Source organism: Pseudomonas zanjanensis (genome assembly GCF_014268745.2).
Lineage (GTDB): Bacteria > Pseudomonadota > Gammaproteobacteria > Pseudomonadales > Pseudomonadaceae > Aquipseudomonas > Aquipseudomonas zanjanensis.
The window spans coordinates 803,306-859,188 of sequence record NZ_JABWRB020000002.1 but is presented as its reverse complement, the minus strand read 5'-3'; the positions used below and the strand labels follow the sequence as shown (position 1 = coordinate 859,188).

The window sequence follows — 55,883 nt, the reverse complement described above, 5'->3', positions numbered from 1 at the left end:
CTCACTGGCTTGGCCGCTGACCTCGCCATAGTCGATACCGGTGTAGAGTTCCTGGCCGGTCTGCCCCAGGGACAGGCCGATTTCGTTGCGCAGGGTCCAGCCACGGTCGGCGGACAGAATGTTTTCACCATCGAAGCCGCGCACGCTGTAGCGCCCGCCGATGGAGAAACGATCCTGAGGCACCAGCGGCGTGCGGTTCCATTGCGCGCGCCAGCCGCCGATGTAGCGCAGGCGCTGATCGCCAACCTGGAACGGCACCTGCAATTGGGCATCGGCGGTGATGATCTGCGAGCGCGACGTGCCGGCGTCAAAGTCTTCTTCAGGCGCCCTGAGCGCATCATGGGCACCGGTGCCGCGACGATAGGCGACGCCCAGGTCAAGAATCGAAGCGCCAATGAACTCCCGATGATCCAACCCCAACTGCCAACCGGCCATGCGGCGTTTCTGGTTGCCGACTTCGGTGTCGTCGATGAAGTTCTCAGAGGAGCGCGTCCACAGGCTGCCCCAGGCCGTGGTCTTGCGAACGGCGTCGCGGTACAGCAGGCGTGACAGGCGCACCTCGTTGTTGCGACTCTCGCCCCGGTACTGATAGGTCTGGTTGGCGCCGGCGACCGACTGTTCGTAGTTGTATTCGCTGCTGGTGAACCCCAACTGCCAATAACCGAACGGCAGCGAATAATGCAGCGTGCTGCCATCGGAGCCGCGATGGCCGGACTCGCCACCGCCCAAGTCATGGTTGACGCTGGCGTAGAACAAATCGTTGAGCGACAGCAGGTTGTCCAAGGACAGCGACACGTTGCCCTGGTATTTACCCGTGGTCTTGCTGCCCGAATTGTCCACCGACAGGCTCACCCGAGCGGGGAACCGCTGGCTCCAGGCGATTACCACGTCGCTCTCACCGGGTTTGGCGTCGGCGGCACGGGCGGGCGCGATCTTGATGTCGGCCTCGGCGGTCGGCACGCGCTTGAAGTTCTCCAGCGCCTGCTCGATGTCGCGCAAGTTGAGCAGATCGCCAGGACTGGCCGGCATCGCGTTCCAGGCATTGGCTCGGGAGCTGGTGCCCTCTTCGAAACGAATCTCACGGATGCGCCCCGGCACGAGGGTCAACACCAGGACCCCACTGTTCAGATCCTGGGCTTCGGCCAGTACGCGCGTGGTGACGTAGCCGGCCTCGATGATCGCATTCTGCATGCGTTTCATCGTCAGGTTGATCCCGCCGCCACCGAGGCAACGGCCAATGGCCGGATCATCCTTGGGGTTGGCGGCGCGCAACGCCCACTGGAATTGTTCCGACGCTTCGCCGATCAGGCGAATGTCATTGATGGCGAAGCAGGGACTCTCCTTGGCGGGCAAGCGCTCGACACCTTCATCCACGGGTGTCGCCTGCAAGCGCACGTCCGGCCGGGACTCCAACTGTTCCCTCAACACTCGTTCGCGTTCCTGCTGGCGCAGCAGCTCTTCTTCAGGCCCAGCCGCCTGTGCAGCGCTCCACGCGCCCGTCATCCAGGCCGCCATCAACAGCAGTGCGAGACGCCTGGCGTTCTGTGCGGATGAACGGGTTGCGTCAACACAACGGCGAGGGCTGCTCGGTTTACGCGTTCGGCAGGGTGCGGCTGGCTGCATGTCACATCCTTGTGGCCTGAATCAAAGAAACGGTGGGTCAGGCCTGCGAAATGCGGCACCGACATCGGTAAAAAAGAGGTAAGAATCCATCGGCTACGAAGGAAAAGTCCTACAACGTACCGAGACGGTCAGATGGCAGAGGGGGGAGAAAGTTTCGCGTTACCGAAACAGGCTCGGTAAAAAAGAGCAAAAATGGGCAGTCGATCACAGCCTGAGGAAATGAAGAGTGGTGCAAGGCACGCATGGCGCGCTGAAGGCGAAGATGATCGTGCGCAGATGGGGAATGCAAGCAGGGGAAAGTGAGCGGCAAACACGCTAACCCACTGTTTATAATGGTGTCCCAGGGCAGGTTCGAACTGCCAACCTTCCCCTTAGGAGGGGGATGCTCTATCCAATTGAGCTACTGAGACACGAGTCGACCACGAGGAATGCGGTGCGCGGAACGGCGTGCATGTTAACGACCTGCCCTGCGTTTGTCATGTCGTCCCTTTTTTTAAGTGTAGGCAAATGGTACTGCTCGGAAGGCTGGATAGGCCAGACAGCCATGCCTCGGCCACCATTCATCTGCCCCAGGCTTGTTCATCCTAGTAAATCGGCCATTTGCCACTATCCTGTACAAGACAGGGACGGCAGGCGTTTTTGTCCATTTCCGTTATCCGCCAGACGGTATGGCACAACGACACAATCTGACGGTCACAAAATGCGAACCTGTTGTTTTTTCCAACCAGTCCGCATTTTTTTGATGAAAGGTGCTGGCATAACGCCTTTACCCGGATCAGAATTTGTCACAGAATTGGCGCCAATGATCTGGCAATTTTGAGGCATGATGCGGGCCTCTTAACAATTCAGGTTGAACATTTGGCAACGGGGCTTGTCCTATCGACATCCTGCGGCCAATCCCAAGAACCGCTCCCCTGAACTAACCGGTTAAATAAATATGCGCCCAATGAAACAGGCAATTTATTCCAGCCGTACGGCTGACAAGTTCGTCGTACGTCTGCCAGACGGAATGCGGGAACGCATTGCCGAGGTGGCTCGTAATCATCATCGCAGCATGAACTCTGAAATCATTGCGCGCCTGGAGCAAAGCCTGATTCAGGAAGGTGCACTGGGTGAAGAGTTGAGCATGCGCCTGGACAGCCCAGAGCTGTCTTTGCATGAACGCGAGTTGCTTCAACGCTTCCGACAACTTTCCCACCGCCAGCAGAACGCCCTCGTTTCGCTGATTGCTCATGACGTAGAGATGGCCGCAGAGCCGAGCTGATCACACACAAAACACTCAAGCCAGCTTCGTGCTGGCTTTTTTATGCCTGGCGTTTGGCCCTCCTGCTCCATTTTTCTCGTGCCCACAAGAAAGCCCGCCAACCTGTGGGAGCGAGCTTGCTCGCGATAGCGGTGGTTCAGTCACATGGATGTTGGGCTTGCCGGCCCCATCGCGAGCAGGCTCGCTCCCACAGGGGTTCCGTGTTGGATATAAATTTTGTGTTCGATGGAAATTGAATGTGGGAGCGAGCCTGCTCGCGATGGCGGTAGCTCAGTCAAATGGATGCCAGGTTTTCCGGCCTCATCGCGAGCAGGCTCGCTCCCACAGGAGATCGCGGCCTTTAATAAGAAACAGGTCGGCTACCAGGCCGCCTCGGAGAACCCTAAGCAGCCGTTACCGCAGAAACGGATATGCGCACCACCCGCTTGGAAAAAGGCGATTAGACTTTTCAAAAAAAAACGGCGCTTTTCATTTCTGAAACAAGCGCCGTTTTTCCCAAGTGAACAGTATTACGCCAACAGGCGGCTTTCCCGATAAATGATCAAAGCAGAAAGATAGTCGCCAAACCCAGGAAAATGAAGAACCCGCCACTGTCGGTCACCGCGGTAATCATGACGCTGGCACCCATGGCAGGATCACGCCCCATACGGGCCAACGTCATGGGGATCAATACCCCCATCAATGCCGCCAGCAGCAGGTTGAGTGTCATCGCGGCCGTCATGACCACCCCCAGCGACCAGCTGCCATAAAGCAGATAAGCCACCACACCGATCACGCCACCCCAGATCACGCCGTTGATCAAGGAGACAGCCAGCTCCTTGCGCATCAACCGCGAGGTATTGCCGGTGCTGACCTGGTCCAGCGCCATGGCACGGACAATCATGGTGATGGTCTGGTTACCGGAGTTGCCACCGATGCCAGCGACGATGGGCATCAGCGCCGCAAGCGCCACCAGCTTCTCGATGGAGCCTTCGAACAGGCCGATGACCCGGGAAGCCACGAACGCCGTGATCAGGTTGATCGCCAGCCAGGCCCAGCGGTTACGCAGGGACTTCCAGACCGAGGCGAAGATGTCTTCCTCTTCGCGCAGACCGGCCATGTTGAGGACTTCGCTTTCGCTTTCCTCACGAATCAAGTCGACCATTTCATCGATGGTCAAACGGCCGATCAGCTTGCCGTTCTTGTCGACCACCGGTGCGGAAATCAAGTCATAACGTTCGAATGCCTGGGCCGCATCGTAGGCGTCTTCGTCCGGGTGAAAGCTCACCGGGTCGCTGGCCATGACCTCGGCGACCTGCTTTTCCGGGTCGTTGACGAGCAGGCGCTTGATGGGCAGCACGCCCTTGAGCACGCCGTCGTAGTCGACCACGAATAGCTTGTCGGTATGGCCGGGCAGCTCCTTGAGACGGCGCAGGTAACGCAAGACCACTTCAAGGCTGACGTCCTCGCGGATCGTCACCATCTCGAAGTCCATCAACGCACCGACCTGCTCCTCGTCATAGGACAGCGCCGAGCGCACACGCTCACGCTGCTGGCCGTCGAGGGCTTCCATCAGTTCGTGGACAACATCCCGTGGCAGTTCGGGCGCCAGGTCGGCGAGTTCGTCGGCGTCCATCTCCTTGGCCGCCGCCAGCAACTCGTGATCGTCCATGTCGGCGATCAGGGTTTCCCGAACCGAGTCCGACACTTCGAGCAGGATGTCACCGTCGCGGTCAGCCTTGACCAACTGCCAGACCGTCAGGCGCTCTTCCAGTGGCAGGGCTTCAAGAATGTAGGCGACGTCGGCGGAGTGCAGGTCATCGAGCTTGCGTTGCAGCTCGACGAGGTTCTGCCGGTGGACCAGGTTCTCGACCCGGTCATGATTCGGGCCTTCCTGGCGATGCGTCAGGTCTTCGACGACCCGCTGGCGCTGCAGCAGTTCAACGACTTGAGCGAGGCGATCCTGAAGGCTTTCCTGCGTTTTTTTGACTTCTACTTGGGTCATAGGCGAACTCCACTCCCAGCAGTGGAGCACGCCGGAAGGATCAATCAGTTAATTCATGATTGGCAAAACTAGATATTGAGTAACTACTGGGTAAGTCCATGGAGATATTCCAAAGCCCCGGCGGGGCTGACGGGCGCAATCATACACCGCTTGACGCTTTAAAACGCTAAAAAATCATGGCAAGAACAAGCGCTTGCGAGACAAACCTGAACACAGGCTGAACCATCCCCTTACGACGACTTATCCAGAAAAGAAAACACACGCGCCGATAGGAATGCAGCGACTACCCTTTTCTCCTGCACCGTCAAGGAGGACGATCGGATGCCTGTCAGTCACTACCTGTTCCTGCTCGCCGCCCTGCCCTGCCTGCCGTTGTGGGCAGCCGGGCAGGCAGTGCACCGCTGTGAAAGTCTTGCGGGGCACGTGACGTTCACCACCTTGAGCTGCGGCCCGGGAGAAGCCCTGTCGCTGCAGCAGATCCACCCGTACAGCCCTGGCACGAGTGAGCCGACGACCGAAGCGATGCTGCCCGAAGCGGAGCGCCGACAAACATCCGGCAACACAACCGCCCGCAAGGAACCGACCGTGGTTGGCCAGTTCCAGGACCGCTGCGGGAATTTCATCGATGCCAGGCAACGGCGCGATGCCATCCTGGAACGACGCATCGTCGTCGGCATGAGCCAACAAGACGTAGAGAGCGCCTTGGGCAAGCCAGATTCGATCAAAGTCAGGAATTCGAGCACACGCTATATCTACAAGGCGAAGAAAGGTCGCAGCGCCGAGGTTGTGTTCGATGAGAAGGGGTGCGTGAAAGGCAAATCGTAGACAGCAAAAAGCCCGCGTTAAACGCGGGCTTTTTGGTGTTTGGTGCACTCGACAGGATTCGAACCTGTGACCGCTCGGTTCGTAGCCGAGTACTCTATCCAGCTGAGCTACGAGTGCAAGTTGTGGTTTTATACCAGATCACAACTGGTTGAAGCCAAGTTATTTGCATTGCTGCAAACGACTCTTAAATGGTGCACTCGACAGGATTCGAACCTGTGACCGCTCGGTTCGTAGCCGAGTACTCTATCCAGCTGAGCTACGAGTGCATTTGTTGCCGCGCATTATAGGTCGTCAATTCCTTTTGTAAAGCGCTTTTTTCAGTAATTTCAACCACTTACCGATAAAGCCAGGTTCTGACGCACTAAACGAATAATGGCGGAGAACGGGGGATTCGAACCCCCGACACCCTTTTGAGGTGTACTCCCTTAGCAGGGGAGCGCCTTCGGCCACTCGGCCAGCTCTCCGCAACACGGGGCGTATATTAACCACCTTCATCCCCGTTTGCAAACATAAAAATCGATAAAAATTAATGGCTTGGTTCGTCGTCCTTCTCTTTCTTGATACGCAGGTAGATTTCCTCCCGGTGTACAGCGACCTCTTTCGGGGCATTGACGCCGATACGCACTTGGTTTCCTTTGACGCCGAGCACGGTCACGGTGATTTCGCCATCGCCAATAATCAGGCTTTCTGCACACCGACGGGTCAGAATCAGCATACCTTTCTCCTCACGCAATTCACTTAAGGGACAACAGTCTGCAAAAAAAAGGCATTGGACCTACAACCGAAACGGTCGAAGCCTACAGGCCTAGTATTGACCAGCGCGGGCAAAAGAACAGTTTTGAGACGCGCCATTCAGAAAAACAAAGGGCGCGGTCCAGCCGCGCCCTCAAGACAACGCTTTATTCGCCCTGTTGGACAGCAGCGTCGAGTTCGAAAGCCGTGTGCAGGGCGCGCACGGCCAGTTCCAGGTACTTCTCTTCGATGACCACGGAAACCTTGATTTCCGAGGTAGAGATCATCTGGATGTTGATGCTTTCCTTGGCCAGGGATTCGAACATGCGGCTGGCCACGCCCGCGTGGGAACGCATGCCGACACCAACGATCGAGACCTTGGCGATCTTGGTATCGCCCACCACTTCCCGGGCACCGATCTCGCCAGCGGTCTTTTTCAGGATCGCTTCGGCAGACTGGTAGTCGTTGCGGTGCACGGTGAAGGTGAAGTCTGTGGTGTTATCGTGCGAAACGTTCTGCACGATCATGTCGACTTCGATGTTCGCGGCGCTGATCGGGCCGAGAATCTTGAACGCCACGCCGGGGGTGTCTGGCACGCCACGGATGGTCAGCTTGGCTTCATCGCGGTTGAAAGCGATGCCGGAAATGATCGGCTGTTCCATGGATTCCTCTTCATCGATAGTAATGAGGGTGCCCGGACCCTCTTTGAAGCTGTGCAGAACGCGCAGCGGAACGTTGTACTTGCCGGCGAATTCAACCGCCCGGATCTGCAACACCTTCGAGCCGAGACTGGCCATTTCCAGCATTTCTTCGAATGTGATCTTGTCCAGGCGCTGGGCCACAGGCACGACCCGTGGGTCGGTGGTGTAGACACCGTCCACATCGGTGTAGATCTGGCATTCGTCAGCCTTGAGAGCCGCTGCCAGCGCCACGCCGGTGGTGTCGGAACCGCCACGGCCGAGGGTGGTGATGTTGCCCTGCTCGTCCACGCCCTGGAAACCAGCGACGACCACGACACGGCCAGCCTTCAGGTCACCGCGAATCTTCTGGTCGTCGATCTGCAGGATACGCGCTTTGTTGTGCGCGCTGTCCGTCAGGATGCGCACCTGGTTGCCGGTGTAGGACACCGCCGGCACACCACGCTTGATCAGCGCCATGGCCAGCAAGGCGATGGTCACCTGCTCGCCAGTGGAAACGATCACGTCCAGCTCGCGGGGAACCGGTTGCTGGTCGCCGCTGATTTGCTTGGCCAGATCGATCAGACGGTTGGTCTCGCCGCTCATGGCCGACAGCACAACCACCAGGTCATCGCCCGCTTCACGGAATTTCTTAACCTTGTCGGCGACTTGTTCGATTCTCTCGACAGTGCCGACCGAGGTGCCTCCAAATTTCTGTACGATCAAAGCCATTTCAAAGCCGCCTCTGCCCATGAAGGGCGCCCAATAATTCAATCAGCAGCGCGCGGGCTCGTCACTAGACCACGAGCCCGCGACGCCGCCTTAAATACCCTGCTCTACAAATGCAACGGTCTGGGCCAGTGCTGCGTCCAGTGCGCCGACGTCGGTACCACCGCCTTGCGCCATGTCCGGACGACCACCGCCCTTGCCGCCCACTGCCGCGGCGGCCTGCTTCATCAAATCACCGGCTTTGAGTTGGCCAGTCAGGTCTTTGGTCACGCCTGCGACGAGAACGACCTTTTCCTCATGGACACTGCCGAGCAGGATCACTGCGCGGCCGAGTTTGTTTTTCAGTTGATCGACCAGCGCCAACAGCGCCTTGCCATCCTGGCCGTCCAGACGCACGGCCAGCACCTTCACGCCCTTGACGTCCACGGCCTGGGCCGACAGATCGTCGCCCGCGGCGCTGGCGGCCTTGGCCTGCAACTGCTCGAGTTGCTTTTCCAGCAGGCGGTTGCGTTCCAGCACAGCCGACAGCTTGTCGATCAGGTTGTCGCGGCTGCCCTTGATCAGGGTGGCCGCTTCCTTGAGTTGTTCTTCGGCCGCGTTGAGGTACGCCAGGGCCGCAGCGCCGGTAACCGCTTCGATCCGGCGCACGCCGGAGGCCACGCCGCCTTCGCTGATGATTTTCATCAGGCCGATGTCGCCGGTCCGGTTGGCGTGAATGCCACCGCACAGCTCAACGGAGAAGTCGCCCATGCTCAGCACACGCACGCTGTCGCCGTATTTCTCGCCGAACAACGCCATCGCGCCCTTGCGCTTGGCGGTTTCGATGTCGGTTTCTTCGGTTTCCACCGGGGAATTCTTGCGAATCTCGGCGTTGACGATCTCTTCCAGCGCCTTGATCTGCTCAGGTTTGATGGCTTCAAAATGGCTGAAGTCAAAGCGCAGGCGCTGACTGTCCACCAACGAGCCCTTCTGCTGGACATGCTCGCCCAGCACCTGGCGCAACGCTGCGTGCAGCAAGTGCGTGGCGGAGTGGTTCAGCGATGTCGCGTGACGAACCTCGGCATCGACATGGGCCGCCACGGGAGCGGCGATCATCAAGCTGCCCGACGCCAGCACGCCGTGGTGCAAGAAGGCGCCGCCGGTCTTGGTGGTGTCACGCACGTCGAAACGCGAGCTGCCCGCTTGCAGGTAACCGCTGTCGCCGATCTGGCCGCCGGATTCGGCGTAGAACGGCGTCTTGTCCAACACGATCACGCCTTCCTGGCCTTCGCTCAGGATGTCCACCGACTGCCCATCCTTATAGATGGCAACGATCTTGGCCGAACCGGTGGTGCCGGCATAACCGGTGAACTCGGTGGCCACGTCAACCTTGACCAGGCTGTTGTAGTCCATGCCGAAGGAGCTGGCGGAACGCGCGCGCACCCGCTGGGCTTCCATCTCGCGCTCGAAACCATCCTCGTCGAGGGTCAGGTTGCGTTCGCGGGCGATGTCGCCAGTCAGGTCCATCGGGAAACCGTAGGTGTCGTACAGCTTGAACACCACGTCGCCCGGGACCACGTTGCCCTTGAGTTCGGCCAGGTCCTGCTCGAGGATCTTCAGGCCTTGCTCCAGGGTCTTGGCGAATTGTTCTTCTTCCGCCTTGAGCACGCGCTCGATGTGCGCCTGCTGGGACTTGAGTTCCGGGAAGGCTTCGCCCATCTCGGCCACCAACGCTCCGACGATCTGATAGAAGAAGCTGCCCTTGGCGCCCAGCTTGTTGCCGTGACGGCAGGCGCGACGGATGATCCGGCGCAGCACATAACCGCGGCCTTCGTTGGAAGGCAGTACACCGTCGGCAATCAGGAAACCGCAGGAACGGATGTGGTCAGCGACGACTTTCAGCGAAGCCTGGTTGTCGTTGGTGCAACCGATGGCCTTGGCCGACGCGCTCAGCAGGCTCTGGAACAGGTCGATCTCGTAGTTGGAATGAACGTGCTGCAGCACCGCACTGATCCGCTCCAGGCCCATGCCGGTGTCCACCGACGGCGCTGGCAGCGGATGCAACACGCCATCGGCGGTGCGGTTGAACTGCATGAACACGTTGTTCCAGATCTCGATGTAGCGGTCGCCGTCTTCTTCCGGCGAGCCGGGTGGGCCGCCCCAGATGTCGGCGCCGTGATCGTAGAAAATCTCGGTGCAAGGACCGCATGGGCCGGTGTCGCCCATGGTCCAGAAGTTATCGGAGGCGTAAGGCGCGCCTTTGTTGTCGCCGATGCGCACCATGCGCTCTGCAGGGACACCGACCTCTTTGGTCCAGATGTCATAGGCTTCGTCGTCAGTGGCGTAGACCGTTACCCAGAGCTTCTCCTTGGGCAGGTTCAGCCACTTGTCGGAGGTCAGGAAGGTCCAGGCGAAGGTGATGGCGTCGCGCTTGAAATAATCACCGAAGCTGAAGTTACCCAGCATTTCGAAGAAGGTGTGGTGACGTGCGGTATAGCCGACGTTTTCCAGGTCGTTGTGCTTGCCGCCGGCACGCACGCACTTCTGGCTGCTCACTGCACGGGTGTAGGCACGTTTTTCCTGGCCCAGGAAGCAATCCTTGAACTGGTTCATCCCCGCGTTGGTGAACAGCAGGGTCGGGTCGTTGCCCGGAATCAAAGAGCTGGAGGCTACTCGAGTGTGGCCTTGCTCTTCGAAGAAGCGAAGGAAGGCTTCACGGATTTCTGCGCTTTTCATTAGGTTCTTCCACGGAGGCTGCGGCCAAAGGCCTGTGCAAAACGTCAACAGACGAAGCAACGGCAAAGGGCCGCATTATATCGGCCCCGCGCGTGGGGTACAGCGTGTTTATGCAATAGAAACTGTCAATTGCCCCGATTGGCGGGTCATTGATGGGAAAATTCGACGAAAGTGGCGACCACCTGGTCGATTTGCGCCGCGCTCACGTCCATGTGCGTCACCATTCGCAAGCGTGGCGCCGCGCTGAGCTTGACGCCCCGCTCATCCGCAAACGCCTTGATCGCCTCGGCCCGCTCGCCCATCTGCACGTAGACCATGTTGGTCTGCACCGGCTCGACCTCGTAGCCCGCCGCGCGCAAGCCCTCGGCAAGCCGCTGGGCATTGGCGTGATCATCGGCCAGGCGCTGGACGTTATGGTCCAGGGCATACAGCCCCGCCGCCGCGAGAATCCCGGCCTGGCGCATGCCGCCACCGACCATCTTGCGCAGCCGGCGCGCCTTGCCGATCAGCTCGACGCTGCCGCACAGGACCGAGCCCACCGGCGCGCCAAGGCCCTTGGACAGGCACACCGACACCGAATCGAAATGTTGCGTGATCTGCCGGGCATCGACATTCAACTTGACCGCGGCGTTGTACAACCGCGCCCCGTCCAGGTGCAGCGCCAGGCCATGTTCCTGGGTGAAACGCCGGGCCCGAGCCAGGTATTCCAGCGGCAGCACCTTGCCCTGCATGGTGTTTTCCAAGGCCAGCAGGCGGGTGCGGGCAAAGTGGAAGTCATCGGGCTTGATCGCCGCGGCGACGTGCGCCAGGTCCAGGGAACCGTCCGCCTGTACTTCGAGAGGCTGAGGCTGGATCGAACCGAGCACCGCCGCACCGCCACCTTCGTACTTGTAGGTGTGGGCCTGCTGGCCGACGATGTATTCATCGCCACGCTCGCAGTGGGCCATCAACCCCAACAGGTTGCTCATGGTGCCGGTGGGCACGAACAGCGCCGCGGCGAAACCCAGGCGTTCGGCCAGTTCGGCTTCGAGGCGATTGACGGTCGGGTCTTCGCCATACACATCGTCGCCGGTCGGCGCACTGGCCATGGCATCGAGCATGCCGGCGGAAGGTTGGGTGACCGTGTCGCTGCGAAGATCGATAACACTCATGAATCTGGCCTCGGGTGCTGTTTGGGGAATTCCCTTTCGAAGGACAATTACTGCGGGCATGGGCAAGAATAATCAAGCCCGGTCGAAGTAATTTCCGTGGCGAGGGAGCTTGCTCCCGCTGGACTGCGAAGCAGGCCCATCTTTTGCGGCTGCTTCGCAGCCGAGCGGGAGCAAGCTCCCTCGCCACAATGTGTGCTCAAGGCTTCCAAGTCATGCACTGCACCGGAATATGTGTTAAAAATCGTCCGCCGTCACACAACGTGGCGGCAAAACGTTCTCAGGGCGGGGTGCAACTCCCCACCGGCGGTAATTGCACGCAACGTGCATAGCCCGCGAGCGCTTGGCGGTACATCACTGTTGGGGTGTAGCGACAAGGTCAGCAGACCCGGTGTGATTCCGGGGCCGACGGTCATAGTCCGGATGAAGAGAGAACGGGATCGACACCCAAGGGCCGACTGCGACTCCGTGCGCGGCGTACCCTCGAATCCCCTTCGATTCATGACGCCCTGTTTTTCACACAAACAGGAACCAGAACATGCAACCCACTGCAATCGACAGCAAAAGCAAAAGTCATCCGGGCGAGCGCGTCGCGTTCATCCAGGCCTGCTGGCACAAGGAAATCGTCGACCAGAGCCGGAAAGGCTTCGTCGCCGAAATGATCCTCCAGGGTTACCAGGAAAGTGATATCGACTTCTTCGAAGTCGGCGGCGCCTTCGAAATTCCGCTGCACGCCAAGCTGCTGGCCAAGTCAGGCCGCTACGCCGGCATCGTCGCCGCCGGCCTGGTGGTGGACGGTGGTATCTACCGCCACGAGTTCGTCGCCCAATCGGTCATCAGTGGCCTGATGCAGGTGCAACTGGAAACCGAAGTGCCGGTGTTCTCGGTCGTGCTCACGCCGCATCACTTCCATGCCGGGGACGAACACCAGAAGTTCTTCTTCGAGCATTTCGTGCACAAGGGCCAGGAAGCGGCGAAGACCTGCGCCGATACCTTGCACAAGACCCGGGCGTTGCGTCGCAGTGAACAGCGAGCGGTAGCGGTGTAAAAGCGGCTAAAAAACCTGTGGGAGCGGGCTTGCTCGCGAATGCGGTGTGTCAGTTAACAAATATATTGCCTGACACACCGCATTCGCGAGCAAGCCCGCTCCCACACTGGAATGAGGTGGGTTTTAGACCAGGCTTTTGTCCGTCGTCGGCACGATCAGAATGCCAGCCCGCAAGCCATTCTTGACCTTGGGGTTCGGGAAGATGATCCGCGCGCCCTCCTCTTCGATCACCCAGCGGGTCTGGGCGATGTCTTCGGCCAGCACATAGCCTTTTTCAAGTTCGGAGAAGTTCTCGACATCCGCCGGCAGGTTAAGGCGGAAACTGTCGCTGTGCTTGATGATTTCCCGGGCCACGCTGAACAGCTGGAGGCCATCGAGGCCCTCGTCCAACTCCGGCTCGTTGCCTTCGATGATCTGGTGCAGGCCAGTTTCCAGCAGGCTGACGTTGACCCCGTCGTTCTGCCCGAATGGCCGGGCCTTACCCAGCTCCAAGGTGAAGGATTCGGCACCGAGCTGATCGTAGGTATAGGCACTGAACACGATGGACGGCTTGTTCTGCAGCAGCACCGCTTCCATGCCCGCGGCACGCAGGCGCGCCAGTTCCCGGCGTGAATGCTGGCGACCTTCTTTCCATGGATAGAGGGCGAACTGCTCGATTTTCGAGCCACGAATCGCAGTGTGCAGGTCGTAATGCAGGCGACTGCGCTCCGGCCGGCTGAAGAAACTGGCGGCCAGCCGCTCCAGCTCACAGGCCCGCAGCGCTTCAGGACCACCGCTCAATTCATGGCGACCATTGAACAGCCGGTTGACGTCCTGTTCGACGAAACGCTCACCGCGCCGGATGGCCTCGGGGTTGCCGAACAGGAACAGAATGCGTGCCCGGGGTTTCAGGTCACCACGGGCAATATCATGCAGCAGGCGGTCGAGCAATTCGATCGGCGCGGTTTCGTTGCCGTGGATGCCGGCCGACAGCAGCAGGTCCAGGCCGTTGTCCCAGGCTTCGGGCGGCTTGACCTCCAGCGCGCCCTCGCTCAACCAGCGCATCCGTACGCCTTCGACAGTCAGTTGAGTCTTCTCCGCCGGTTCACGGCCGGCGAGGGTCAGTTCAAGCAGTTTGCCGAGGGCGAGCATAGCGCGGTTTCCTTAATGGTCGTGGCCGCAATCCGGGCCATGGACATGGTCATCGTCGCCGACGTCCGCCGGTTCCATTTCCAGTTGCAGGCTGACCAGGTTGGTCGCCAATGGACGCAACAACAGGTTGGCGTATTCCTCGTCCCCTTCCTCGACGTCAACGCCGATCAGCAGCTGACCGCGGCCATCCTGCTGGATCCACAATTCCTTGCCTTGCCACATCACCGCGACGCGGGTGCAGGAGGTTTCCAGTTGGGTGCCGTCGGTGTCTTCTAGGATCAACTGCAGGGTATCGCTCATGTCTTTACATTCTCGTCTGGGGATAAGGCAACGCGCCCTGCTTTGACTGTAGTCAGGTCGCGCGCGCTTTCAATTGATCTGGAAAGGATAAACCGCGCCAAGTTTAAGGATTTGTGTCAGTTCATCCAGTGCCCCGCGGCATTCGAGCAGCAACTGCGGGTCTGCCAGGTCATTCTCGGTCATGCGGTCGCGGTAGTGACGCTCGACCCATTGGGTCAACGACTCGTACAGCGGCGCGGTCATGATAACCCCTGGGTTGACGGCCGCCAGTTCGGTTTCGTTCAGCGCTACGCGCAACCTCAGGCAAGCGGGGCCGCCGCCGTTCTGCATGCTTTGCTTGAGATCGAAGACCTTCACTTCGCGAATCACCCCGCCAGCCCCCGTCAGGCCTTGCAAGTATTGCCAGACGCGTTCATTGCCACGGCATTCTTCCGGCACGATCAATAGCATCGAGCCGTCGGGGCGCGACAGCAACTGGCTATTGAACAGGTAGGAACGAACCGCATCATCGACGGTGACCGCCGAACGCGGTACGCACACCGATTGAAATTTCCCACCGACCTTGGCGAGTTTGCTGCTCAATTCGGCCAGCATCTTGTCGGTCTCGAGAAACGCGTCCTCGTGATAGAACAGCACTTCGCCATTGCCCACGGCGATCACGTCGTTGTGGAACACACCCTGGTCGATCACCGATGGGTTCTGTTGCGCGTAGACCACGCCCTCCTCCCGCAGACCGTGCAGGCGCGCAACCGCCTGGGAGGCTTCGAGGGTCTGGCGTGCCGGGTACTTCTGCGGTGCGGGGTAACGGGTGTCGAAGGCACTGCGACCGAAGACGAAGAATTCGACGCCGGCCTCGCCGTAGGCGCGGCAGAAACGGGTGTGGTTGGCCGCGCCTTCATCACCGAACTGCGCCACCGCCGGCAACGCGGCGTGATGGGCGAAGTGTTGCTGGTCGGCGAACATCGCCCCCAGCACACGGCTGGTGGTCGGGTGCTCGATGCTGCGGTGGTATTTGCAGTTCAGGTTGGCGGCGGTGAAGTGCACGCGGCCATCAGCGGTGTCGGCGCTCGGGCTGACCGTGGCGGCGTTGGCCACCCACATGCTTGAGGCCGAGCAGCTGGCGACCAACAGTGGCATCGCTTCTTTCGCGGCCTGCTGGATGACTTGGGCATCGCTGCCGGCAAAGCCCAGCCGGCGCAGGGCCGCCACGTCCGGGCGTTCCTGCGGTGCAAGCACGCCTTGCTGGAAACCCATGTCCATCAGCGCTTTCATTTTCGCCAGGCCTTGCAACGCCGCTTCCTTGGGGTTGGAGGACTGCTGGCTGTTGCTCTGGGAGGCGACGTTGCCGTACGAGAGCCCGCCGTAGTTATGGGTCGGCCCCACTAGACCGTCAAAGTTGACTTCATAGGATTTCATCAGCGAGGCTCCACGAGAATCTGTTTTTTTATAGGCATCAGTAAAGACCGCGGCGCGGCCTTCGCGAGCAGGCTCGCTCCCACAAGGACTGTGTAAATCCCTGTGGGAGCGAGCCTGCTCGCGAAAAGGGCTACACCATTCGCACGCCAGGCGTCAGGCTCGCCGGCATGACCAGGCTCGGTGTCTCCAGGGAAGCCACCGGGTACGCGCAATAGTCCGCCGCGTAATAAGCGCTGGCGCGATGGTTGCCCGAGGCACCGACGCCGCCGAACGGCGCGCTGCTGGCGGCGCCGGTCAGCTGTTTGTTCCAGTTGACGATACCGGCGCGGCTTTGCAGCCAGAACTGTTGGTAACGGTCCTGGGAATCGGACAGCAAGCCGGCGGCCAGGCCATATTGCGTGTTGTTGGCTTCGGTAATCGCTGCGGGGAAATCCTTGTAGCGGATCACTTGCAGCAACGGCCCGAACAACTCTTCGTCGGGACGCTCGGCCACGGCCGTCACGTCCAGGATACCCGGCGTCAGCAAGGCCGCCTGGGCCTGCGGCTGAGTCATGGCCAACAGCGGCACGGCGCCTTTGCCCAGCAAATGGTTTTGCGCATCCATCAGCGCCTTGGCCGCGCCCAGGGAAATCACCGAGCCCATGAACGGTGCCGGTTGCTGGTCGAAGGCACCCACTTCAAGGGTCGAACTGACCGCCACCAGGCGCGCCAGCAAGGCATCGCCCCAGGCGCCTTCCGGTACCAGCAGGCGGCGCGCACACGTGCAGCGCTGCCCGGCGGAAATGAAGGCGGATTGGATGATGGTGTAGACCGCCGCATCGACGTCCGCCACCTCATCCACCACCAGTGGGTTGTTACCGCCCATTTCCAGCGCGAGGATCTTGTCCGGGCGCCCGGAAAACTGTTGGTGCAGCAAGTTCCCGGTGCGGCTGGAGCCGGTGAAGAACAGCCCGTCGATGCCCGGGTTCGCCGCCAGGGCGATACCGGTTTCCCGGGCGCCTTGCAGCAGGTTCAGCACGCCCGCCGGCAAACCCGCCTCGACCCAGCACTTGACCGTCAGCTCGGCGACTTTCGGCGTCAGCTCGCTCGGCTTGAACAACACGCAGTTGCCGGCCAGCAGCGCTGGCACGATGTGGCCATTGGGCAAATGGCCAGGGAAGTTGTAAGGGCCGAACACCGCCACCACACCGTGGGGTTTGTGGCGCAGCACGGCGGTGGCGTCGCCCAGGGGGCCGCTCTTCTCGCCGGTCCGCTCGCGGTAGCTCTGCACCGAAATCGCGACTTTGTTGACCATGCTGGTCACCTCGGTCGCCGCTTCCCACAACGGCTTGCCGGTTTCTTCACCGATGCAGTGGGCCAGTTCGTCAGCATGGCTTTTCAGGGACGCGGCAAAGGCCTCCAGCACCTGGATGCGTTCATCCAGCGAGCGGCGGGCCCAGTCCGGGAACGCCTGGCGCGCGGCCTGCACCGCCGATTCCACCTGCGCCGCAGTGGCGCCGTTGCCCGACCACAACACCTGCTGGGTCACTGGGTTCAACGACTCGAAGAGGTCGCCCTGGCCTTCCAGCCAGCTACCTGCGATGTACAACGACTTCATCATTTCGACTCCCGGGCAGCAGACAACGCGACGGCACGCACCTGGTCGCCAGCGTTGAGTTGAAGACGTTTGGCGGTCAGCGGATCGACCACCAGTGTGCCTGCGGCAAAGCGCGCCGGTGCCGCGGTGATGCGGCAGTCTTCGCGCTTGCGGTTATGGATGAGGAACGGCGTGGCGTCATCCCCCGGCGTGCCGATGGCCAGCACCAGCGCCTGGCTGTCGCGAATCGCGCGGATCTTGCCGGTTTCGCATTCCACCGCCGGGCCGGCGTCGAAGATGTCGACGTAACCCTGGTAGCTGAAACCTTCGCTCTTGAGCATCGACAAGGCCGGTTCGGTGTCCGGATGAACCTGGCCAATCACGGCCCGGGCATCTTCGGACAGGAAGCAGGTGTACAGCGGGAACTTGGGCATCAGCTCGGCGATGAACGCCTTGTTGCCAACGCCGGTCAGGTAATCGGCCTGGCTGAATTCCATCTTGAAGAAATGCCGGCCCAGGCTTTCCCAGAACGGCGAACGCCCGTTGTCGTCGGACATGCCGCGCATCTCGGCGATGATCTTGTTGCCGAACAACTGCGGGAACTCGGCGATGAACAACAGCCGCGCCTTGGCCAGCATCCGGCCGTTGAGGCCATTGCGGAAGTCGGCGTGGAGGAACAGCGAGCACAGCTCGGAATTGCCGGTCAGGTCGTTGGCCAGGAACAACGTCGGGATTTCCCGATAGATGTTCAGCTCCTGGGACGCACTGACCGTCAAGCCAACCCGGAAGTTGTACCAGGGCTCACGCAATCCCACCGCGCCGGCGATGGCGGAAATGCCCACCACGCGACCGTCATCGTCTTCGAGCACGAACAGGTAGTCCGCGTCACCACGCCCGGCTTCGCCGCGAAAGGTCTTCTCGGCCCAGCCGACCCGATGGGCCAGGCGCTCTTCGTTGGCCGGCAAGGTAGTCAGGCCGGTGCCCGTGCTGCGGGCCAGGGCGATCAGAGCGGGTAAATCGCTGCTGCGTACGGGACGAACGATCATGCTATCTCCTCAGACGGGCCGCTCACGCCACCCGCGAAACTCAGCTGTAAAGCGTTATACCGCTACCAAACGTACGCTGGCGCCTTCGCCAACGCCCAAGGCTTCGGCCGCTTCCATGTCCAGCGTTACAGGCTTGCCTGGCGCGTAGTCGAGCTCGAGCAGCACGGCGCGGTAATCCTGCAATTGGGCATTGGCCACCAGGTATTGGCGGCCGGCACCCTTGACCGGTTCGCCGATCTTGACCGGCACCACGCGGCTCTGGGCAATCGAACGGATGCCCGAGACGCGGGCATGCAGGGTCGGGCCACCGTCGAAGATGTCGATGTAGTGATCGGTCTCGAAACCCTCGCGCATCAGGATGTCGAAGGTGATCTGCGCCCGCGGATGAACCTGGCCCATGGCTTCCTGGGCAGCGTCCGGCAACAGCGGCACGTAGATCGGGTAATGGGGCATCAGCTCGGCGAGAAAGGTACGGCTTTTCAGCCCGCACAAGCGCTCGGCGGCGGCGTAGTTGAGGTCGAAAAAGTTGCGGCCGATGGCGTCCCAGAACGGCGAGTCGCCATTCTCATCGCTGTAGCCGACGATCTCGGTCACCACCGAATCGGCGAACCGCTCCGGATGGCTGGCGACGAACAACAGCCGCCCGCGGGAATTGAGTTCCGACCACGGCGAACCCACCAATTCCGGCACCACGTAGAAACTGGTCAACAGGCTGTTGCCGGTCAGGTCGTGGCATTGGGAGAGTACGTGGATCTTGTTGTGGATCTTCAGCTCACGGGACGCGTGAACGAAGGTCTCGTTGCGAAAGCTGTAGAACGGTTCGGAATAACCGGCCGAAGCGACAATGGCCGAACAGCCGGCCAGCTTGCCGGTCGCGGTGTCTTCGAGGACGAAGAAATAGCTCTCTTCGCCGTTGAAGCTGACTTCGGCGGCAAACGAGGCTTCGCTGGCGGCGATCTTGTCGCTCAGGCGTTCAACGTCATCCGGCAAGGAGGTGACACCGATCGGACTGTCCGCAGCCAGACGCTGTACCTCGCCCAGATCAGCCATTTGCGCGGGGCGCATCACCAGCATGGTGTCACTCCTTAACTTGAAATAAACGGTTCGACCAAAGGGTCGATACACAGAAAAAAATACTCAGTGTGGGAGCGGGCTTGCTCGCGAAGGCGGTTTGTCAGTCAACATTTGCGTTGAATGTGATGGCCTCTTCGCGAGCAAGCCCGCTCCCACACCAGAGCCGGTTCAGCCTGATGGATCAGGCTTGGGTTAACTTCGCCGCAGCCCGCTCGAAGCGATCCAGGCCGGCGTCGATGTCGGCGTCTTCCACCACCAGGCTCGGCGCGAAGCGAATCACGTCCGGGCCGGCTTGCAGGATCATCAGGCCTTCCTGTTCGGCGGCGTTGAAGATGTCCTTGGCCTTGCCTTTCCAGGCGTCGTTCAGCACGCAACCGATCAGCAGGCCCAGGCCACGCACCTGGGTGAACAGACCGTATTTCTCGCCGATCTGCTCCAGGCGCGCCTTGAATTTGTTGTGCTTGGTCTTGACGCCACCGAGCACTTCAGGGGTATTGATCACGTCGATCACCGCCTCGGCCACCGCACACGCCAGCGGGTTGCCGCCGTAGGTGGTGCCGTGGGTGCCGACGACCAGGTGCTTGGCCAGCGCTTCGGTGGTGAGCATCGCCGCGATCGGGAAACCACCGCCCAGGCTCTTGGCGCTGGTGAGGATGTCCGGGACCACGCCGTAATGCATGTAGGCGAACAGATGGCCGCTGCGGCCCATGCCGGTTTGCACTTCGTCAAAGACCAGCAGCGCATCGTGGGCATCGCACAGGTCGCGGGCGCCTTGCAGGTAGGCCTGCTCGGCCGGCAGCACACCGCCCTCGCCCTGGATCGGTTCCAGCACAACGGCGCAGGTCTTGTCGGAAATGGCGGCTTTCAAAGCAGCCAGGTCGTTATAAGGAACGTGGGTAATGCCGGTAATTTTAGGCCCGAAACCGTCGGAGTACTTCGATTGCCCGCCGACGTTGACGGTAAACAAGGTACGACCATGGAAGCTATTGAGCGCGGCGATGATTTCGTATTTTTCGCTGCCGAAACGATCGAACGCAACGCGACGGGCCAGCTTGAAGGCGGCCTCGTTGGCTTCGGCGCCGGAGTTGCAGAAGAACGCGCGCTCGGCGAAGGTCGCGTTGACCAGTTTGTGAGCCAGGCGCAGGGCCGGTTCGTTGGTGAAGACGTTGGAGACGTGCCACAGCTTGTTGGCCTGCTCGGTCAGTGCACCGACCAGCGCCGGGTGGGCATGGCCCAGTACGTTGACTGCGATACCGCCAGCAAAGTCGATCAGCTCGCGACCGGATTGGTCCCATACGCGGGAACCGGCACCACGCACAGGAATGAAGGCAGCAGGTGCATAGTTGGGAACCATAACCTGGTCGAAATCGGCGCGTTGTACCGCGGCTTGCTCAACGGACATCGGAGTCTCCTGATGAGGAACACCCGCCTGGAACTGGCGAGCTTGGTAAGGATTGTAAGGACAGTTTTCAGCCCGGCCTTGCCGCCAAGCGACAACTTCTTATAGCGCCAACCCACGTTTTGCGCGGGTTTACGGCAATGCGACAAATAGCGTCGCAAAGGCGCAGTTTAAACGTTGCCGGTGTATTTGAGGGGCCTGCATTCACATTTGCGCTGCCAGACACAAAACACCTGTGGGAGCGAGCCTGCTCGCGATGGCGGAGTGTCAGCCACCTTCAGCATTGGCTGACACTGCGCCATCGCGAGCAGGCTCGCTCCCACAATTTTATGTATTGACCGCCCTATCCGCAGTCTTGCCGCTCAGCCGCGTTCGGACGGCACCGAGGACAACTCGAACGGACTGCTGCTGCGTCGCTGGTTGCGGTCTTCCCGCGGCGTGGCGCCGAAGAAGTTGCGGTAGGCGCTGGAGAAGTGGGGCCCCGAGGAGAAACCGCAGGACAAGCCGATCTGGATGATGGACTTGCTGGTCTGCATCAGCATCTGCCGGGCCTTGTTCAGACGCAGCTCCAGGTAATACTGGCTGGGCACGCGGTTGAGGTATTGCTTGAAGATCCGCTCCAGTTGCCGACGGGATACGCACACATGCTGGGCGATTTCGTCGGTGGTCAGCGGCTCCTCGATGTTGGCCTCCATCAGCAGCACCGCCTGGGTGAGCTTTGGATGGCTGGAGCCGAGGCGGTTCTGCAACGGGATGCGCTGGCGCTCGCCCCCCTCGCGAATGCGCTCGACCACCAGTTCTTCCGACACCGCGCCGGCCAGTTCCGCGCCGTGATCCCGAGCCAGCACTGCCAGCAACAGGTCCAGCACCGACATCCCGCCACAAGCGCTCAGGCGGTCGCGATCCCAATCGAACAGATGGCTGGTGGCGATGACCTTGGGGAAGCGCTCGGAGAAATCGTCCTGCCAGCGCCAATGCACGGCGGCACGGTAACCGTCGAGCAACCCCAATTGCGCCAGGGGATAGACACCCGCCGACAAACCGCCGATCACACAACCGGCACGCACCAGTTGCTTGAGGGCGCTGCTCAGGGGCGAGGCCAGCGTGGTCGGCGGCTCATCAGCCAGCAGGAACAGTTTCTGGAAACCCTCGAGCTTGCCGGCCCAGGGTTCGCCCGGCAATTGCCAGGCGCCGTCGGCCGGTGGCTCGGCCTGCAAGAACGACAACTCGTAGACCACATCCGGATGCACCCGCTGGGCGACTCGCAAGGCGTCCTCGGCCAGCGCCAGCGTCAAGGCTTTAGTGCTGGGCCAAATCAGGAAACCTATTCGATGGGCAGTCATGGCGGGCGATCCGAAGCGAAAACAGTGTTAAAGCCAAAAGCGGCTGCAACCAAATTAGACCATCTGGCGCGCGGTGCGCAGCATGACCCAAATCAGGTGCGTAACGGGAGCGATTACTTGAGGCTGCCCGACAGAAATTGTTGCAGGCGCTCGGATTGCGGATTCACCAACACTTCGCGCGGGTTGCCACTTTCTTCGACGATGCCTTTGTGCAGGAACACCAGTTGGTTCGACACTTCACGGGCAAAACCCATTTCGTGGGTCACCACCACCATGGTCCGGCCTTCCAGGGCCAAGGCCTGCATCACCTTGAGCACGTCGCCCACCAGTTCCGGGTCCAGCGCCGAGGTCGGCTCGTCGAACAGCATCACCTCAGGCTCCATCGCCAGCGCACGGGCAATCGCCACGCGCTGCTGCTCGCCGCCGGACATGTGACCCGGGTAGGCATCCTTGCGATGAGCCACGCCAACCTTGTTCAGATAGTGCTCGGCCTTCTCCCGTGCTTCGGCCTTGGCCACGCCCAGTACATGCACCGGCGCTTCCATGATGTTTTCCAGCGCGGTCATGTGGGACCACAGGTTGAAATGCTGGAACACCATCGACAGCCGCGAACGCATGCGCTGCAGTTGCTTGGGGTCCGAAGCCTTCATGGCGCCGTCCTTGCCCGCCACCAGCTTCAACTCTTCGTTGTTGAGCAGGATCTTGCCGGCGTGGGGTTGCTCAAGCAGGTTGATGCAACGCAGGAAAGTACTCTTGCCGGAGCCACTGGAGCCGATGATGCTGATCACATCGCCAGCGGCGGCTTTCAGGGACACGCCCTTGAGCACTTCGTGACTGCCATAGCGTTTATGCAGGTCTTGGACTTCAAGCTTGTACATGCGGTCGGTTCTCACAAAACGTCAGTCGTTGAGCAGTCGATCGGATCGATGCGTTATCAGTGCTTGCGCGGGGCCAGGTAACCCAGCCAGCGGCGCTCGGCCAGTTTGAACAGGCGCACCAGGATGAAGGTCAGGCACAGGTAGAACACACCGGCGGTGATGTAGGCCTCGAACGGCAAGTAATACTGCGCGTTCACCGTGCGCGCGGCCCCGGTGATGTCGATCAGGGTCACGATGGAGGCCAGGCTGGTGGTCTGCAACATCATGATCACTTCGTTGCTGTATTGCGGCAGCGCCCGGCGCAGGGCCGACGGCAGCAGGATCCGGCGATACAGCTTGTAGCGCGACATACCCATGGCCTTGGCCGCTTCGATCTCACCGTTGGGCGTGGCCCGCAGGCTGCCGGCGATGATTTCGGCGGTGTAGGCACTGGTGTTGATGGCGAATGCCAGGCACGCACAGAACGTTGCGCTGGACAGCCATGGCCAGAGAAAGCTCTCGCGCACGACCGCGAACTGCGCCAACCCGTAGTAGATCAGGAACAGCTGCACCAGCATCGGCGTGCCGCGGATCACGTAGGTGTAGAGCCAGGCCGTCATGTTGACGACCGGCTGCTTGGACACCCGCATCAACCCCAGGGGCAGCGCCGCCAGCAGGCCGAAGAACAGCGACAGGGCCAACAGCTTCAGTGTGGTCAGCAAGCCACTGAAATACAGCGGCAAAGCTTCGTAGATGACGTTGTAGTCGAAGATCATAGATCAGCCGCCCTTACGCCTACCGAGTAGCGCTTCTCAAGGTGACGCAACGCCAGCAACGAGACACTGGTGATCACCAGGTACATCGCCGCCACTGCGAGGAAGAAGGTGAAAGGCTCGCGAGTGGCATCCGCCGCCTGCTTGGCCTTGAACATCATGTCTTGCAGGCCCACCACGGAAATCAGCGCGGTGGCCTTGGTCAACACCAACCAGTTGTTGGTGAAACCCGGAATCGCCAGGCGAATCATCTGCGGCACCAGCACCCGGAAGAACACCTGGAAGCCGTTCATGCCGTACGCCATGCCCGCCTCGGCCTGCCCCTTGGGGATCGCCATGAAGGCACCGCGAAAGGTTTCCGACAGGTACGCACCGAAGATGAAGCCCAAGGTGCCGATACCGGCCGCCAGCGGGTTCAGGTCGATGTAGTCGTCATAGCCAAGCATCGGCGCGACGCGGTTGAGCAGGTCCTGGCCGCCGTAGAAAATCAGCAGGATCAGCACCAGGTCGGGAATGCCGCGGATGACCGTGGAATACAGGTCGCCCAGCCACGCCAGCCAGCGCACCGGCGAAAGGCGCAACGCGACACCAATCAACCCCAGGACGATGGCCAGGGCCATGGACGACAAGGCGAGCTGAAGCGTCAACCATGCGCCATCGAGGATGACAGCCCCGTAGCCTTTCAACATGATTCAGGTCCTCGAAAGTGGGATGAAAAAATGGCGCAAACCGCAGAGATCCTGTTGCTTGCGCCATTTCGCACGAGTGGCGGGACGTCGTTACTTGCCGTAGATATCGAAAGCGAAGTATTTGTCCTGGATTTGCTTGTACTTGCCGTTCTCGCGAATGGCCGCGATCGCGCCGTTGATCTTGTCTTTCAACGCATCACCCTTGCGAACTGCGATACCCACGCCGTCGCCGAAGTACTTGACGTCGGTAAAGGCCGGGCCGACGAACGCGAAGCCCTTGCCGGCATCGGTCTTGAGGAAACCGTCTTCCAACAGCGTAGCGTCTGCCACGGTACCGTCGAGGCGGCCGGCGGACACGTCCAGGTAGATCTCGTTCTGCGAACCGTACGGCTTGATCTCGGCACCCAGCGGGGCCAGGACTTCACGGGCGAAACGCTCGTGGATCGAACCGCGCTGCACGCCGATGTTCTTGCCCTTGAGCTCGGCCAGGCCGTCGCTGACCTGGGTGCCGACCTTCATCACCAGGCGGGCCGGGGTGTTGTAGTACTTGTTGGTGAAATCAACCGACTTCTTGCGATCTTCAGTGATCGACATGGACGACAGGATCGCGTCGATCTTGCGCACCTTCAGCGCCGGGATCAGGCCGTCGAACTCTTGCTCGACCCACACGCACTTGACCTTCATCTCTTCGCACAGCGCATTGCCGATGTCGTAGTCGAAACCGACGATGCTGCCATCCGGGGCTTTCGAGGCGAACGGAGGGTAAGCCGCTTCGATACCAATCTTCAGGGGCTTCTCATCAGCGAAGGTCGGCAGGGACAGCACGGACAGTGCCAGGGCGCCAAGCAGCACAAGTTTCTTCATCTTGGGACTCCATCGGTAAAGGGCAAAAACGGCAGAGTGAGCAACAGCCCAATATGCGAATGGGTGAAACGAACTTTGGTGCTGCGTCCTAGGAAGCTCACGATTTATCCAACGCGAGCCACGACGAGCGAGTGATCGGCATTCTAACGACAGGCCCGAAGCCGATATTTCTTCAATGCGACAACAAATTACAGAAGCACCGAGAAAGCTGTTCGAGCACATTGACAGCCTCGCAAATTCATGCAAGAGCAAAAGAAGGGAAACCGATCTATGCTGCAAATAGCGGGCCCATTATTCGCAAACCCTTCTAATCCGGCAAGCACAGCGTGTCGGCTTATTTTCAGGTATGCCTGGAACCGCCCTATGACGGGGCTTCGCGTTTCACATCGCCCCGTTATGGCGCCTTTGGTTACACATTTCGAAACGTCGGTAACGTTCAGACACCTCCTACTTTAAACGCCGATATTTATTCACCCACCAGACCCGTGGCGAGGGAGCTTGCTCCCGCTGGGCTGCGCAGCAGCCCCAAAAGCCAGGCACCGCGTTTGTTCAGGCATACCGCATTGACCGGTTTACGACTGCTGCGCAGCCGAGCGGGAGCAAGCTCCCTCGCCACAAAGGCACTTCCACTCCCGGCTCACATAGCGCGCACCAGCGCCCATAAAAAAGCCCCGCCCGGCAAATACCGGGCGGGGCTCTTAGGTGCTACACGCTACCGTCAGGCCACGTTCATGGTCTTGTGCGTCTCGATCAGGTGCGCCACCACACCCGGGTCGGCCAGGGTGGAGATATCACCCAACCCGTCGTATTCCGCCGTGGCGATCTTGCGCAGGATGCGGCGCATGATCTTGCCGGAGCGGGTCTTCGGCAGCCCCGGTGCCCACTGGATCACGTCTGGCGAAGCAATCGGACCGATCTCCTTGCGCACCCAGTTCTTCAGTTCCAGGCGCAGGGCCTCGCTGGTTTCTTCGCCGGCATTGAGGGTGACGTAGACATAAATGCCCTGGCCCTTGATGTCGTGCGGCACACCCACCACCGCCGCTTCGGCGACTTTCGGGTGGGCGACCATGGCGCTTTCGATCTCGGCGGTGCCCATGCGGTGGCCGGAGACGTTGAGCACGTCATCCACCCGGCCGGTGATCCAGTAGTAGCCGTCCTCGTCGCGACGGGCGCCGTCACCGGTGAAGTACATGCCACTGAAGGTCTTGAAGTAGGTGTCGACAAAACGGTCATGGTCGCCGTACAGCGTACGCGCCTGGCCTGGCCACGAATCGAGGATCACCAGGTTGCCTTCAGCGGCGCCCTCGACCAGGTTGCCGAGGTTGTCCACCAGTGCCGGCACTACGCCGAAGAACGGACGCGTGGCCGAACCTGGCTTCAACGCCGTGGCGCCTGGCAGCGGGCTGATCAGCACGCCACCGGTTTCGGTCTGCCACCAGGTGTCGACGATCGGGCAACGCTCCTTGCCGACATTCTTGTAGTACCAGTCCCAGGCTTCCGGGTTGATCGGCTCGCCCACCGAGCCCAACAGGCGCAGGCTGCTGCCATCGGCGCCTTCGACCGCGGCGGTGCCCGAGGCCATCATCGCGCGAATCGCGGTCGGCGCGGTGTAGAGGATGCTGACCTTATGCTTGTCGACGACCTTGGCCACGCGGGTGATGTCCGGGTAGTTCGGCACGCCTTCGAACAGCAGCGTGGTCGCGCCATTGGCCAGCGGGCCGTAGACGATATAGCTGTGGCCGGTCACCCAACCCACGTCGGCAGTGCACCAGTAGACCTCGCCTGGCTTGTAGTCGAACACGCGCTCATGGGTCAGCGCCGCGTACAGCAAGTAGCCAGCCGTGGTGTGCTGCACGCCCTTCGGTTTGCCGGTGGAGCCGGAGGTGTAGAGGATGAACAGCGCTTCCTCGGCACCCATCTCTTTCGGCGCGCAAACGGTACCGGCTACCTTCATCAGGTCTTCGTACCAGATGTCGCGGTGCTGGTTCCACTTGATGTTGCCCGCCGTGCGCTTGCAGACGATGACCTTCTGGATGCTGCTGGTTTCCGGGTTGGTCAGCGCGTCATCGACGTTGGCCTTGAGCGGGATCTTCTTGCCGGCGCGAATGCCTTCGTCGGCGGTGATCACCACTTTGGATTTGCAGTCGATGATCCGACCCGCCAGGGCTTCAGGGGAGAACCCGCCGAACACCACCGAGTGAATCGCACCGATCCGGGTACAGGCCAGCATCGCGACCACGGCTTCAGGGATCATCGGCATGTAGATGGTCACCACGTCGCCGCGGTGCACGTCCTGGCCGCGCAGGGCGTTGGCGAACTTGCAGACTTCTTCGTGCAGCTCGCGATAGGTGATGTTGCGGCTCTCGGACGGGTCATCGCCCTCCCAGATAATCGCAATTTGATCGCCGCGCTCGGCCAGGTGACGGTCGAGGCAGTTGTAGGAAACGTTCAAGGTGCCGTCGGCAAACCACTTGATGTCGACATGGTGATCGTCGAAAGAAGTCTGCTTCACCGTGGTGAAAGGCTTGATCCAATCGAGGCGCTTGGCCTGCTCGCGCCAGAAGCCATCGGGGTTGACGACCGACTGCTGGTACATGGCCTTGTAGGTCGCCTCGTCAGTCAGCGTATTGGCCGCTACCTCGGGACGAACGGGATACACAGAAGCCGCACTCATCTTTCTTACCTCGGTGAATAGTTGTTTTTGTATGATCCCGTTGTAGCCCGGGGCGGGCCTATAGAACCATTCGACGATGGTAGTAACAAGTCCCTACAAAATGTCGGTACTAGTGGGAGCCGAGCTTGCTCGCGATGACGGTGGGTCAGCCAATATCAATCTTTGATGTAACGCCGCCTTCGCGAGCAAGCCCGCTCCCACAGTTGAATTTCAGTGAACACCTATTTTGTGTCCAACACTGACCCTCTGTGGGAGCGGGCTTGCTCGCGAAGACGGTGGTAAATCCAACACAGATGCCACAGACACCCCACCACCTCTAGCGATTATTACCAGATCAACCAACAGTGTTTATCAAAACCGAGTCTGTTTACCCCCACCCTCACCTTCTAAAATCCACCTCGCCAACCGGCAAACACGATTAGCGCAACACAGCCCCCACGAAGGCCGTTAATCCAACTTCCAACACTTGCTCCACACGCAACCCCAAAAAGGTTGCGTGACCCCACTCGACCTCAAAAAAGGTGAAATACAAATGAAAGCTTTATGGGTCCTGGTCCTCGGCAGCCTATGCGCCACCGCGATGGCGGATGAGGCTCCGACCGACGCAGCACAGCAAAAACCGGCCATAGAGGAGTACGCCTACTCCACCCACCTGGACATCGCCAAAGTCATCTCCATGAGCGACATCCCGAACGTCTGCGAAGTGGTCCCGGCGAAGATGGAATACGACGACTCCAAAGGCCAACGCCACATCCTGCGCTACAGCATCATGGGCAACGGTTGCTCCAACGGCTGATCACAACTGGCAATTTCCATGGCCCGATTTCGATCGGGCCAGGTTGTGTCTAGAACCGCCGAAAACCCTCCACAAACACAACATGTAGTGCAAAACCGCAAAAAACGCTGGTTTTTTGATCAAAAAAAACCACGATCCGCGCCATGCAAAAAAAATCTTGAGCGGCCAAAGCCTTGTAAACCCTCGCTCCCACGCGGATATCCCACCCGCCACCCCTTCCGTGAGCCATTTCGCCGCAGCACGTAGGCAAAAAAGTCCTTATAATGCCGCCTTAAACGGGCCTGCAATATTCCCTTACAGGGGATCACGCCAGCCTGGAGCCCACGCAGAGGCCAATCGCCTCCTCGCGTTCACCGCCGCTCCGGAACGACCCGTACATTTTTCTGTTTATTGCCTGCGTCAGCTGCTGCAACAAACGATTTTTCAAGATCCACCGCGGCCAGTAGGCCTTCATCGGGCATCTGGCCCTCACGCAGGAGACGACACGTCATGCTGAGCTGGGACGAATTCGACAAAGAAGACGGCGAAGTAGCTGTAAAAGGCGCCAACGCCGGCCACGCTTCTGAAGCCAACATGGACCGCCTCGACAGCGCCGGCGGTGCCGCCGCCCTCGAAGCCCGGGCCGTGACGGCCAGCGACTCGGCCGCGATCATTCGCGCCAAGGCCGCCCTCGACAAACTCGACGTCGCCGAAGGCCTCGCCGAACTCGAAGGCGCCTCCGCCCGTGTCGCCGTCGATGAAAAGCGCATGATCAACTGCCGCGCCGACCTCAACCAGCTCGTGCCATTCAAATACGACTGGGCCTGGCAAAAGTACCTGGACGGCTGCGCAAACCACTGGATGCCGCAAGAAGTCAACATGACCGCCGACATCGCCCTCTGGAAAAACCCGGAAGGCCTGACCGACGACGAACGCCGCATCGTGATGCGCAACCTGGGCTTCTTCTCCACCGCCGACTCCCTGGTTGCCAACAACCTGGTCCTGGCCGTGTACCGCCTGATCACCAACCCGGAATGCCGCCAGTACATCCTGCGCCAGGCCTTCGAAGAGGCGATCCACACCCACGCCTACCAGTACTGCATCGAATCGCTGGCCATGGATGAAGGCGAAATCTTCAACATGTACCACGAGATCCCATCGGTCGCGAAAAAAGCCGCCTGGGGCCTGAAATACACCCGTTCGATCTCCGATCCGAAGTTCGAAACCGGCACCCCGGACACCGACAAAGAGCTGCTGCGCAACCTGATCGCCTACTACTGCGTCCTGGAAGGCATCTTCTTCTACTGCGGTTTCACCCAGATCCTCTCCATGGGCCGCCGCAACAAAATGACCGGCGTCGCCGAGCAGTTCCAGTACATCCTGCGCGACGAATCCATGCACCTGAACTTCGGCATCGATGTGATCAACCAGATCAAAATCGAAAACCCACACCTGTGGGATGCCGAGATGAAGGAAGAAGCGACCCAGATGATCCTGCAAGGGACCCAACTGGAAATCGAATACGCCCGCGACACCATGCCTCGCGGTGTATTGGGGATGAACGCGGCGATGATGGAGGACTACCTCAAGTTCATCGCTAACCGTCGTTTGTCGCAGATTGGGTTGAAAGAAGAGTATCCAGGTACGACTAACCCGTTCCCTTGGATGAGCGAGATCATGGACTTGAAGAAAGAGAAGAACTTCTTTGAGACTCGGGTGATTGAGTATCAGACGGGTGGGGCTTTGAGCTGGGATTGATTCGACAGAAAAATCCTGGGCTGCACGCGTAACAGAAACCCCGTGAAAACGGGGTTTTTTTTGTTCTACAGAACCAAAAACCGCGTTTAACTCTGAAGGCCGGCACCCTACCGTTCCCCTACGCAAAACTCAGAATTGTTCCGTATTGACGCTACATCGCCTCGTTACCTATCTTAATCGCAGGTGCCTAAGAAACGCCCAACGTAGTAGCTAATCGCCAAACATAGAGCCGCGTACTGTCCAAGGACATTTGCAGTTCTGTGTGGGAGAAATAGCTCGTTGGGATTTTCTTGAATCCTCTACGTCGGGCTCGCGCCGCCAACCGTCAAACGTAGAGGTAGCTATGCCCACAAAAACGCAGCTCTGCTCTCCGTATAACTCGGAGACTTATCATGCCTGACGCTTACATTCCGGCGGTTTTCACTCGCCATAACATTCATCTGCATGCCCTCCTGGTTGAAAACCAAGCTTGGTTCAGCGCATCCGATTTGGGGCGTTTGACGAGCAAGCGCCTTGATGAACGCATGACCCGCAAGCTTGACCCTGACCAACGCCGAATGATGCTCGTGCATGTCCACGGCTTGGCCGAAGAGCGTCTGATGCTCAGCGAGTCGGGTGTCTATGCGTTGCTGGTTTATCACTACTGCCCTGAGTATCGATTGCTGCGTGAGTGGATCACGCATCAGGTGGTGCCTACCCTGCGGGATGAGCGCTACTCGCATAAGGTGGAACGGCCTACATTGAGCGTGTTGGATTGGCCAAAGATGTCACTCTGCATGCTGCACTGGCAGGATGAGCCATGGATTCGCTTGCGGGATATGCCGGCGGTGCTGGTGGATGATCCGTTTAGTCAGCATGAATCCTGGTGGCGGAAAGCTTCTCGGGTTTTGCGAGGGTATTGAGATTCAATCGGAAGCCGTCGTCCGTTGTTCGGGCGGCGGTTTTTTGTTGGGAATATTGAATTGGGGCTGCTGCGCAGCCCAGCGGGAGCAAGCTCCCTCGCCACAGGTGTCAGGCCATAGATTGGTGTAGGGCTTGGTTGCTGCGTTGTTTTGAAGATCGCGGGCGGGTTCCCACGCTTTGGCAGTGTGGGATAGTCGTTGCGGGAAACGCCCAGCTTCTGTTGGGCCAAAAAGGACATATGGGATATGCAATGACGAAAGAAATCAAAAGTGAGGCCTTCGCGTCGATTCATAGCTCGGTCGAAGCGCTGTTGAAAATCGGCGCTATCGACACGGCCACTATGCGAGAGTTTGATGAGGCCTGCATGGCTGAGGTATCTGCTGAAATCTCAGTTCAGGAAGATTCGTCTGCACTCAGAGCCGACCCGCAACCCCCTCGATGATGTCCTCGGGGGTGCGGTCAAAATCTGTCGACATCCGAATCTTTTCCTTCAACCGACCAGGCTTGCGTGTCTGCGGTGTGTCGACGTGGGGCAGCAGATCCAGATAAGGCATGCCGGCCTTGGTGATCACCACCCTGTCGCCCTGCCATGCACGTGCACCCAGTTGTAAAAGCTGGGACTTCGCTTCATGCAGGGTTACTTGAACCTGTTCGCTCATACACCGTCTCCGCTCATTCGCCTGGGCCATTGTCGCCATCCTTTACCGGCGTGCAAAGAGGTGAAGCCGCCATCATCCCCCGATAGCGAGCAGTTCACCCTCCTCCGCACCACGCTTCCCCCCATTTATGAGAAACCGCCTTGCGCTCTTCGCTATAACCTTAGAAGCAACCGCGAATTAGACTTGCCGGAGTTCAGTCCGCGTTGTGATTAAGGAAGACAACATGCAAGAAATTTTCAGCATCAACTGGTTGCTTTGGCTATCGACCATGGTGCCGCTGACCCTGAGTGCAGGCCCGGGCAACTTGATGGTGGCGACGTCGGGTGCGCAAAGCGGTGTGCGTCGTTCGGTGCGGTTTATCGTTGGGCTCGACATGACTTACTTCCTGATCGCCGTGCTGGTCGGCTTAGGCCTTTATCACACGCTGACGAACAATCCGACGCTGGTATGGGCGCTGCAAGTGGTGGGCAGCTTCTACATCTTGTGGCTCGGTGTGCGCATGCTGCGTCGGCCACTGAAGGCGCCCACCGACAAGGCCATGCACCTGCAATTTCGGGACGGCATTGTTGTACAACTGGGCAACGTGCAAGGGATCGTGATGTTGCTGGTGATGTTTTCCACGTTCATGCCTTCCGGCGAGACCAGCAGCACGGTCGTGTTGATCCTCAGTGCGGCGCTGATTTCGCTGAACTTCTTCTCGCACGTCATCTGGGTGTCGATGGGGTCGACCGTGCAGAAGCTGATCCAATCGCGCCCTAAATTGCTGATGTTCCAGAACGCTGCGTTCGGCCTGATGCTGATAGCGGTGGCTGTTTGGATTTTCCTGCGCATCGGTCCGCTTTAAGGAGGCTCCCATGACCCAGACCCACGGAATTGTCTTCGCCGCCCCCGGACCACCCAACGTCATGGAATTGCGCAAATACCCGCTGCGGACCGTCGGCCCTGAAGAAATCACAGTGGCCATCGAAGCCGCCGGTGTGAATTTCATCGACTTGCACCGGCGCTCCGGCGCGCTGGACGATGGCTCAGCCTTCCCCAGGGGCTTGGGCATGGAGGGCGCGGGGCGTGTCGTCGAATGTGGATCGCAGGTGGAAAGCCTGGCCATTGGCGATCGAGTGGCCTTCGTCGACAGCTCGACCGGTAGCTACGCCGGTCACGCGGTCGTTCGCGCTTCGCGGGCGATACGCCTGCCCGATGACGTGCCGAGCGAAGTCGCGGCAGGCGTCATGTTCAAAGGGCTGACGGCCGAATATCTGACGCATCGCTGCGTGCCGCTGGCGCCTGGCGACTTTGTGGTATGGCACGCGGCGGCAGGCGGTGTGGGCAGCATTGCCACAAGCTGGCTAGTCGCTCGCGGGGTGCACGTCATTGGTCTCGCTTCGACCGTAGCCAAACGCCGCCAGGTGCTGGAGGCGGGATGCATGGCGGCCCTCGACGCCGAAGCGCCAGGCACAGTTGGATCGATCCATGAATTGACCGATGGCAAAGGAGCCCATGTCGTGTTCGATTCTGTCGGCAAAGAGACCGTAGAGCTGTCATTGGCGAGTTTGCGCCCCCGCGGCCATCTCGTGCTGTTTGGCAATGCGTCGGGCGACGTGACGGACTTCAACCTGTCCCGCCTTGGGCAAATGGGCTCGCTGCATGTGACGCGGCCGTCGTTGAAGCACTACATTGGCGACGACGCTGAATTGACCCACGCGGCCGCGCGGGTGTTGCAAGCCATGTCCAGCGGCGCGATTCGTTTGCCGCGAATAACGCATTACCCCCTCGCACTGGCTGCCCAGACCCATTGCGTCATGCAATACCGCCAAACCCAGGGTTCATTGATCCTGGTGCCATGACCTCGCGGTCAAAGCGGCCGTCAGTGCAGGCCGACCGCTTTGCCGTGAAACAGCTCCGTCAGATACTCCACCACTCGATCAACGCGGCTCACACCCTGGGTAGCCTGATTGCGCAACAACCAGATTTCCGAGCTGCGCGCAGGGCGATTGGCCAACACCTGGCACAGACCGGACTGATGTCCGACATAGACGGGTAACGCGGCAATCCCCAGATTGGCTTCGACCGCCTTGAGCTGCGCATTCAGGTTTGAAACGCGCATCCACAGCCTCTGGTCACCGGCCATTTCGCTCAACCATTGGGCGAGCGGCATGTACGACATTTCTTCGGTCCAGCCGATCAGGCTGTGGTGCTTGAGGTCGGCGGGTTCGGCCGGCAGGCCGTTGGCATCGGCATACGCCTGGGAGCAGAAAAGCCCCTGCGCCAGTGTCCCGACCCGGCGCATGGTGAAGTTACCGTTCTCCGGCCTGCGCAAGCGGATAATGATGTCGCTGTGGCTTTGTGTGAGTTTCGACGACACCGCCGAGTTAATGAAGTCGAAGCTGATCTCGGGGTGCTGATCGTGAAATACCGCAAGTTGCGGAATGATCAAGTGCGTGCCCATGAGCTCCGGACAATCAATGCGCACCTGTCCCGCCATCCGATCACCCGGTTGCGACATCTGCCGCTCGATCAGTTTGAAACGCTCCTCCGTTTCCAGTGCCAATGGCAACAACGCCCTTCCCGCCTCAGTCAGGAAGTAGCCGTTGGTTTTCTTCGAAAACAATACCGTACCGAGCGATTCCTCAAGCGCTGCGATCTTGCGCGACACCGTCGAGGCCGAAACCTTGAGCGAGATTCCAGCCTCGGTCACGTTGTTCGATTTAGCCACGAAGATAAAGACCTTCAGATCATCCCAATCCATGTTGATGACATACCCAAAAATGGAAAATCGATCTCCACCTATTTCTATTCGAAATATCCAGAGGCCACGTTACAGTTTTTGCATGGAGCAAAACCCTAGAGGAAACATGGATGATACGTAACTCAATGCGCGCCCTTCCAGGGTTCATGCAGCCGTTTCTGAGTTGGCTGACAGCCAAGCCTCTCCCCGAAGACCTCGATAAAGTCCGTCCTCTGAAGCCGTTCCACCATATCGTTGTGTCGGCGGGATTAATAGCCGGCGGCGCGCTGTTGGCCGGTATCGGTTATTCGCAAGCCAGCATTGGGCTGTGGCTGCTGGGCTTTGTCCTGGCAACCGGTGGCATCAAGCAGATGCAAGTGATGATCTGCCACAACTGCGCCCATGACATGGTCTTCGAATCGCGCGAGACCAATATGACCGTTGGCCGGATCATTTCCGGCGTCCTGATGCTCAAACCCTTCGATACCTACAAGAGCGAACACGCTCTGCATCACAGTTCGAAGACGCTGTTGACCGACGATGATGACACCCTCTCTTATCTGCAAAGCGTGGTGGGGTTAAAACCGTCCGACAGCATCGCCGCCATGTGGACCAAACTGGTCTCCACCGCGCTCTCGCCACTGGCCGTGCTGCGTTCGTTCTGGGGCCGATTAAAAGGCACCGCCACGGCTGCAAACCGCCGCGTTGCAGCATTGACGCTGGTCTTCTGGGCGGGCCTTGCTCTGCTGTCGGCCGCCTTGGGTCATGTCGATCTGTTCATTGTGGCGTGGGTGATTCCGGTCTTCGCCGGCTACCACATCAGCACCACATTTCGCCTGGCGGCCGAGCACACCTGGCCCAGCGTGGAAGTGCTGGAACGGCGCGGCATCGACTTCATTTGCGAAAGCACCACCGGCGTGTTTATCGGCGAAGAGCTGCGCATACCCGAAGGTGCGGGAACTGTTCGACGCCTCACTCATATCAGCGTGTGGCTGATCAAGATGCTGGCGTTCCACTTGTTTGTCCGGGTGTTTGTGATGGTCGGCGATACACCGTGCCACGACTTTCATCACCGCCGCCCACGATCCAAGGATTGGCCAAACTACATTACTGCCCGCGAACGCGACAGGATCGAAGGTTCCAAACCCTTTCCCACGAACTATGCCGACAACTGGGGCTACATCAACTCGGTGACCACCAACTTTCGCAACTTCCAGCGGGCACTCCCGTACTACGCAACCAGGACAGCAACTTAAAAGGGACTTTAACGATGACTTTCAGCAAAACCGCTCTGCTCACCACTGTGCCTTCGGACTCCCATAGTTGGAATCTGGTGTTCATGGAGTTCCTGCTCACTGACATTGGCTACAAGGTCGAGAATCTGGGCCCGAACACGCCCATGGATGAGGTGATCGCGCGGCTCAACCGCCACCCCAGTGCCATGGTTGTCGTCAGCACGGTCAATGGCCATGGCTACATCGAAGGCGCTGAACTCGCTCTGCGTATTCGTAGCGAAACCAAACACACCGACGGGGTGTATATCGGCGGCAAGATCTGCACCGAAAACGATCCCCAGACCATTGCCCGACATAGCGCCACACTGCGCGCCGCTGGTTTCGATGAGGTGTTCGACGACAGCGTGGCCAACAGCTTCGATGCCTTCCAGGAATTGGTGTCTGCCCAGTTGTATCCAGAGCATTACCTGGAAAAACGGGTCGCTCGCTGACTCGTTGCCCCTACCGATTCGCAGAAAAGGCAGATCAGGATGATCGATTTCAACACCCATGTTCTCGAACGCTTCAACGCCCATGGCCCGGTGCTCCAGCCGCGAATGGGCTTCAGTGACCCGGCCCGGATGCAAGCCGGTCTGGAAGCCACAGCCGCGAGCCGCGCGAACACGGTGTGCACCATCACGCTTGATGCGTTCACCCGGGTAAACAATCTTGAAGCAGCGCAACGGGCCATCGACAGCGAATCGATGCTCAATGGTTATCCGATCGTTAACCATCCGCCGGCACAGACCCGTGCCTTGATCGATCAGATTGATGCCCGCTACCGCCTGCCGGTGCAGGTTCGTCATGGTTCACCCGACCCGTTGCACATCTTCGAGCGAATGGTCGAAATCGGTCTGCCCACCACCGAGGGCGGGCCGATTTCCTATTGCCTGCCGTACAGTCGCACGCCGCTGCGCGAGGCGTTCGGTCACTGGGAGAAAGCCTGTCAGGTACTGTCCAGCGGCGTCGACAACAGTCACATCGAAAGCTTCGCCGGTTGCATGATGGGACAGATGTGCGACCCGGTGGTCCTGGTGGCGCTCAATATCCTTGAAGGATTGTTCTTGCGCGCCCATGGCATCAAGACGCTGTCGTTCTCCTACGCTCAAGGCACCTCGCCGGTGCAGGATCGCGCAGCCGTGACAGCTCTCCAACAACTTGCGGCCGACTATTTTGAACCGGGCAGCTATCACTTTGTCGGTTATGTGTTCATGGGCTTCTTCCCGCGCTCGCTTGGCGGGTTCTGCCGAATCACTGGCGATGCGCTGGCCATGATTCGCGCCACGGGTGTGCAGCGTGTGATTATCAAGACTCCGGTGGAATCAAGGCGCATCCCTCGGGTAGAGGAAAATATCGCGGCGCTGGAGTACTGCGACTACTGCCTGAACACCGACGGCGTGTTACCGCAGATTCCGTTCGATTCCCAGGAACACGAGCGTGTCCTGCGCAGCGCGAAACGCCTGATCGAAGGCGCGCTGGCCCACGACAGCAACTTGTCCGAGGCCCTGCTCGGGGCCTTCGACAGTGGTCTTCTGTCGATCCCCTACTGCCTGCACCCCGACAACAAACGCGGCGCCGGCACCGTGCTGACACCGGAAAACTATTACCACGGGTTCCAGGGCGAGCGGGTGGAAAATGCCTTCTCGTTTCTGGCGGCGCTGAGGCAGAACATCCGCACCTATGACTGCGTGCTTTGATGCTGGATGACTGAAGATCGCTGATGCTTACGCGTTGGGCGATTTTTTGTAGGGAGTCTGTAATTGGGGCCGCTTCGCAGCCCAGCGGGAGCGAGCACCCTCGCCACAGTTGGTGTCAGGGCGCAGGTGGGTGGCAGGCTTGATGGTTGGGTTGGGTTTGGGAATCGCGAGCAGGCTCGCTCCCACAGGGTTTGTGGTGGGCTGAAACTTTGGGTGCAGCCCGCCGCGTCCTTCGGTATTAATACACTTCCTCTCACGGACCCGAGCCCCGATGAAATTCGACACTGCCTATTGCCTCAGCCTCGATGCCAAGCTTTCGATCTATGACGTTCGGGATCTGAATTTCGACGAGACCATGGAATTCGATTCGGCCAAGGAGCGCTTTCAGTGCCCCAACGAGACCTGTCGGGCGGCGTTTGACGAGGGGAATCGGCTGACGACGTTCAACGCCAAGAACGTCAATTACATCCGTACGCCACATTTCAAGAATCAGCCGACGACCCAGCATATCGAGGGCTGTCCTTATGTCAGTCCGAAAACGCCGGGGCTGGATGCGGAAAGTATTGAGGCGAAGGATGATCGCGAGGAACATTTTCCGTCGGAGCTGTTGCTGACTCGGCGTCAGTATGTGCGTAAGCCGTCCGATCCATCGAAGGATGTTGACGCGACTCGGCCTACGCCTCCCTCCGTATCTTCCCACGGTGATAGCGCTCATTCCGCGCAGGATTCAACTCCGGACAAGACCAGTGTCTTCGCCCATCCGGTGGAGTGTTTCGTTTCGAATTTCGATAACAAGGACCTGCTCAAGCGCAAGCCGCTGAAGATTGGCGAGCACACGGCGCCCTATGGCTCGTTCTTCAAGAAGATCGAGTATTTGCAGGACAACAAGGGCTTGATTTACTGGGGCAAGATCAAAGAGATCAAGGATTACACCCTGAGCTTTCGCATCGATTTCGAAGCAAAGGTCTGGTTCAAGCAGCCGGACGAGGCGAAGAAGAAGCCTTACTCGGTCAACGTTTACCTGAGCAAAAAGCTGATCGATAACTACCGCAAGCGCAAGGCGTTCTTGGAAGAAATCAAGCACGCCATCGACAGTGACGCGCCGTTGTATTGCTTCTTTTATGGGGTCACGCCCGAGTTGAAACAGGTGCCGAGCAAGAAGAACCCCGAAGAAACGTTCGGGGTGTTCAGTGCCAATATCGAGAACCTGGATCACTTCATCATCCGTGAGGCGCCGGGGCTAACCGATAACTGATTTCGCCTTGGCTAGCCGTAGCGTTACGCCTCCTTCATTGCGCTTCTTGAGCAAGTTGCCGTTCGAACGACCGCATCTCTCGTTTCACTTCGATGTACCGCTCACGTGCTGCCTGGGCGGCAGGCTCATCCAAGCCACCATAACGCCGCAACCAATGGATGATCATTTCTTCGTCCGGGTAGTAATAGTCCTTATGTCCCTTACTGCTTCTCGGGGTGTCATTCATATTGCCGTCGAAGCGACCTGCAGAGAACTCATCAGAGGGTAACGTGCCCCATTCGGCAGCGCAGTCCTCAAAAATCCAGGAAATCTCGTTGAGGTGCTTTTGCGCACCACGATGGCCACGTTTATAAAAGATGTAATCACGACAACTTTCCTGGAAGCGCTCCATCATCGCTTCATCATCGACCCAGCGAAGAAGATCATGCTGCCCCGCGTGACGCATCAGGCCATTGATCCAACGTTCGGAAAACCGCTGGACAAAACCTTCAACGTCCGCTTTTTAGCACCGGCGAAAATCATGCAGTAACGGGTTTGCACGTGGATGACGAACAACACATGTTTGCGCTGCACGGTGATCACGTGAACCAGCCATTGCTCGTCGAGCTCACCCAGCTCATCGTCCTCGATAACAGGGGATGGCGGTTTTCCTACCGGGGTGACTTTCTTACCTTTGCTCACGCGGCTGAAAAAATTGCTGGCCGCTTCGGTGCAGTTGAAGATCAGCATTTAAACTCTCGGAAAATATCAGGCGTCTTCGGCCCATTCGATTTCAAAGGGTTGACGGACAGCGTCGGAAACCCTTTCACGAAGCTCCTCGCTCAGAATCGCCAATTCCTCATCGCTCAGCAGATCGTACGCAATCAGTAATCTCAAAGATAAAGAAATGTCTCGACGTCGACCTACGTTGAACGCCATCGCCAAGCTCTTGTCCCGCTCTCGCATGAGGTCGTAGAGCGTGCGATATCGAGCGTGAGCTGATAACGCTTCGTTCTGGACCACCGCCTGCGCATCCGAAAGAACGCCTTGGCAGAAGCGCTCCAGCGCCAGATCGCGGAGTCCGTTGTAAAGCTTCCAATCACTATCGGATACCGACATGCCATCCTCCTTCTACAAGACATCGGCAGCGCTGCATGGAAATTTTATTGTATCGATATGCTCAGCATCACAACGACCAACAATCCAATATAGACCCAGGCATGAACCCCATCCGGTATCCGTCCGATCCATGGCGTTGCCAGACGAATACCCAGTAGCGCGCCAAGTGTGAGCACAGCGAAGGCCATCAAGTCGATGTAACCCACAAACCACGGCCCCAAATCAAACTCGGTAAACCCGGCCATGGCCATGTAAGTCAGCGTCCCGGCCACCGCAACCGGCAAACTCAACGGGTTAGCCATGGACGTCGCGCGTGACATGTTCAGCCCGCAACGGCGCAACAGCGGCACCGTCATGACGCTGCCGCCCACGCCCAGGAAAGTAGCGATGGCACCGATGCTGATCCCGCCAGCCGAGACCTCTGCCCTGCCCAATCGCCGTGGGATCACAGCGTCAGACTGTGTCAGAAAACCGCGTCTGAACAAGCAGTCCAGAATGGTCACGCCCAGATAAACGATGAACCCATAGCGAATGACTTCGCTGCTCGCCCACATCGCGGCAATGGCGCCGACGACAGCGCCCAGGCCGATGAAGCCGCCCAACGGCCATACATAATGGCGAATGAGGTTGCGGGCGCGGTGATGCTTCACCGTGGCGATCAGTGCGTTGACGATCATCACACAGGTCGAGGTGGCCACGGCAATGTGCATCGCCGATTGGCCGACAGGGTCGTCGGCACCGTGGCTGGCGGTGAGCATGCGGTACAGCAAGGGCACTACGACGAAGCCGCCGCCGAAGCCGAACAGCACGGCGGTGATGCCACTCAGGCAGCCGAAACAGGCAAGCAATACATAGAACATCGAGGCGCATCCGTGGAATGGGAGGCGCCTACGATAGGGAGGCGAAGCTTGGCCTGCAGTAGCAAACAGGCCAATAATGTTCGCATTTACGCCAATCGTGAGCGGCCCATCGATGCGCAACAGTTCGATCGATTTATTGGATGCGACACCCAGGGCCGTCGTTGCCATCGGCACCGATTACGCTCACGGGCAAGTACTGCCGCTGCATCGCATCGCCGCGCGCAGTTGCTCTACGGTGCCACCGGGGTCATGCAGGTCAGCACGGCGGACGGCAATTGGGTGGTGCCGCCGCAACGAGCGGTGTGGATTGCGCCGGGGGTCGATCATGAAGTGCTGATGCTGGGCGTGAGTACGCGCAGCCTGTACATCGAACCGGACGCGGTAATGGCCATGGGGACGCAGTGCCAGGTCATCAGTGTGTCGCCCCTGATGCGCCAGTTGCTGATGGAGGCCGTCGAGCTTGCGCCGGACTACGACGAGGCGGGTCGGGACGGGGCGTTGATTCATCTGCTACTACACGAGTTGCTGCGCAGCACCCACCTGCCCCTGCACCTTCCGCTGCCCAAGGACCCTCGCCTGCTCAGCCTGTGCCAGGCGTTCCTGGAACACCCCGACGCCCATGCCTCGCCCGTGGAATGGGCGGCGCAATTGCACATCAGCCTGCGCTCGTTCAATCGCCTGTTCAGCCGGCAGACCGCGCTGAGTTTCAGCCAGTGGCGGCAGCAGGCGTGTGTGATGTCGGCGTTGGCCCGCCTGGCTGAAGGGGATTCGGTAACACGCATAGCCTTGGATCTGGGCTACGACAGTCCCGCTGCGTTCTCCACCATGTTCCGTCGCGTATTGGGTCACGCGCCGAGCGCCTGGTTGGCGAAGACCGCCGGTCATTGATCAAAAAAATGAGATTGATCGGGATTCAAAACAACTGTACAAAAACACAGCATTTTTTAATCCCACAGCTTTGGAGTACCCCCATGGCCTCTCTCGCAATCAAAACCACCCTGGAACGCATCGCTGTCTATCAGTTCACCCCCGCCCACTGTGCACAGGCGCGAGCCATGTTGGGCTGGAGTGTCGAGGAGCTGTCCCGGCAATCCGGCGTCTCGGTCCAGGCCATCCGCCGCTTCGAGGTCGGTGGCGAGTTGCTCGATGTGACTCGCCTGGCCCTGGCGTTTCGCCTGGAGGCCGAGGGCCTGGTGTTCTTCCCCGGCTTCGCACCGGGGCGCGGCATGAACATCAAGGGCGCGACCCCGGACCCGATGGGGCGTTCCGATTACGCGATGATCGAATGATTCCCGCAGCGCAGGTTCTAGGCGATACCGGCCTGGTCCTGATAGGTCGAGGGGTCCACATCCAGCCACCAGGCGCGGCCACGTTGCGGCTGCGTCAGGGTGAAGGCTTCGCCCATTTGCGGTGTGGTGATGCAAACGTTGCGTTCCCAGGCCAAGGCCAGGATGCGGTCGAAGGGTTCATACCAGGCATGCATCGCCAGGTCGAACGTGCCGTTGTGGATTGGCAGTAGCCAACGGCCCTTGAGGTCGATATGGGCCTGCAAGGTCTGCTCCGGCTGCATGTGGACATGGGGCCAGTCAACGTTATAGGCGCCGGTTTCCATCAGCGTCAGGTCGAAGGGGCCGTATTGTTCGCCGATGCGTTTGAAACCCTCGAAGTAACCGGTGTCGCCGCTGAAGAAAATTCGCGTGCCGCCGTCGATCATCACCCACGACGCCCACAAAGTGCTATTGCTGTCGAACAGGCCGCGTCCGGAAAAATGCTGGGAGGGCGTGGCGATGAACTCGATGCCGTCCACCTCGGTGCCTTGCCACCAGTCCAGCTGACGTACCTTGCTGGCGTCGACGCCCCATTTGATCAGGGTGTCGCCCACACCCAAGGGCGCCAGGAAGTGGCGGGTCTTGGTCGCTAGCTTGAGAATGGCCTGGTGATCGAGGTGGTCGTAATGATCGTGGGAAAGGATCACCGCTTCGATGGGCGGCAACTCGTCCAGGCTGATGGGCGGCTGATGGAAACGCTTCGGTCCGGCCCATTGCACGGGTGAGGCGCGCTCGGCAAACACCGGGTCTGTCAGCCAGAATTTATCCCGCAGCTTGAGTAGCACGGTGGAATGGCCAAGACGGAAGACGCTGTGGTTCGGCGCGGCCAGCAGAGCGGCGCGCGTCAGCGGTTGAACGTCAATGGCCCCTGCTGGGCGAGTGGAATGCGGCTTGTGAAAGATCATGTTCCAGATGATGCGCAGGGTGGTGCCAAAGCCTTCCCGCGGCGTGTAGGCATGATTGCGATACTTGCCCTGCTCTTGCCGGGATGAATCGTGGGCAGACGGGCTTTCGGTCGAATGAGAGGGGATGGTCATGGTGCGATAACTCCAAGGACGTCGTCGCCATTGCGCTTCGTCGTTGTGGGACGCTGGATGGCCGTTGCATGCACGCATAGCCGTCAGACGAAAACCTACACCACTCGGTGTAGTTTCCAGATTGCATGAATCCCGGGAGCAAGTAAACTGCCGAGTGTAAGTTCTCTCCTCTCAACCGACGAATGCCCATGACCGTACCGCAGCGCCTTACCGAGCGAAAACGCGAAGCCATCCTCCAGGCCGCGATTGCTGAATTCCGTAGCAGCGGTTTCGAGATCACCAGCATGGACAGGATCGCGGCGACCGCCGGCGTATCGAAGCGCACGGTGTATAACCATTTCCCGAGCAAGGAAGCGTTGTTTGCGGAAATCCTGAATCGGTTATGGAACAGCATCACCGCAGAACAGGACATGCCCTACAGCCCGCAGACACCGCTACGGGAGCAACTGCAAACGTTGCTGCAAGCCAAACTGCATCTGCTGGCGGACGAAAATTTCCTCGACCTGGCGCGCATCGCCATCGCCGCAACCATTCACTCCCCGGAGCGCGCCCAAGACATGGTCTCGCGCATGGGTCAGCGTGAGGAAGGCCTGACCGCCTGGATTCGCCAGGCCCAGGCCGATGGCCGATTGAAACCCGTGGAACCGGCCTTTGCCGCCCAACAAATGCATGGGCTGCTCAAGACATTCGCTTTTTGGCCGCAGGTTTCGATGGGGCAACCGAGCCTGACCCAGGAGGAGCAAACCCAAGTCATCGAATCGGCCCTCGACCTGTTCCTGAGTCGTTACCAGGCCTGAATCTCAACCCCAGCGCAGGTTGCGCCCCAGCTCATCGAACAAGGTCACCACCGAGCGCAAGGCCCGACAGTCCGGGCGGGTCAGGAGCCACAGCGCCGTGTCGTATCCCTCCAGCGATTCGCCAAGGGGCATCAGGCCCTGGCGTTCGTCGATCAGAAAGTCCGGCAGCGCCGCAACGCCTAAACCAGCCCGCACCAGTTCGGTGACCGAGAGCATGCTGTTGCAGCGATAGGCAGGCATCACGCCGGGTAGATGCTGGCGCCGCCAGACCACGGTGGGGTGATCCGGAAGGAAATCGTCTGGCGCGATCCAGATCATGGAAGCCAGGTCACCCGCCTCTACCAAGCGCAGATACGTGGCGCTGGCGCATACCCGGTAGGTCACCTTGCCCAGGTTGCGACCGACCAGGTGTTCCGGTGGCGTACGGGTCAGTCGCAACGCAATGTCGGCGTCGCGGCGATTCAGGTTGGCGAAGTCGTTCGAAGTGCTCAACTCAAGGCTCAACGCCGGATAAGCAGGCATGAAACGCGCTAAAGCCGGCAGCAGCAACGCTTGCAGGACTGAATCACTGCATGTCAGGCGTACCGTCCCGCTGATGATCTCGCCGCCCTGCTCCACTCCCAGCCGCGCCGCTTCCAACGCCTGCTCGGCGCGCTCGGCTTGTTCAGCCAACGCCTGGGCCAGGCTCGTGGGCAAATACCCGGAACGGCTTTTCTCGAACAAGGGCTGACCCAGGGCCGCTTCCAATCGACGTACCGAACGAAACACCGTCGACACGTCCACCTGCAGCAGCCGAGCGGCCCGGGCCAGCGAGCCGCCACGGACCAGCGCGAGGATCAGGGACAGGTCGGGGTAGTCCAGACGATAGTGCGTCGCTGCATTGATCACTTGGGTAAACGCCAATATTGATTGCGTGAACGCCAATCTATAGTGGCCACCAGGAATCAACAAGCGGCGAGCCTCCCATGGAAAATCAACGTCCTTTACACATCGCCCTGATCGGCGACCACGACCCTCAAATCACCGCTCACCGGGCAATCCCCCTCGCACTTGAGCTGGCGGGCACACAAACCGGCCAGGCCATTCGCTTCCAATGGCTGGCAACGTCGCTCATCGCCGACACCGCCGTGCTGGAAGATTTCGACGGTGTCTGGTGCGTGCCCGGCAGCCCCTACCAAAACGAAGCCGGTGCCGTGCTGGCCATTCGTTTTGCCCGCGAACAGCGTCGCCCTTTCCTGGGCACTTGCGGTGGTTTTCAGCACGCCGTGCTGGAATATGCCCGTCACGTAATGGGTTGGGTCGATGCCGTCCATGGTGAAACCTCTCCAGAGGCTGAACGGGCGCTGCTGACACCGCTGAGCTGTGCCTTGGTCGAAACCATCGACAGCCTCCAGTTCGATGCGGGCTCGTTGATTGCCAAGGCCTACGGCCGACAGACCGCGTTCGAGGGCTATCATTGCCGCTTCGGGGTCAATCCAGACTTTGAAAGAGACTTGCTGAGCCAGCGCCTGCACGCCGTTGCCCGGGATTCGGCCGGTGACTTGCGAGCGGTGGAACTGCAAGACCATCCGTTTTTTGTCGCCACGCTGTTCCAGCCTGAACGTGCCGCACTGGAAGGCCGCGTGCCACCGCTGGTCAGCGCGTTTGTCGAAGCCTGCGCGAGGCAAATGTCATGAGCGCCCATTATTACGCAGTGATTTTTACCTCCCTGCGTACCGAGGGGGACCAAGGCTACGCCGAAGCCGCCGAGCGGATGCTGGCCCTTGCTCGGGAACAACCTGGATTTTTAGGCGTTGAATCGGCCCGTGGCGACGATGGTCTGGGGATTACCGTGTCCTATTGGCGCGATGAAGCGGCAATCCTGGCCTGGAAGCAACATCCCGAACACAGCGCGATTCGTGAGCGAGGCCGATCTACCTGGTATACCCAATGCCAGACGAGGGTGTGCAAGGTTGAACGGGACTATGCCTTCCAACGCCCAACCTGATGCCAGGGCAAAAATCCCTATGGGAGCAAGCTTGCTCGCGATAGCTGTAGATCAGCCAACATCACTGTGACTGACCTATCACCATCGCGAGCAGGCTCCCACAGTGTTCACCGTTGATCAATCTATGGCGTGATAGCTGGAAGCTTTTGTGGCGAGGGAGTCCCCGCCGCGTCGCCGACGCTGCGCTGTCGCGCAGCAAACAAGTGCTCGGCTTAAGATTGGGTGCGCGCGGGGAAAGAGGCCGTAGCTATCACTGGTGTGTCCGCACCCGCGAGGGAGAGTGGCCGGCACGGTATCGGCGTGGAGTCGTTGTAGGCACAGCAAGCTGTGACCACGTATGAGAGAGTGAATCCGTTCGCCACCGTGTTCCCCGCGCGCCATTCAATCCTGCGAGGAATTGTCATGGCGCGCAAGAAGCAGCAGAAACGATTTGAAGTGATTCACCCTCATTGTGCCGGTATCGATATCGGCAGCCGCGAGCACTGGGTTGGCGTCAATCCCGATCAAAGCGACAAGCCGGTTCGCTGTTTTCCGGCCTTCACTGAGGATTTGGTGAGCCTGGCCGAATGGTTGGAATCGCTGAAAATCAAGGTCGTGGCGATGGAGGCCACTGGCGTTTACTGGATACCGCTGTTCGAGCTTCTCGATTCAAGGGGCTTTGAGGTGTATCTGGTCAATTCCCGTGCAACTCGTCAGATAAGCGGACGTAAATCCGATGTTCTGGATTGCCAGTGGATCTGGCAACTCATGACCCATGGCTTACTCAGAGGTGCTTTCCGACCCGCTGATGATATTTGCTCGATGCGATCATTGGTTCGCCAGCGGGCCATGAAGGTTCGTGATCAAGCCAAGACCATCAACCGCATGCAAAAAGCCCTGACGCAGATGAACATTCAGTTAGCCAATGTCATCAGCAATATTGCTGGCGTGACAGGGATGAAAATCATCAAGGCCATCATCGATGGCGAGCGTGACCCTCAAGTCTTGGCCAACTTCCGAGACGGCCGTATCAAGGCCGATCACCAAACCATTGCCCGCAGCCTGCACGGTAACTGGCGAGTCGAGCATCTGCATGCTTTGGCTCAGGAGGTGGCTGCTCATGATTTCCTTGAGAAGCAGATTGCCGAATGTGATCGGACCATCACTCAGGCACTTGATCGACTTCCAGTGCTGAACCATGAGCCCACGCAACCCACCAAGCCACTGCGTAGCCCGCATCGCTCGGCAGATGAACAAGCCAGCTTGCACCAGGCACTTGTGAGAATCATGGGCGTGGACCTGACCGCGATTCCCACCATCGGAATCGAATCCGCCTTGGTTCTGGCGAGCGAAGTCGGACCTGATTTGTCGCGTTTTCCGACTGAGCAACATTTCAGCTCCTGGATGGGGGTAGCGCCCTCAACCCGAATATCGGGGGGAAAACCCTTGCCCGGTCATGTCCCCAAGGTATTTAACCGGGCGGCACAAGCGTTGAAGCAGGCGGCCTCTAGCGCCCGCACCGATAAAAGCTTTATCGGTGCCAGTCACCGCGCCCGATTGGCTCGCATGGATACGGCCTGCGCCATTAAGGCTACGGCTCACCAACTGGCCCGCCTGATCTACGCCATGCTGACCAAGGGACAACCTTACGTGGCGCAGGATATGAACGAATACGAGGCCAAAAGCCGTGATCGCCAGCTGAGAGCCTTACAGCGTAAGGCTACAAAGCTGGGTGTTCGATTGGTCGCGGCTTAAAAAGCTTTGGAGAACAAGGGGATGGATTTTGTTTGATGAGAGCTTGCTCCCGCTTGAGTGCGCAGCGCTCATCGCTTTTTTGGGGCCGCTGCGCGCCCCAGCGGGAGCAAGCTCCCTCGCCACAGGACCATGCCGTTCCAAAAATTCTTGTGAACCCCACAGGGTTTCCGTTCACTTCAGGATCGGGGGCTCAGCCCTCCACCAACTGCCGCACCGCCATGATTTCCGCCAGGTCGTCGCGGGCCATGTACACCCGCAAAGGTTCGGTCAGGTTGATCCGGTCGTCGATGTTCTGATCCAGCAACAGTTGGATTCGCTCGCGACTGAGGGTCATGCTGCCATCCGCCGCGGGGGCCCAGACAAATTCGCTGGTGGGGATGATGCCGTCATCAGCCACGTCCATGCCGAAGGCGTCTTCGCTGAATCGCACGATGTAGTGGCCGGTCTTGCGGTTCAGGCCGACAAAACCCTTGAGCTGGTCGGCGGCCTGGCAGATGAGTGTCGAAGTGGTGCGCATGGTAAACCTCATGGATGCGTCCCTCGGGACGTCTGATCGATGGTTTACACGCAGGGCAAGTGAACACAGGTTTTAAGGTTTCCCTCTGCCGGGGAAACTGGTGCGGCCAAGGGTACTGCAAAGCGGTCGAAAAATGGGTGGGAAAAATCTGCTTCACACAGGTTTATGTCGGTATGGCGATAGCGCCGACAGCATTCAATTGTTAAAAGATAGGTTTTGCCTCCTCTACGAAAGGATCTCGAGCATGCCTGTCACCTTCACCCGCAGCGCCTTGATGCTGAGCCTGTTGCTCGGCTTCAGCCAGACACAAGCCTCCGAGGCCCCGAGTCCCAAGGCCCTGGCCACCCTTCAAGGCATTCCACATCCGGCAGTCATCGCCCACCGTGGTGCCTCGTTCGACGCGCCGGAATCCACCGCCGCCGCCTACAAGCTGGCCCGTGACCTGGGCGCCGATTACCTGGAGCTGGACCTGCAGCGCAGCAAAGACGGTGTGTTGTTCGTCCTGCATGACGACAGCCTGCTGCGCACCACGGATGTCGCGACCCAGTTTCCCGAACGCAAGGACAGCACCGCCAATGAATTCACCATGGCGGAACTCAAAACCCTCGATGCCGGCAGCTGGTTCAACACCGCCTACCCGGACCGCGCCCGTCCTTCGTTCGTCGGCCAGAAAATCCTCACCCTCGATGAAGTGATCAACATCGCCGAGGGCAACCCGCTGCATAAACCGGGGCTGTACATCGAAACCAAGGAGCCGAAGCTGTTCCCCGGCATCGAGCGCGACCTGAAGGACAAACTGCAGGACCGTGGTTGGCTGAGCCCCGCTGGGTCGAAATTGGCCAAAAGCGCCACCGGCGTCGGCCAGGGCAAGGGCAAAGTGGTGCTGCAGACCTTTGAAAAGAGCAGTCTCGAACTGTTGCACAAAGAGATGCCGAAGGTGCCGAAGATCCTGCTGCTGTGGGTGGGCGAAGGCAACATCGAACCCAAGTCCAAGGTGACGTTTGCCGAGTCCGGCGAAACGGACAAGGCCGTCTATTACGCCAAGCAGGAGCCCAAGGACAAGGCCGAGTTCGAACAATGGGTCCAGTACGCCAAGGCCCATGGCGCCATCGGCACCGGTCCTTCGGCGGCATTGACCCATGGCGGCAGCCAGAGCTATTCGGACCTGGTGCAACCGTGGATGAACCAGTACACCCACGACCAGGGTTTGCTGGTGCACGTCTACACCGTGGATGAGCCGGTGGACTTCAAGAAAGTGATGGAGGCCGGCGTCGATGGCATCTTCACCAACCGGGCCAGTGAGTTGCTCAAGTACTTCAAGCGTCCCGAGACAGGCAGCGTGGCGCAGCTATTGGAAAAGAATGGCTACTGAGTCGAACGACCTTTCCAGGGAACTTGCTTCAAGATTTTTCGAATTAAGGGTGAATTAAGTTGCCACAGATAATCTGAACCCACTTAAACGACTCACCCTTAATAACGACACCAAGGAAAGCACTCATGAAAATGTTGACTGCCCTGTTTACCGCTGCTGCCCTGACCCTCACTGCTGGCCTGGCCCAGGCGGATGTACGAATCGACCAGATTCCTCAACTGGTCAAGGACGGCAAGATCAAGCCTCTGGAAGAAATGAACGAAGCAGCCCTGAAGTTGCACCCAGGCGCGACCATCACCGACACCGACCTGGATAACCACTTCGACGGTTATGAATATGAAGTGGAACTGAAGACGGCCGACGGCAAAGAGTTTGACGTGGACTTCGACGCAACGACCGGCAAAGTCCTGTCCAACAAACAAGACACTTGATCCATCGGTTAAAGAAGAGCCGCGCAACTTTCGAGTTGCGCGGCTTTTTTATGTACGCCGTCTGTAAACCGCCGCCGATCCGACGACGCCGCGCAACTGTCACACAACCATCAAAAAACCCTGCAATGATGCCGCTCAAGTGAACCTGTGGCCGCTGCGACAGGCACTTCCCGCCAGCGAGCCTTCATGAACCACAGCATCGACCAAAGCCATCGCGATCCGGACCTGTTCGGCCTGCTTTACGGGTTTCGTTTCCGCCCCGGCGAGCGTGGCCGGGAAATCGATTCGGCCCAAGCCCTGCAAAGCCTGCAACAACCGCAGGATGCCGACGAATTCCTCTGGCTGCACCTGAACCTGGCCCACGCCGCCTGCGAGCGCTGGATGAAAAGCCACCTGGCCTTGCCCGAGGAATTCTTCGAAGCCCTGCACGAAGGCTCGCGATCGACCCGTATCGAACACGTGGACTCGGCACTGCTGGCGGTGGTGAACGATGTGGTGTTCAACCTCAGCAACCTGGTGTCCTCGGATGTCTCCACCTTGTGGGTGTGCGTACACAGTCGACTGATCATCAGTGCGCGCCTGCAACCCTTGCACTCGGTCGACAAGCTGCGCTCATCGGTCAAGGCCGGCGAGAGCTTTCGCTCGCCGCTGGAATTGCTGGTGCATCTGCTGCGCGACCAAGGCGAAGTGCTGACCCAGATCGTGCGCAAGACCAGCCTCAGCGTCGACCAGATCGAAGACCAACTGCTGTCTTCGCGCGTGTCCAACAACCGCGCCGAGCTGGGCAGCCAGCGCCGCGTGCTGGTACGCCTGCAACGCCTGCTGGCCCTGGAGCCGGGCTCGTTGCTGCGCCTGCTCAACCGCCCGCCGCAATGGTTGCAGAAGGAAGACGTCAAGGAGCTGCGCAAGTCGACCGAGGAGTTCGCCCTGATCATCAACGACCTCACCGCTCTGGGCGAACGGATCAAATTGCTGCAGGAAGAGATCGCCGCCAACCTCAACGAACAAAGCAACCGCACGCTGTTCACCTTGACGGTGGTCACGGTGCTAGCGTTGCCCATCAACATCATTGCCGGTTTCTTCGGCATGAACGTCGGCGGCGTGCCTCTGGCCGAAGATCCCGAGGGCTTCTGGATCCTGGTAGCACTGGTGGCGACCTTCACCGTGATTGCAGGCCGATGGGCCTTTCGCAAGCGTCGCGATTATTGAGGGTGATGCCCTGCTGGCTGCTCACTCCAGATTTTCATGAGCTTTTGTGGCGAGGGAGCTTGCTCCCGCTCGGCTGCGCAGCAGTCGTAAAATCTGCCAACCATCTTATGCCTGATGCACCGCGCTGAATGGCTTTGGGGCCGCTACGCAGCCCAGCGGGAGCAAGCTCCCTCGCCACAGGGGGCGGCTACTGCATCAGGAACATACGGTCAGGCACTCAACCGCGCCGTCACTTCATTCAACTGCCCCGACAACCCGTGCAAATCCCGACTGGCCGCTTCGGTGCGTTTTACGTTGTCGAGGTTGGTACTGGCAATGCAGGTGATTTCAGTCAGGTTGCGCGAAATATCCTCGGCCACCGAGGTCTGCTCTTCCGCAGCGGTGGCGATCTGACGGTTCATGTCGCGGATCGCTTCCACCGCCTGGGTGATGCGTTCCAGCATCGCGCCGGCCTGAGTCACCTGCTCGACACTTTCCTCACTGCGCGACTGGCCGCTTTCGATGGCCTGGGCCGCGTCCACCGCGCCTGTTTGAACCGTCTGGATGATCTGGTTGATCTCGATGATGGACGACGCCGTGCGCTGGGCCAGGCTGCGGACTTCATCGGCGACCACCGCAAAACCACGCCCGGCCTCACCCGCCCGTGCGGCTTCGATGGCAGCGTTGAGGGCCAGCAGGTTGGTCTGCTCGGCGATCCCGCGGATCACTTCCAGCACCTTGCCGATGCGTCCGCTGTCGGCTTCCAGGCGCCGGATCACCGTGGCGGTGTTGGCAATTTCGCCACGCATTTGAGTGATGGTGTGGATCGTGCCCTGCATCACTTTCTCGCCCTGCTGCGCCGAATGATCGGCATCATCGGCAGCCTGCGCCGCATCGGCGGCATGGCGGGCAACTTCCTGGGCGGTGGCCGACATCTCGTTCATCGCGGTCGCGACTTGATCGGTGCGTTCGAATTGCTCGCTGGTGCCTTGGCTCATCAGGCTGGCAATCGCATTGAGCTCACCGCTGGCGCTGTCCAGCTCCGTGGCACTGCGTTGCAAGCGTGTGAAGGTTTCAGCAAGGAAATCGCGCAGCGTATTGGCCGCCAGGGCCAGGTCGCCCAACTCATCCTGGCGCGTGCTCGTGACACGCTCGGCGAAACGCCCGCGGCTCAGTTGAGTCACGTACGCGATCAGGTTACGGATGGGCTGCACCAGGTTGCGGTTGACCAGCCACACACTCAACAACCCGACCAGCAGCCCTGAGGCGAGCATGATCACCGTACCCAGCATGATCGTGCGGTCGGCACCGGCACTGATCATTGCCGATTGCTCATCGCCCAGCTTATGCAGCTCAACCACCAACTCGCTCATCTGCTCACTGGCCGCGCGGTCCACACCCTTGACCGCGGCATCGCCCGCCGCCGCGTCGCCGCCCGCCGCCACAAACGCATCACGGCCCTTCTGGTAGGCCGCGCCCAACTGCGCATGCTCGCCCCGCAGACGCTCGATACGTGTCTTGATTTGCGCCGGGACACCTTCGTGGGTCGTCAACTGGCCAAGGATGCCCTGGACATCGCTCTGGCGTGCCTCGAATTGCTTCCAGTATTTATCCATGTCCGCTGGCTGCTTGCCGCGCAACAGGACGTTTTTCCACTCCTGGACCTGCACCTTGAATTGCAGGTTGGCCTCGTCGATCAATTGCGACGCACGCAACGGACCGTCGAGCAGTTGACGATAATTCTGGATGCCATCTGAAAGGAAGTGAAAGGACGCCAGGGCGATCAGCAACATGGCCAGCAGGCTGCCGCTGAGCAGGGCGAGAATCTGGGCTCTCAGGGATTTTTGTAGAAACATGGAGTCGATCTCTTCAAATAAAGAACCTCCATGTCCAGGGTCCACTGTTACAACGGAATGTGGAGGATATGTGCAAGTCATCGGCCTGTAGGGGGTGTTCTTGAGCGGTGGCGACCACCGGTATCGGGATCGTTCTTGCTGACTGGACATGACCTGTCCAGACAATCCCTTTTGTCGGCGCGATGGGATTTAAAAGTCTTTTTGTCATTTCTCCTGCTGTATCCTGCCCAAGCTTTGTAAAAGCGCGGATCTACCAGATCTATCCACAGACTTTGCGAGGAGCGCGAAATGCACGAGATCCCTAATCTCCCCTTCCCAAGCCTGCACGACACTGAGCAGACGACCACGCTACAAGCCGGAGGGCAACCTGACGCCCAGCAACCCGAGCCCAAGGAAGCCACTGAACGCCGCCAGGCCGACAGCGAAGACTGATTGACCCGCACCACCAGACCGTGTGGAAAGCGCTAAGATGCGCTTTCCACACTGCCTGAATCCCGAGCGCCCCATGACCGATGACACCCCTCCCTTCAGCGAAGCCCAGGCCAGCGTCCTGATCGGCACCGCCGAGAAAATGGTCGAGATCTGGACCCGCCTTCCCGCCGAGAAACAAGCGGCCCTGCTGGCCCGGTTTGGCAGCGAAGAAAACGCCATCGCCGCGCTGGTGACCACGCGCCTGGTCAGCGAACAGAACGACCGCTGAGCCACCATTGGGCAAATAGTTTTACTTTTCCCCGCCCGGACGCCACGGTCGCCGTTATCATAAGCAGCCTATCTATCCAGCTGCTCCGTGGACCTCTTCCCCATGTCAGATTCCCAGCGCCCCCTGGCGGTCACGCTGCAAGTCGTTTCCATCGTCCTGTTCACCTTCATCGGCTACCTGAATATCGGCATTCCCCTGGCCGTGCTGCCCGGTTTCGTCCACGGTGAGCTGGGTTTCGGCGCGGTGATCGCCGGGCTGGTGATCAGCGTGCAATACCTGGCCACCCTGCTCAGTCGTCCTTACGCGGGACGAATCATCGATAACCTGGGGAGCAAGCGCGCGGTGATGTTCGGCCTCGCCGGCTGCGGGCTGAGCGGTGTGTTCATGCTGGTGTCGGCCTGGACGCCCCACCTGCCAACGTTCAGCCTGATCAGCCTGCTGGTCGGTCGCCTGGTGCTGGGCAGCGCCGAAAGCCTGGTGGGGTCGGGTTCGATTGGCTGGGGCATCGGCCGGGTTGGCGCGGCCAATACCGCCAAGGTGATTTCCTGGAACGGTATCGCCAGTTACGGCGCGCTGGCGATCGGTGCTCCGTTGGGGGTGTGGCTGGTCAACGCGTTGGGGCTGTGGAGCATGGGCGTCAGCATCATCTTGCTGGGCCTGCTGGGACTGGCATTGGCCTGGCGCAAGACTGCTGCGCCGATTGTCTCTGGCGAACGCCTGCCGTTCATGCACGTGCTGGGGCGTGTGCTGCCACACGGCTGCGGTTTGGCCCTGGGTTCGATCGGGTTTGGCACCATCGCGACCTTCATCACCCTGTATTACGCCACTCAGCATTGGGATAACGCGGTGCTGTGCCTGAGCCTGTTCGGCGCCAGCTTCATCGGCGCGCGCCTGCTGTTCGGCAACCTGATCAACCGCCTGGGCGGCTTTCGCGTGGCGATTGCCTGCCTGTCGGTGGAAACCCTGGGACTCTTGCTGTTGTGGCTCGCACCGGATGCCCATTGGGCCCTGGCGGGCGCGGCGTTGAGCGGTTTCGGCTTTTCCCTGGTGTTTCCGGCGCTGGGCGTGGAAGCGGTCAACTTGGTGCCGGCTTCCAGCCGAGGGGCCGCGGTGGGCGCTTATTCACTGTTCATTGATCTGTCGCTGGGGATCACCGGGCCGCTGGCTGGTGCGATTGCCGCTGGCTTGGGCTTTGCCTCGATCTTTCTGTTCGCTGCCCTGGCGGCCCTGGGTGGGTTGGCCTTGAGCGTCTACTTGTACCGGCAGGCGCCTCGGTACCGTGAAGCGCGGGAGAAGAACTAGAAGTCCACCTTGCCGCGGCCGGCCTTGATCGATCCGCGCTTGGTCTTGGATTCCAGGCGACGCTTTTTCGACCCCAGGGTCGGCTTGGTCGGACGGCGCTTCTTTTCGACCTTGGTGGCGCCGAGGATCAGTTCGGTCAGGCGCTCCAGGGCATCGGCCCGGTTCTGTTCCTGCGTGCGGTATTGCTGGGCCTTGATGATCAACACACCGTCGCTGGTAATGCGACTGTCGCGCAGGGCCAGCAGTCGCTCCTTGTAGAACTCGGGGAGCGACGAGGCCGGAATGTCGAAGCGCAAATGCACGGCGCTGGAAACCTTGTTGACGTTCTGCCCCCCTGCCCCCTGGGCGCGGATGGCCGTCAGCTCGATCTCGGCGTCCGGGATGTACACGGTGTTGGAAATGACCAGCATGGAAAGTGTCCGGTGTCAGGCCCCACAGGATACCGCGAATCCCACAGACCTGTGGGAGCGAGCCTACTCGCGATAGCGCAGGCACAGTCGATACAGATCTCGCCTTTGATGGCCTCTTCGCGAGCAAGCCCGCTCCCACATTGGATCTACAGTGCTCGCAGAATGTGTGTTCACCGCCGAACCTTGTGGGAGCGGGCTTGCTCGCGAAGAGGCCGGTACATCCGGCATAGGTTTCACCTGCCAGACCACCATCGCGAGCAGGCTCGCTCCCACAGGGTTTCGTGCTTACTTGGCAGCCGCCACCGCCAGTTCATGCCGGGCACTGCGCTTGTTCTT

Annotated in this window: 52 protein-coding genes, 4 tRNA genes, 2 pseudogenes and 1 riboswitch (2 of these 59 running past the window's edge); of the genes and pseudogenes, 24 read left to right on the top strand and 34 right to left on the bottom strand. The window is 59.7% G+C overall.

The features are described 5' to 3' along the window. A protein-coding gene (locus HU715_RS19650; protein ID WP_186707060.1) for a ShlB/FhaC/HecB family hemolysin secretion/activation protein crosses the window boundary here: on the bottom strand, positions 1–1,503 show its 5' portion. It extends 159 nt beyond the left edge of the window; the window shows 1,503 of its 1,662 coding nt (coding positions 1–1,503); the start codon lies at positions 1,501–1,503; its stop codon lies beyond the left edge, outside the window. 453 nt (positions 1,504–1,956) lie between these two features. Beyond that, positions 1,957–2,033: transfer RNA gene (locus HU715_RS19645), tRNA-Arg, on the bottom strand. A 527-nt stretch (positions 2,034–2,560) separates the two neighbouring features. On the opposite strand from HU715_RS19645, the gene HU715_RS19640 reads away from it, so the two are divergent. Further along, positions 2,561–2,887, top strand: a complete 327-nt coding sequence (locus HU715_RS19640) for an Arc family DNA-binding protein (RefSeq protein ID WP_186707061.1) — start codon at positions 2,561–2,563, stop codon at positions 2,885–2,887. Positions 2,888–3,428: 541 nt separating this feature from the next. Here the strand turns inward: HU715_RS19640 and mgtE are convergent. Further along, a complete protein-coding gene (gene mgtE / locus HU715_RS19635; RefSeq protein WP_060741018.1) occupies positions 3,429–4,871 on the bottom strand; it encodes a magnesium transporter in 1,443 nt (480 codons plus the stop codon). A 321-nt stretch (positions 4,872–5,192) separates the two neighbouring features. Here mgtE and bamE point away from each other — a divergent pair, with 321 nt between their 5' ends. Beyond that, on the top strand, positions 5,193–5,696 hold the full coding sequence (bamE, locus tag HU715_RS19630; RefSeq protein ID WP_186707062.1) for an outer membrane protein assembly factor BamE domain-containing protein: 504 nt from the start codon (positions 5,193–5,195) through the stop codon (positions 5,694–5,696). Positions 5,697–5,736: 40 nt separating this feature from the next. Here bamE and HU715_RS19625 read toward each other — a convergent pair. The 7 genes from HU715_RS19625 to ltaE all read right to left on the bottom strand — a co-directional run bounded on the left by HU715_RS19625 (position 5,737) and on the right by ltaE (position 11,700). Further along, positions 5,737–5,813: transfer RNA gene (locus HU715_RS19625), tRNA-Arg, on the bottom strand. Positions 5,814–5,885: 72 nt separating this feature from the next. Next, a tRNA-Arg gene (locus tag HU715_RS19620) sits at positions 5,886–5,962 on the bottom strand. Positions 5,963–6,069: 107 nt separating this feature from the next. Further along, a tRNA-Ser gene (locus HU715_RS19615) sits at positions 6,070–6,160 on the bottom strand. Between the two features lie 62 nt (positions 6,161–6,222). Then, positions 6,223–6,411 carry a carbon storage regulator CsrA gene (csrA, locus tag HU715_RS19610; RefSeq protein WP_003178872.1) on the bottom strand — a complete coding sequence of 63 codons (189 nt, stop codon included), beginning with the start codon at positions 6,409–6,411 and terminating at the stop codon, positions 6,223–6,225. A gap of 184 nt (positions 6,412–6,595) precedes the next feature. Next, complete coding sequence (locus tag HU715_RS19605; RefSeq protein WP_053124398.1) at positions 6,596–7,837, bottom strand: aspartate kinase; 1,242 nt, start codon at positions 7,835–7,837, stop codon at positions 6,596–6,598. A gap of 90 nt (positions 7,838–7,927) precedes the next feature. Further along, positions 7,928–10,549: an alanine--tRNA ligase gene (gene alaS / locus HU715_RS19600; RefSeq protein WP_186707063.1), complete on the bottom strand. Its 2,622-nt coding sequence runs from the start codon at positions 10,547–10,549 to the stop codon at positions 7,928–7,930. Between the two features lie 146 nt (positions 10,550–10,695). After that, positions 10,696–11,700, bottom strand: coding sequence for a low-specificity L-threonine aldolase (gene ltaE / locus HU715_RS19595; RefSeq protein WP_186707064.1), 1,005 nt, complete (start codon positions 11,698–11,700; stop codon positions 10,696–10,698). Between the two features lie 269 nt (positions 11,701–11,969). Beyond that, a riboswitch (FMN riboswitch) is annotated at positions 11,970–12,137 on the top strand. A gap of 98 nt (positions 12,138–12,235) precedes the next feature. On the opposite strand from ltaE, the gene HU715_RS19590 reads away from it, so the two are divergent. Then, on the top strand, positions 12,236–12,745 hold the full coding sequence (locus HU715_RS19590) for a 6,7-dimethyl-8-ribityllumazine synthase (RefSeq protein ID WP_186707065.1): 510 nt from the start codon (positions 12,236–12,238) through the stop codon (positions 12,743–12,745). Between the two features lie 123 nt (positions 12,746–12,868). Here the strand turns inward: HU715_RS19590 and astE are convergent, their stop codons facing one another. The 13 genes from astE to acs all read right to left on the bottom strand — a co-directional run bounded on the left by astE (position 12,869) and on the right by acs (position 27,887). Further along, complete coding sequence (astE, locus tag HU715_RS19585; protein ID WP_186707066.1) at positions 12,869–13,876, bottom strand: succinylglutamate desuccinylase; 1,008 nt, start codon at positions 13,874–13,876, stop codon at positions 12,869–12,871. A gap of 12 nt (positions 13,877–13,888) precedes the next feature. Next, complete coding sequence (locus tag HU715_RS19580; RefSeq protein ID WP_003178862.1) at positions 13,889–14,176, bottom strand: hypothetical protein; 288 nt, start codon at positions 14,174–14,176, stop codon at positions 13,889–13,891. Between the two features lie 69 nt (positions 14,177–14,245). Further along, positions 14,246–15,592 carry an N-succinylarginine dihydrolase gene (astB, locus tag HU715_RS19575; protein ID WP_186707067.1) on the bottom strand — a complete coding sequence of 449 codons (1,347 nt, stop codon included), beginning with the start codon at positions 15,590–15,592 and terminating at the stop codon, positions 14,246–14,248. Positions 15,593–15,722: 130 nt separating this feature from the next. Continuing rightward, on the bottom strand, positions 15,723–17,192 hold the full coding sequence (astD, locus tag HU715_RS19570; RefSeq protein ID WP_186707068.1) for a succinylglutamate-semialdehyde dehydrogenase: 1,470 nt from the start codon (positions 17,190–17,192) through the stop codon (positions 15,723–15,725). Continuing rightward, the gene (gene astA / locus HU715_RS19565; protein ID WP_186707069.1) at positions 17,189–18,214 is read right to left on the bottom strand and encodes an arginine N-succinyltransferase; all 1,026 of its coding nucleotides are present in this window, start codon (positions 18,212–18,214) and stop codon (positions 17,189–17,191) included. Before astA ends, astD begins: the two co-directional genes overlap by 4 nt. A gap of 54 nt (positions 18,215–18,268) precedes the next feature. After that, the gene (gene aruF, locus HU715_RS19560; RefSeq protein ID WP_003178851.1) at positions 18,269–19,288 is read right to left on the bottom strand and encodes an arginine/ornithine succinyltransferase subunit alpha; all 1,020 of its coding nucleotides are present in this window, start codon (positions 19,286–19,288) and stop codon (positions 18,269–18,271) included. Between the two features lie 181 nt (positions 19,289–19,469). Beyond that, positions 19,470–20,690, bottom strand: coding sequence for an aspartate aminotransferase family protein (locus tag HU715_RS19555; protein WP_186707070.1), 1,221 nt, complete (start codon positions 20,688–20,690; stop codon positions 19,470–19,472). Positions 20,691–21,049: 359 nt separating this feature from the next. Continuing rightward, positions 21,050–22,030, bottom strand: coding sequence for a GlxA family transcriptional regulator (locus HU715_RS19550; RefSeq protein ID WP_053186591.1), 981 nt, complete (start codon positions 22,028–22,030; stop codon positions 21,050–21,052). A gap of 113 nt (positions 22,031–22,143) precedes the next feature. Next, on the bottom strand, positions 22,144–22,908 hold the full coding sequence (locus HU715_RS19545; RefSeq protein ID WP_186710561.1) for an ABC transporter ATP-binding protein: 765 nt from the start codon (positions 22,906–22,908) through the stop codon (positions 22,144–22,146). 56 nt (positions 22,909–22,964) lie between these two features. Further along, positions 22,965–23,663, bottom strand: a complete 699-nt coding sequence (locus tag HU715_RS19540) for an ABC transporter permease (RefSeq protein WP_053124415.1) — start codon at positions 23,661–23,663, stop codon at positions 22,965–22,967. Then, complete coding sequence (locus HU715_RS19535; RefSeq protein WP_003178836.1) at positions 23,660–24,349, bottom strand: ABC transporter permease; 690 nt, start codon at positions 24,347–24,349, stop codon at positions 23,660–23,662. Before HU715_RS19535 ends, HU715_RS19540 begins: the two co-directional genes overlap by 4 nt. 90 nt (positions 24,350–24,439) lie before the next feature. Beyond that, positions 24,440–25,213, bottom strand: coding sequence for an ABC transporter substrate-binding protein (locus HU715_RS19530; protein ID WP_186710563.1), 774 nt, complete (start codon positions 25,211–25,213; stop codon positions 24,440–24,442). Between the two features lie 718 nt (positions 25,214–25,931). Beyond that, positions 25,932–27,887, bottom strand: coding sequence for an acetate--CoA ligase (acs, locus tag HU715_RS19525; protein WP_186710565.1), 1,956 nt, complete (start codon positions 27,885–27,887; stop codon positions 25,932–25,934). Between the two features lie 532 nt (positions 27,888–28,419). Here acs and HU715_RS19520 point away from each other — a divergent pair. From HU715_RS19520 to HU715_RS19510, 3 genes are all read left to right on the top strand, one after another. Beyond that, positions 28,420–28,683 carry a DUF2790 domain-containing protein gene (locus HU715_RS19520; RefSeq protein WP_186710567.1) on the top strand — a complete coding sequence of 88 codons (264 nt, stop codon included), beginning with the start codon at positions 28,420–28,422 and terminating at the stop codon, positions 28,681–28,683. A gap of 489 nt (positions 28,684–29,172) precedes the next feature. Continuing rightward, positions 29,173–30,420: a ribonucleotide-diphosphate reductase subunit beta gene (locus tag HU715_RS19515; protein ID WP_003204812.1), complete on the top strand. Its 1,248-nt coding sequence runs from the start codon at positions 29,173–29,175 to the stop codon at positions 30,418–30,420. A gap of 392 nt (positions 30,421–30,812) precedes the next feature. Continuing rightward, the gene (locus tag HU715_RS19510; RefSeq protein ID WP_186710569.1) at positions 30,813–31,322 is read left to right on the top strand and encodes a BRO-N domain-containing protein; all 510 of its coding nucleotides are present in this window, start codon (positions 30,813–30,815) and stop codon (positions 31,320–31,322) included. A gap of 414 nt (positions 31,323–31,736) precedes the next feature. On the opposite strand, the gene HU715_RS19505 is transcribed toward HU715_RS19510, so the two are convergent. Next, positions 31,737–31,982 (bottom strand): type II toxin-antitoxin system Phd/YefM family antitoxin, encoded by a 246-nt coding sequence (locus tag HU715_RS19505; protein ID WP_186710571.1) that lies wholly within the window; start codon positions 31,980–31,982, stop codon positions 31,737–31,739. A 223-nt stretch (positions 31,983–32,205) separates the two neighbouring features. Between HU715_RS19505 and HU715_RS19500 the strand changes: the two genes are divergently transcribed. Next, positions 32,206–32,826 (top strand): LysE family translocator, encoded by a 621-nt coding sequence (locus tag HU715_RS19500; RefSeq protein WP_053124424.1) that lies wholly within the window; start codon positions 32,206–32,208, stop codon positions 32,824–32,826. A gap of 10 nt (positions 32,827–32,836) precedes the next feature. Beyond that, a complete protein-coding gene (locus HU715_RS19495) occupies positions 32,837–33,823 on the top strand; it encodes a quinone oxidoreductase family protein (RefSeq protein ID WP_225917657.1) in 987 nt (328 codons plus the stop codon). Between the two features lie 20 nt (positions 33,824–33,843). Here the strand turns inward: HU715_RS19495 and HU715_RS19490 are convergent, their stop codons facing one another. Further along, positions 33,844–34,725, bottom strand: coding sequence for a LysR family transcriptional regulator (locus HU715_RS19490; RefSeq protein WP_186710572.1), 882 nt, complete (start codon positions 34,723–34,725; stop codon positions 33,844–33,846). A 125-nt stretch (positions 34,726–34,850) separates the two neighbouring features. Between HU715_RS19490 and HU715_RS19485 the strand changes: the two genes are divergently transcribed. From HU715_RS19485 to HU715_RS19470, 4 genes are all read left to right on the top strand, one after another. Continuing rightward, positions 34,851–35,960 carry a fatty acid desaturase gene (locus HU715_RS19485; RefSeq protein ID WP_186710573.1) on the top strand — a complete coding sequence of 370 codons (1,110 nt, stop codon included), beginning with the start codon at positions 34,851–34,853 and terminating at the stop codon, positions 35,958–35,960. Between the two features lie 14 nt (positions 35,961–35,974). Continuing rightward, positions 35,975–36,430 carry a cobalamin B12-binding domain-containing protein gene (locus tag HU715_RS19480; protein ID WP_186710574.1) on the top strand — a complete coding sequence of 152 codons (456 nt, stop codon included), beginning with the start codon at positions 35,975–35,977 and terminating at the stop codon, positions 36,428–36,430. A 39-nt stretch (positions 36,431–36,469) separates the two neighbouring features. Beyond that, positions 36,470–37,675 carry a methylaspartate mutase gene (locus tag HU715_RS19475; protein ID WP_186710575.1) on the top strand — a complete coding sequence of 402 codons (1,206 nt, stop codon included), beginning with the start codon at positions 36,470–36,472 and terminating at the stop codon, positions 37,673–37,675. A gap of 271 nt (positions 37,676–37,946) precedes the next feature. Beyond that, entirely contained in the window at positions 37,947–38,930 is a 984-nt protein-coding gene (locus HU715_RS19470) for a hypothetical protein (RefSeq protein WP_186710576.1), read from the top strand. A gap of 34 nt (positions 38,931–38,964) precedes the next feature. On the opposite strand, the pseudogene HU715_RS19465 reads toward HU715_RS19470, so the two are convergent. The 3 genes and pseudogenes from HU715_RS19465 to HU715_RS19455 form a co-directional block, all read right to left on the bottom strand. After that, positions 38,965–39,659: pseudogene (locus tag HU715_RS19465) on the bottom strand (DUF6933 domain-containing protein). An 18-nt stretch (positions 39,660–39,677) separates the two neighbouring features. Further along, complete coding sequence (locus HU715_RS19460) at positions 39,678–40,028, bottom strand: hypothetical protein (RefSeq protein WP_186710577.1); 351 nt, start codon at positions 40,026–40,028, stop codon at positions 39,678–39,680. Positions 40,029–40,072: 44 nt separating this feature from the next. Further along, positions 40,073–40,888, bottom strand: coding sequence for a sulfite exporter TauE/SafE family protein (locus HU715_RS19455; RefSeq protein ID WP_186710579.1), 816 nt, complete (start codon positions 40,886–40,888; stop codon positions 40,073–40,075). A gap of 112 nt (positions 40,889–41,000) precedes the next feature. Between HU715_RS19455 and HU715_RS19450 the strand changes: the two are divergent. Both HU715_RS19450 and HU715_RS19445 read left to right on the top strand, forming a co-directional pair. Next, a pseudogene (locus HU715_RS19450) lies at positions 41,001–41,776 on the top strand (AraC family transcriptional regulator). 83 nt (positions 41,777–41,859) lie between these two features. Continuing rightward, the gene (locus tag HU715_RS19445) at positions 41,860–42,177 is read left to right on the top strand and encodes a helix-turn-helix domain-containing protein (protein ID WP_053124433.1); all 318 of its coding nucleotides are present in this window, start codon (positions 41,860–41,862) and stop codon (positions 42,175–42,177) included. Between the two features lie 17 nt (positions 42,178–42,194). On the opposite strand, the gene HU715_RS19440 is transcribed toward HU715_RS19445, so the two are convergent. Continuing rightward, positions 42,195–43,253 (bottom strand): MBL fold metallo-hydrolase, encoded by a 1,059-nt coding sequence (locus HU715_RS19440; RefSeq protein WP_186710580.1) that lies wholly within the window; start codon positions 43,251–43,253, stop codon positions 42,195–42,197. 188 nt (positions 43,254–43,441) lie between these two features. Between HU715_RS19440 and HU715_RS19435 the strand changes: the two genes are divergently transcribed. Beyond that, complete coding sequence (locus HU715_RS19435) at positions 43,442–44,050, top strand: TetR/AcrR family transcriptional regulator (protein WP_186710581.1); 609 nt, start codon at positions 43,442–43,444, stop codon at positions 44,048–44,050. A gap of 3 nt (positions 44,051–44,053) precedes the next feature. Here the strand turns inward: HU715_RS19435 and HU715_RS19430 are convergent, their stop codons facing one another. Next, positions 44,054–45,001 carry a LysR family transcriptional regulator gene (locus tag HU715_RS19430; RefSeq protein WP_186710583.1) on the bottom strand — a complete coding sequence of 316 codons (948 nt, stop codon included), beginning with the start codon at positions 44,999–45,001 and terminating at the stop codon, positions 44,054–44,056. A 14-nt stretch (positions 45,002–45,015) separates the two neighbouring features. On the opposite strand from HU715_RS19430, the gene HU715_RS19425 reads away from it, so the two are divergent. The 3 genes from HU715_RS19425 (at position 45,016) to HU715_RS19415 (ending at position 47,771) form a co-directional block, all read left to right on the top strand. After that, positions 45,016–45,726 carry a CTP synthase C-terminal region-related (seleno)protein gene (locus HU715_RS19425; protein ID WP_186710584.1) on the top strand — a complete coding sequence of 237 codons (711 nt, stop codon included), beginning with the start codon at positions 45,016–45,018 and terminating at the stop codon, positions 45,724–45,726. Beyond that, a complete protein-coding gene (locus HU715_RS19420; protein WP_186710585.1) occupies positions 45,723–46,037 on the top strand; it encodes an antibiotic biosynthesis monooxygenase family protein in 315 nt (104 codons plus the stop codon). Before HU715_RS19425 ends, HU715_RS19420 begins: the two co-directional genes overlap by 4 nt. Before the next feature lie 402 nt (positions 46,038–46,439). Continuing rightward, positions 46,440–47,771: an IS110 family RNA-guided transposase gene (locus HU715_RS19415; protein ID WP_217884307.1), complete on the top strand. Its 1,332-nt coding sequence runs from the start codon at positions 46,440–46,442 to the stop codon at positions 47,769–47,771. A gap of 190 nt (positions 47,772–47,961) precedes the next feature. On the opposite strand, the gene HU715_RS19410 is transcribed toward HU715_RS19415, so the two are convergent. Continuing rightward, positions 47,962–48,288 (bottom strand): DUF2025 family protein, encoded by a 327-nt coding sequence (locus tag HU715_RS19410; protein WP_186706279.1) that lies wholly within the window; start codon positions 48,286–48,288, stop codon positions 47,962–47,964. Between the two features lie 244 nt (positions 48,289–48,532). Between HU715_RS19410 and HU715_RS19405 the strand changes: the two genes are divergently transcribed. The 3 genes from HU715_RS19405 to HU715_RS19395 all read left to right on the top strand — a co-directional run bounded on the left by HU715_RS19405 (position 48,533) and on the right by HU715_RS19395 (position 51,300). Further along, a complete protein-coding gene (locus HU715_RS19405) occupies positions 48,533–49,660 on the top strand; it encodes a glycerophosphodiester phosphodiesterase (RefSeq protein ID WP_186706280.1) in 1,128 nt (375 codons plus the stop codon). Between the two features lie 125 nt (positions 49,661–49,785). Then, positions 49,786–50,091, top strand: coding sequence for a PepSY domain-containing protein (locus HU715_RS19400; RefSeq protein WP_186706281.1), 306 nt, complete (start codon positions 49,786–49,788; stop codon positions 50,089–50,091). Positions 50,092–50,277: 186 nt separating this feature from the next. After that, a complete protein-coding gene (locus tag HU715_RS19395) occupies positions 50,278–51,300 on the top strand; it encodes a transporter (protein ID WP_186706282.1) in 1,023 nt (340 codons plus the stop codon). A 209-nt stretch (positions 51,301–51,509) separates the two neighbouring features. Here the strand turns inward: HU715_RS19395 and HU715_RS19390 are convergent, their stop codons facing one another. Next, positions 51,510–53,135 (bottom strand): methyl-accepting chemotaxis protein, encoded by a 1,626-nt coding sequence (locus HU715_RS19390; protein ID WP_186706283.1) that lies wholly within the window; start codon positions 53,133–53,135, stop codon positions 51,510–51,512. Positions 53,136–53,423: 288 nt separating this feature from the next. Here HU715_RS19390 and HU715_RS19385 point away from each other — a divergent pair, with 288 nt between their 5' ends. The 3 genes from HU715_RS19385 (at position 53,424) to HU715_RS19375 (ending at position 55,137) form a co-directional block, all read left to right on the top strand. After that, complete coding sequence (locus HU715_RS19385; RefSeq protein WP_162893862.1) at positions 53,424–53,567, top strand: hypothetical protein; 144 nt, start codon at positions 53,424–53,426, stop codon at positions 53,565–53,567. 37 nt (positions 53,568–53,604) lie between these two features. Next, a complete protein-coding gene (locus tag HU715_RS19380) occupies positions 53,605–53,835 on the top strand; it encodes a hypothetical protein (protein ID WP_186706284.1) in 231 nt (76 codons plus the stop codon). Between the two features lie 102 nt (positions 53,836–53,937). Then, positions 53,938–55,137 carry an MFS transporter gene (locus HU715_RS19375; RefSeq protein WP_186706285.1) on the top strand — a complete coding sequence of 400 codons (1,200 nt, stop codon included), beginning with the start codon at positions 53,938–53,940 and terminating at the stop codon, positions 55,135–55,137. Here the strand turns inward: HU715_RS19375 and arfB are convergent. Then, on the bottom strand, positions 55,134–55,547 hold the full coding sequence (arfB, locus tag HU715_RS19370) for an alternative ribosome rescue aminoacyl-tRNA hydrolase ArfB (RefSeq protein WP_186706286.1): 414 nt from the start codon (positions 55,545–55,547) through the stop codon (positions 55,134–55,136). The two genes, HU715_RS19375 and arfB, sit on opposite strands and share 4 nt — an antisense overlap. A gap of 285 nt (positions 55,548–55,832) precedes the next feature. Then, positions 55,833–55,883: the end of an amino acid permease gene (locus tag HU715_RS19365; RefSeq protein WP_186706287.1), read on the bottom strand. It continues 1,368 nt past the right edge of the window; the window shows 51 of its 1,419 coding nt (coding positions 1,369–1,419); its start codon lies off the right edge, out of view; its stop codon occupies positions 55,833–55,835.

Excerpts from the sequence above, each read along its gene's own strand:
- HU715_RS19470 (WP_186710576.1), top strand. The coding sequence starts at position 37,947 with ATGAAATTCGACACTGCCTATTGCCTCAGCCTCGATGCCAAGCTTTCG.
- mgtE (WP_060741018.1), bottom strand. The coding sequence starts at position 4,871 with ATGACCCAAGTAGAAGTCAAAAAAACGCAGGAAAGCCTTCAGGATCGC.
- aruF (WP_003178851.1), bottom strand. The coding sequence starts at position 19,288 with ATGCTGGTGATGCGCCCCGCGCAAATGGCTGATCTGGGCGAGGTACAG.
- astA (WP_186707069.1), bottom strand. The coding sequence starts at position 18,214 with ATGATCGTTCGTCCCGTACGCAGCAGCGATTTACCCGCTCTGATCGCC.
- astE (WP_186707066.1), bottom strand. The coding sequence starts at position 13,876 with ATGCTCGCCCTCGGCAAACTGCTTGAACTGACCCTCGCCGGCCGTGAA.
- HU715_RS19510 (WP_186710569.1), top strand. The coding sequence starts at position 30,813 with ATGCCTGACGCTTACATTCCGGCGGTTTTCACTCGCCATAACATTCAT.
- HU715_RS19420 (WP_186710585.1), top strand. The coding sequence starts at position 45,723 with ATGAGCGCCCATTATTACGCAGTGATTTTTACCTCCCTGCGTACCGAG.
- HU715_RS19590 (WP_186707065.1), top strand. The coding sequence starts at position 12,236 with ATGCAACCCACTGCAATCGACAGCAAAAGCAAAAGTCATCCGGGCGAG.
- HU715_RS19540 (WP_053124415.1), bottom strand. The coding sequence starts at position 23,663 with ATGATCTTCGACTACAACGTCATCTACGAAGCTTTGCCGCTGTATTTC.
- HU715_RS19455 (WP_186710579.1), bottom strand. The coding sequence starts at position 40,888 with ATGTTCTATGTATTGCTTGCCTGTTTCGGCTGCCTGAGTGGCATCACC.
- HU715_RS19545 (WP_186710561.1), bottom strand. The coding sequence starts at position 22,908 with ATGTACAAGCTTGAAGTCCAAGACCTGCATAAACGCTATGGCAGTCAC.
- HU715_RS19415 (WP_217884307.1), top strand. The coding sequence starts at position 46,440 with ATGGCGCGCAAGAAGCAGCAGAAACGATTTGAAGTGATTCACCCTCAT.
- HU715_RS19500 (WP_053124424.1), top strand. The coding sequence starts at position 32,206 with ATGCAAGAAATTTTCAGCATCAACTGGTTGCTTTGGCTATCGACCATG.
- HU715_RS19460 (WP_186710577.1), bottom strand. The coding sequence starts at position 40,028 with ATGTCGGTATCCGATAGTGATTGGAAGCTTTACAACGGACTCCGCGAT.
- HU715_RS19580 (WP_003178862.1), bottom strand. The coding sequence starts at position 14,176 with ATGAGCGATACCCTGCAGTTGATCCTAGAAGACACCGACGGCACCCAA.
- HU715_RS19440 (WP_186710580.1), bottom strand. The coding sequence starts at position 43,253 with ATGACCATCCCCTCTCATTCGACCGAAAGCCCGTCTGCCCACGATTCA.
- HU715_RS19555 (WP_186707070.1), bottom strand. The coding sequence starts at position 20,690 with ATGTCCGTTGAGCAAGCCGCGGTACAACGCGCCGATTTCGACCAGGTT.
- HU715_RS19475 (WP_186710575.1), top strand. The coding sequence starts at position 36,470 with ATGATCGATTTCAACACCCATGTTCTCGAACGCTTCAACGCCCATGGC.
- HU715_RS19485 (WP_186710573.1), top strand. The coding sequence starts at position 34,851 with ATGCGCGCCCTTCCAGGGTTCATGCAGCCGTTTCTGAGTTGGCTGACA.
- HU715_RS19505 (WP_186710571.1), bottom strand. The coding sequence starts at position 31,982 with ATGAGCGAACAGGTTCAAGTAACCCTGCATGAAGCGAAGTCCCAGCTT.
- HU715_RS19425 (WP_186710584.1), top strand. The coding sequence starts at position 45,016 with ATGGAAAATCAACGTCCTTTACACATCGCCCTGATCGGCGACCACGAC.
- HU715_RS19410 (WP_186706279.1), bottom strand. The coding sequence starts at position 48,288 with ATGCGCACCACTTCGACACTCATCTGCCAGGCCGCCGACCAGCTCAAG.
- HU715_RS19605 (WP_053124398.1), bottom strand. The coding sequence starts at position 7,837 with ATGGCTTTGATCGTACAGAAATTTGGAGGCACCTCGGTCGGCACTGTC.
- HU715_RS19400 (WP_186706281.1), top strand. The coding sequence starts at position 49,786 with ATGAAAATGTTGACTGCCCTGTTTACCGCTGCTGCCCTGACCCTCACT.
- HU715_RS19515 (WP_003204812.1), top strand. The coding sequence starts at position 29,173 with ATGCTGAGCTGGGACGAATTCGACAAAGAAGACGGCGAAGTAGCTGTA.
- HU715_RS19535 (WP_003178836.1), bottom strand. The coding sequence starts at position 24,349 with ATGTTGAAAGGCTACGGGGCTGTCATCCTCGATGGCGCATGGTTGACG.
- HU715_RS19385 (WP_162893862.1), top strand. The coding sequence starts at position 53,424 with ATGCACGAGATCCCTAATCTCCCCTTCCCAAGCCTGCACGACACTGAG.
- HU715_RS19520 (WP_186710567.1), top strand. The coding sequence starts at position 28,420 with ATGAAAGCTTTATGGGTCCTGGTCCTCGGCAGCCTATGCGCCACCGCG.
- HU715_RS19380 (WP_186706284.1), top strand. The coding sequence starts at position 53,605 with ATGCGCTTTCCACACTGCCTGAATCCCGAGCGCCCCATGACCGATGAC.
- HU715_RS19550 (WP_053186591.1), bottom strand. The coding sequence starts at position 22,030 with ATGACTGCCCATCGAATAGGTTTCCTGATTTGGCCCAGCACTAAAGCC.
- HU715_RS19435 (WP_186710581.1), top strand. The coding sequence starts at position 43,442 with ATGACCGTACCGCAGCGCCTTACCGAGCGAAAACGCGAAGCCATCCTC.
- acs (WP_186710565.1), bottom strand. The coding sequence starts at position 27,887 with ATGAGTGCGGCTTCTGTGTATCCCGTTCGTCCCGAGGTAGCGGCCAAT.
- HU715_RS19530 (WP_186710563.1), bottom strand. The coding sequence starts at position 25,213 with ATGAAGAAACTTGTGCTGCTTGGCGCCCTGGCACTGTCCGTGCTGTCC.
- HU715_RS19375 (WP_186706285.1), top strand. The coding sequence starts at position 53,938 with ATGTCAGATTCCCAGCGCCCCCTGGCGGTCACGCTGCAAGTCGTTTCC.
- HU715_RS19445 (WP_053124433.1), top strand. The coding sequence starts at position 41,860 with ATGGCCTCTCTCGCAATCAAAACCACCCTGGAACGCATCGCTGTCTAT.
- bamE (WP_186707062.1), top strand. The coding sequence starts at position 5,193 with ATGCCTGTCAGTCACTACCTGTTCCTGCTCGCCGCCCTGCCCTGCCTG.
- HU715_RS19490 (WP_186710572.1), bottom strand. The coding sequence starts at position 34,725 with ATGGATTGGGATGATCTGAAGGTCTTTATCTTCGTGGCTAAATCGAAC.
- astD (WP_186707068.1), bottom strand. The coding sequence starts at position 17,192 with ATGATGAAGTCGTTGTACATCGCAGGTAGCTGGCTGGAAGGCCAGGGC.
- HU715_RS19640 (WP_186707061.1), top strand. The coding sequence starts at position 2,561 with ATGCGCCCAATGAAACAGGCAATTTATTCCAGCCGTACGGCTGACAAG.
- astB (WP_186707067.1), bottom strand. The coding sequence starts at position 15,592 with ATGAAATCCTATGAAGTCAACTTTGACGGTCTAGTGGGGCCGACCCAT.
- HU715_RS19390 (WP_186706283.1), bottom strand. The coding sequence starts at position 53,135 with ATGTTTCTACAAAAATCCCTGAGAGCCCAGATTCTCGCCCTGCTCAGC.
- alaS (WP_186707063.1), bottom strand. The coding sequence starts at position 10,549 with ATGAAAAGCGCAGAAATCCGTGAAGCCTTCCTTCGCTTCTTCGAAGAG.
- csrA (WP_003178872.1), bottom strand. The coding sequence starts at position 6,411 with ATGCTGATTCTGACCCGTCGGTGTGCAGAAAGCCTGATTATTGGCGAT.
- HU715_RS19395 (WP_186706282.1), top strand. The coding sequence starts at position 50,278 with ATGAACCACAGCATCGACCAAAGCCATCGCGATCCGGACCTGTTCGGC.
- HU715_RS19405 (WP_186706280.1), top strand. The coding sequence starts at position 48,533 with ATGCCTGTCACCTTCACCCGCAGCGCCTTGATGCTGAGCCTGTTGCTC.
- HU715_RS19480 (WP_186710574.1), top strand. The coding sequence starts at position 35,975 with ATGACTTTCAGCAAAACCGCTCTGCTCACCACTGTGCCTTCGGACTCC.
- HU715_RS19495 (WP_225917657.1), top strand. The coding sequence starts at position 32,837 with ATGACCCAGACCCACGGAATTGTCTTCGCCGCCCCCGGACCACCCAAC.
- arfB (WP_186706286.1), bottom strand. The coding sequence starts at position 55,547 with ATGCTGGTCATTTCCAACACCGTGTACATCCCGGACGCCGAGATCGAG.
- ltaE (WP_186707064.1), bottom strand. The coding sequence starts at position 11,700 with ATGAGTGTTATCGATCTTCGCAGCGACACGGTCACCCAACCTTCCGCC.